This window comes from Xanthomonas hortorum (genome assembly GCF_024339125.1).
GTDB lineage: Bacteria > Pseudomonadota > Gammaproteobacteria > Xanthomonadales > Xanthomonadaceae > Xanthomonas > Xanthomonas hortorum.
Genome location: NZ_CP101417.1, coordinates 1,436,506 through 1,494,176, shown reverse-complemented (window position 1 = coordinate 1,494,176; position 57,671 = coordinate 1,436,506). Strand labels below are relative to the sequence as shown.

General features: G+C 66.3%; 38 protein-coding genes and 7 pseudogenes (1 of these 45 running past the window's edge). 16 read left to right on the top strand and 29 right to left on the bottom strand.

Features of this window, described 5'->3' with window-relative positions; all coding sequences use genetic code 11:
- From NMB96_RS06280 to NMB96_RS23670, 11 genes and pseudogenes are all read right to left on the bottom strand, one after another.
- Positions 1-634: the 5' portion of a hypothetical protein gene (locus tag NMB96_RS06280; protein WP_023905861.1), read on the bottom strand. It extends 263 nt beyond the left edge of the window; only the first 634 of its 897 coding nucleotides appear in the window; it begins with the start codon at positions 632-634; its stop codon lies beyond the left edge, outside the window.
- Positions 635-721: 87 nt separating this feature from the next.
- Positions 722-997: pseudogene (locus tag NMB96_RS06275) on the bottom strand (transposase); the annotation flags it as partial.
- Positions 998-1,018: 21 nt separating this feature from the next.
- Positions 1,019-4,534, bottom strand: coding sequence for a type III secretion system effector avirulence protein AvrBs3 (gene avrBs3 / locus NMB96_RS06270; protein WP_255086509.1), 3,516 nt, complete (start codon positions 4,532-4,534; stop codon positions 1,019-1,021).
- Positions 4,535-4,791: 257 nt separating this feature from the next.
- A pseudogene (locus NMB96_RS06265) lies at positions 4,792-5,115 on the bottom strand (recombinase family protein); the annotation flags it as partial.
- A gap of 41 nt (positions 5,116-5,156) precedes the next feature.
- The gene (locus NMB96_RS06260) at positions 5,157-5,597 is read right to left on the bottom strand and encodes an antitoxin VbhA family protein (RefSeq protein ID WP_255086508.1); all 441 of its coding nucleotides are present in this window, start codon (positions 5,595-5,597) and stop codon (positions 5,157-5,159) included.
- 25 nt (positions 5,598-5,622) lie between these two features.
- Positions 5,623-5,796, bottom strand: a pseudogene (locus NMB96_RS06255) (recombinase family protein); the annotation flags it as partial.
- Between the two features lie 40 nt (positions 5,797-5,836).
- Positions 5,837-6,112, bottom strand: a pseudogene (locus tag NMB96_RS06250) (transposase); the annotation flags it as partial.
- A 927-nt stretch (positions 6,113-7,039) separates the two neighbouring features.
- Positions 7,040-7,657: pseudogene (locus NMB96_RS23505) on the bottom strand (type III secretion system effector avirulence protein AvrBs3); the annotation flags it as partial.
- Complete coding sequence (gene avrBs3, locus NMB96_RS23500) at positions 7,654-9,858, bottom strand: type III secretion system effector avirulence protein AvrBs3 (RefSeq protein WP_425520908.1); 2,205 nt, start codon at positions 9,856-9,858, stop codon at positions 7,654-7,656. The gene avrBs3 (NMB96_RS23500) and the pseudogene NMB96_RS23505, both read right to left, overlap by 4 nt.
- A 254-nt stretch (positions 9,859-10,112) precedes the next feature.
- Positions 10,113-10,430 (bottom strand): annotated as a pseudogene (locus NMB96_RS06240) (hypothetical protein); the annotation flags it as partial.
- Between the two features lie 39 nt (positions 10,431-10,469).
- Complete coding sequence (locus NMB96_RS23670) at positions 10,470-10,766, bottom strand: hypothetical protein (protein ID WP_485130462.1); 297 nt, start codon at positions 10,764-10,766, stop codon at positions 10,470-10,472.
- On the opposite strand from NMB96_RS23670, the gene NMB96_RS06230 reads away from it, so the two are divergent.
- Together NMB96_RS06230 and NMB96_RS06225 are read left to right on the top strand one after the other, a co-directional pair.
- Positions 10,715-10,993 (top strand): hypothetical protein, encoded by a 279-nt coding sequence (locus tag NMB96_RS06230; protein WP_078589359.1) that lies wholly within the window; start codon positions 10,715-10,717, stop codon positions 10,991-10,993. The two genes, NMB96_RS23670 and NMB96_RS06230, sit on opposite strands and share 52 nt — an antisense overlap.
- Before the next feature lie 237 nt (positions 10,994-11,230).
- Complete coding sequence (locus NMB96_RS06225; RefSeq protein WP_023905807.1) at positions 11,231-11,488, top strand: ParD; 258 nt, start codon at positions 11,231-11,233, stop codon at positions 11,486-11,488.
- 107 nt (positions 11,489-11,595) lie between these two features.
- Here NMB96_RS06225 and NMB96_RS06215 read toward each other — a convergent pair whose 3' ends face one another.
- The 6 genes from NMB96_RS06215 to NMB96_RS06190 all read right to left on the bottom strand — a co-directional run bounded on the left by NMB96_RS06215 (position 11,596) and on the right by NMB96_RS06190 (position 29,201).
- Complete coding sequence (locus NMB96_RS06215) at positions 11,596-11,970, bottom strand: hypothetical protein (protein WP_225970211.1); 375 nt, start codon at positions 11,968-11,970, stop codon at positions 11,596-11,598.
- Between the two features lie 351 nt (positions 11,971-12,321).
- Positions 12,322-13,377, bottom strand: coding sequence for a virulence RhuM family protein (locus NMB96_RS06210; protein WP_255086507.1), 1,056 nt, complete (start codon positions 13,375-13,377; stop codon positions 12,322-12,324).
- Positions 13,378-13,515: 138 nt separating this feature from the next.
- Positions 13,516-15,669, bottom strand: coding sequence for an exodeoxyribonuclease V subunit alpha (gene recD / locus NMB96_RS06205; protein ID WP_255086506.1), 2,154 nt, complete (start codon positions 15,667-15,669; stop codon positions 13,516-13,518).
- Positions 15,666-19,760, bottom strand: coding sequence for an exodeoxyribonuclease V subunit beta (recB, locus tag NMB96_RS06200; RefSeq protein WP_255086505.1), 4,095 nt, complete (start codon positions 19,758-19,760; stop codon positions 15,666-15,668). Before recB ends, recD begins: the two co-directional genes overlap by 4 nt.
- Positions 19,757-23,161 carry an exodeoxyribonuclease V subunit gamma gene (recC, locus tag NMB96_RS06195; protein ID WP_255086504.1) on the bottom strand — a complete coding sequence of 1,135 codons (3,405 nt, stop codon included), beginning with the start codon at positions 23,159-23,161 and terminating at the stop codon, positions 19,757-19,759. The genes recB and recC overlap by 4 nt, the downstream gene beginning before the upstream one ends.
- Before the next feature lie 154 nt (positions 23,162-23,315).
- The gene (locus NMB96_RS06190) at positions 23,316-29,201 is read right to left on the bottom strand and encodes a putative Ig domain-containing protein (RefSeq protein WP_425520907.1); all 5,886 of its coding nucleotides are present in this window, start codon (positions 29,199-29,201) and stop codon (positions 23,316-23,318) included.
- A gap of 258 nt (positions 29,202-29,459) precedes the next feature.
- On the opposite strand from NMB96_RS06190, the gene NMB96_RS06185 reads away from it, so the two are divergent.
- The 4 genes from NMB96_RS06185 to NMB96_RS06170 all read left to right on the top strand — a co-directional run bounded on the left by NMB96_RS06185 (position 29,460) and on the right by NMB96_RS06170 (position 31,777).
- Complete coding sequence (locus NMB96_RS06185) at positions 29,460-30,005, top strand: phage tail protein (protein ID WP_043889582.1); 546 nt, start codon at positions 29,460-29,462, stop codon at positions 30,003-30,005.
- 73 nt (positions 30,006-30,078) lie between these two features.
- A complete protein-coding gene (locus NMB96_RS06180; RefSeq protein WP_023905816.1) occupies positions 30,079-30,606 on the top strand; it encodes a phage tail protein in 528 nt (175 codons plus the stop codon).
- Between the two features lie 60 nt (positions 30,607-30,666).
- The gene (locus tag NMB96_RS06175; RefSeq protein ID WP_023905817.1) at positions 30,667-31,206 is read left to right on the top strand and encodes a phage tail protein; all 540 of its coding nucleotides are present in this window, start codon (positions 30,667-30,669) and stop codon (positions 31,204-31,206) included.
- A gap of 4 nt (positions 31,207-31,210) precedes the next feature.
- Entirely contained in the window at positions 31,211-31,777 is a 567-nt protein-coding gene (locus NMB96_RS06170; protein WP_084217965.1) for a GNAT family N-acetyltransferase, read from the top strand.
- On the opposite strand, the gene NMB96_RS06165 is transcribed toward NMB96_RS06170, so the two are convergent.
- Entirely contained in the window at positions 31,770-32,057 is a 288-nt protein-coding gene (locus NMB96_RS06165) for a DUF6916 family protein (protein ID WP_043889949.1), read from the bottom strand. The genes NMB96_RS06170 and NMB96_RS06165 overlap by 8 nt on opposite strands.
- A gap of 235 nt (positions 32,058-32,292) precedes the next feature.
- On the opposite strand from NMB96_RS06165, the gene NMB96_RS06160 reads away from it, so the two are divergent.
- From NMB96_RS06160 to NMB96_RS06125, 8 genes are all read left to right on the top strand, one after another.
- Positions 32,293-33,087, top strand: a complete 795-nt coding sequence (locus tag NMB96_RS06160) for an ABC transporter ATP-binding protein (protein WP_006451570.1) — start codon at positions 32,293-32,295, stop codon at positions 33,085-33,087.
- Positions 33,087-33,836 carry an MlaE family lipid ABC transporter permease subunit gene (locus tag NMB96_RS06155; RefSeq protein ID WP_006451569.1) on the top strand — a complete coding sequence of 250 codons (750 nt, stop codon included), beginning with the start codon at positions 33,087-33,089 and terminating at the stop codon, positions 33,834-33,836. Before NMB96_RS06160 ends, NMB96_RS06155 begins: the two co-directional genes overlap by 1 nt.
- An 11-nt stretch (positions 33,837-33,847) precedes the next feature.
- Positions 33,848-34,399 carry an outer membrane lipid asymmetry maintenance protein MlaD gene (mlaD, locus tag NMB96_RS06150; protein WP_023905821.1) on the top strand — a complete coding sequence of 184 codons (552 nt, stop codon included), beginning with the start codon at positions 33,848-33,850 and terminating at the stop codon, positions 34,397-34,399.
- Positions 34,396-35,058 carry an MlaC/ttg2D family ABC transporter substrate-binding protein gene (locus tag NMB96_RS06145; protein ID WP_255086503.1) on the top strand — a complete coding sequence of 221 codons (663 nt, stop codon included), beginning with the start codon at positions 34,396-34,398 and terminating at the stop codon, positions 35,056-35,058. Before mlaD ends, NMB96_RS06145 begins: the two co-directional genes overlap by 4 nt.
- Positions 35,048-35,341 carry an STAS domain-containing protein gene (locus NMB96_RS06140; protein ID WP_183086571.1) on the top strand — a complete coding sequence of 98 codons (294 nt, stop codon included), beginning with the start codon at positions 35,048-35,050 and terminating at the stop codon, positions 35,339-35,341. The genes NMB96_RS06145 and NMB96_RS06140 overlap by 11 nt, the downstream gene beginning before the upstream one ends.
- A 10-nt stretch (positions 35,342-35,351) precedes the next feature.
- Positions 35,352-36,404 (top strand): MlaA family lipoprotein, encoded by a 1,053-nt coding sequence (locus NMB96_RS06135; protein WP_255086502.1) that lies wholly within the window; start codon positions 35,352-35,354, stop codon positions 36,402-36,404.
- A 302-nt stretch (positions 36,405-36,706) separates the two neighbouring features.
- Positions 36,707-37,660: an AraC family transcriptional regulator gene (locus NMB96_RS06130; protein WP_255086501.1), complete on the top strand. Its 954-nt coding sequence runs from the start codon at positions 36,707-36,709 to the stop codon at positions 37,658-37,660.
- A gap of 255 nt (positions 37,661-37,915) precedes the next feature.
- Complete coding sequence (locus NMB96_RS06125) at positions 37,916-39,529, top strand: GMC family oxidoreductase (protein WP_255086500.1); 1,614 nt, start codon at positions 37,916-37,918, stop codon at positions 39,527-39,529.
- A 138-nt stretch (positions 39,530-39,667) separates the two neighbouring features.
- Here NMB96_RS06125 and NMB96_RS06120 read toward each other — a convergent pair whose 3' ends face one another.
- The 4 genes from NMB96_RS06120 to NMB96_RS06105 form a co-directional block, all read right to left on the bottom strand.
- Positions 39,668-40,087: a lysozyme inhibitor LprI family protein gene (locus tag NMB96_RS06120; RefSeq protein WP_255086499.1), complete on the bottom strand. Its 420-nt coding sequence runs from the start codon at positions 40,085-40,087 to the stop codon at positions 39,668-39,670.
- Positions 40,088-40,193: 106 nt separating this feature from the next.
- Positions 40,194-40,742 carry a glutathione peroxidase gene (locus NMB96_RS06115; protein WP_255086498.1) on the bottom strand — a complete coding sequence of 183 codons (549 nt, stop codon included), beginning with the start codon at positions 40,740-40,742 and terminating at the stop codon, positions 40,194-40,196.
- A 217-nt stretch (positions 40,743-40,959) separates the two neighbouring features.
- Positions 40,960-41,340, bottom strand: a complete 381-nt coding sequence (locus tag NMB96_RS06110; protein ID WP_168959025.1) for a hypothetical protein — start codon at positions 41,338-41,340, stop codon at positions 40,960-40,962.
- Positions 41,341-41,579: 239 nt separating this feature from the next.
- A complete protein-coding gene (locus tag NMB96_RS06105; protein WP_255086497.1) occupies positions 41,580-43,166 on the bottom strand; it encodes a DNA recombination protein RmuC in 1,587 nt (528 codons plus the stop codon).
- Between the two features lie 355 nt (positions 43,167-43,521).
- On the opposite strand from NMB96_RS06105, the gene NMB96_RS06100 reads away from it, so the two are divergent.
- Both NMB96_RS06100 and NMB96_RS06095 read left to right on the top strand, forming a co-directional pair.
- Positions 43,522-44,145, top strand: a complete 624-nt coding sequence (locus tag NMB96_RS06100) for a glutathione S-transferase family protein (protein WP_255086496.1) — start codon at positions 43,522-43,524, stop codon at positions 44,143-44,145.
- 334 nt (positions 44,146-44,479) lie between these two features.
- The gene (locus NMB96_RS06095; RefSeq protein ID WP_074056183.1) at positions 44,480-45,895 is read left to right on the top strand and encodes an amino acid permease; all 1,416 of its coding nucleotides are present in this window, start codon (positions 44,480-44,482) and stop codon (positions 45,893-45,895) included.
- A gap of 358 nt (positions 45,896-46,253) precedes the next feature.
- Here the strand turns inward: NMB96_RS06095 and NMB96_RS06090 are convergent, their stop codons facing one another.
- From NMB96_RS06090 to NMB96_RS06060, 7 genes and pseudogenes are all read right to left on the bottom strand, one after another.
- Entirely contained in the window at positions 46,254-48,731 is a 2,478-nt protein-coding gene (locus tag NMB96_RS06090) for a GH92 family glycosyl hydrolase (protein WP_255086495.1), read from the bottom strand.
- A 679-nt stretch (positions 48,732-49,410) separates the two neighbouring features.
- On the bottom strand, positions 49,411-49,803 hold the full coding sequence (locus tag NMB96_RS06085; protein WP_074056186.1) for a DUF2628 domain-containing protein: 393 nt from the start codon (positions 49,801-49,803) through the stop codon (positions 49,411-49,413).
- A 127-nt stretch (positions 49,804-49,930) separates the two neighbouring features.
- Complete coding sequence (locus NMB96_RS06080; RefSeq protein WP_176340373.1) at positions 49,931-51,679, bottom strand: sensor domain-containing diguanylate cyclase; 1,749 nt, start codon at positions 51,677-51,679, stop codon at positions 49,931-49,933.
- 139 nt (positions 51,680-51,818) lie between these two features.
- Positions 51,819-53,009, bottom strand: a complete 1,191-nt coding sequence (locus NMB96_RS06075) for a sugar diacid recognition domain-containing protein (RefSeq protein WP_255086494.1) — start codon at positions 53,007-53,009, stop codon at positions 51,819-51,821.
- Positions 53,010-53,381: 372 nt separating this feature from the next.
- Positions 53,382-54,551, bottom strand: coding sequence for a glycerate kinase (locus tag NMB96_RS06070; RefSeq protein WP_255086493.1), 1,170 nt, complete (start codon positions 54,549-54,551; stop codon positions 53,382-53,384).
- A gap of 25 nt (positions 54,552-54,576) precedes the next feature.
- Positions 54,577-55,887, bottom strand: a complete 1,311-nt coding sequence (locus NMB96_RS06065) for an MFS transporter (protein WP_255086492.1) — start codon at positions 55,885-55,887, stop codon at positions 54,577-54,579.
- A 490-nt stretch (positions 55,888-56,377) separates the two neighbouring features.
- Positions 56,378-57,625: pseudogene (locus NMB96_RS06060) on the bottom strand (dipeptidase); the annotation flags it as partial.
- Positions 57,626-57,671: the final 46 nt, after the last annotated feature.

Here is a 57,671-nt window from a genome sequence, read left to right as displayed (position 1 = left end):
CCACCTTCTGGCGCCCGTACAGCGTGGATTTGGGAATTGGCCCAGGCGTGCTCGAGCCGGGAGCCTGTGAGGGAAGACCGGGGACGATCGGTCCCTTGCCCGTGCTGGCGGGAGTCGGCATGACTGTCGCGTGCGTCGACGAACTGGCTAACAATGAAGCGGAAGGGGCGGGACAGTGTCCAACGCCCTGGGAATAGCTCGATGTAGGGGGGAGCGCGATTGCAGGGCAATCAACAGACTCTCCCGCAGGCACCGACAGCTCCGACCGGTTGGCAACCTCCTGTAATGCAGGGGCGCTTGAGGCGGAGGATGGCATCGGGTCAAACGCAAGCTCTCCGGACAACGACACTGCCGGCGGTGGCGCAGGTGGCGCGGACTGTATGGAGGTAGAGGCGCGGTTGAGGCGGTGTTGCCGTATCTCCTGGATCCGATACGGGGTGGGATCGGCGGGAAGAACACGCCGTCTCCACGGAGGTGCCATCTCAGCCAATTGCGCCAACGCGTCCTGGCCGTGTTGGGTGCGGCGCCAATTGACGGTGTCGGCGATTTCCTGATCGGGCGAGTGAGGATCGGCGAGGCTGTTGTCGATCAGGTCATTGGCGATGATGGCTGAATAGGGCGAAAGAGGTCGCATTCTTGAGTCCTCGTTGTTTTTCGGAGAAGGCGTGATGGAACCAGTTTTTGGTAATCCGTCCGCTTTTAGCGGACTCCAGAAGTGGAGTTATGCAGCCATCGCCAGTTTCATCGCTGGCGTGATGCCGCCTAGCGCCATGTTCGGGCGCTCATGGTTGTAAGTCCATAGCCAGCGCGTGGCTTTGTCCTGCACCTGCTCGATGGTGTCGAACAGGGTGCGGGCCAGAAAGGCGTAGCGGACCGTGCGGTTGTAACGTTCAACGTAGGCGTTCTGTTGTGGCTTGCCCGGCTGGATGTGTTCGATGCGGATGCCGTTGCGTTGCGCCCACCCCAGCAGTGCTCCGCTGATGTATTCGGGTCCGTTCAGGTAGTCCCCGACTGAGCCTCAATGAGGCAATAGCTCCATCAACCATGCGAGCTCCTCTTCGTTGAATGCCGGGAAATCATCCGCTGTCCCTGCGAAGGGGTCCGCATCTTGTTCCCAAACCACGGTGCTGGACGCTACCAGGTCGGCATCCATGGGCGTGCCAGGATCCGGCAGGCCGCCGATCCTGGTACGCGGGCGTTTTACACCCCAGCTGAGGAGGGACAACGCATCGCGCTGTTCGGGAACGAGCACCTCGACAGCTTGCTGTGCGGAGGAGCCGGTGACAGAACGATCCGATCGGGACCGTTTGCGGCGGCTGCTTGCCAGCGCCTGGCCTGCCTGGTCCATTGGGCTGGGCGCATCCAGCTCACGCTCCAGCGAATCGGCGAATGCATGCAAAGACTCCTGGTCCGGCGTTTGAGCCGAAGCAGAGGACGGTTTCGCCCTTTTCATCCCTAATGCTTGGAGAATACGACCCCAACGCTGCGAGGCTGGAGGGAGCGTTCCACTGCGGGCTTCGAGTTCGGTGACGCCCACCCTGCGAAATAGCTGTAACAACCCGTGCCTGCTCATCCCGAACTGCGTCATGGCTTCATCAAATGCTTGCGCTGGATGGGAGTGGCACTGGAAAAAACCCAGCACGCGAACAACTTGCGTTTGGTCGGCAACGAGATGCGATGTGCGTTCGGGAATACGGCTTTTGGCTCTTCTGATCAATGTCAGCGCATTCGGCAATCCGTCTTTCACTGCATTCAGCGCAGAGCGTCCGCCGATGCAGGCCAAGGCGACGAGGCGGTCGTTGGTCAACGCGGCCAACGCCGGATCAGGGCGAGATAACTGTGCAAAAATGCTCTTCAGCGCCTGCTTGCCGCCGCCATTGCTGGCGATGGCCACCACCTGCTCCCGGGTCAGGCCATGGGGGGCCTGGCACAGCACCGGCAACAGCGCCTGCACCGTCTCCAGCGCCTGCTTGCCGCCATCGTGGCTGGCGATGGCCACCACCTGCTCCCGGGTCAGGCCATGGGGGGCCTGTCGCAGCACCGGCAACAGCGCCTGCACCGTCTCCAGCGCCTGCTTGCCGCCAATATTGCTGGCGATGGCCACCACCTGCTCCCGGGTCAGGCCATGGGGGGCCTGGCGCAGCACTGGCAACAGCGCCTGCACCGTCTCCAGCGCCTGCTTGCCGCCAATATTGCTGGCGATGGCCACCACCTGCTCCCGGGTCAGGCCATGGGGGGCCTGGCGCAGCACCGGCAACAGCGCCTGCACCGTCTCCAGCGCCTGCTTGCCGCCAATATTGCTGGCGATGGCCACCACCTGCTCCCGGGTCAGGCCATGGGGGGCCTGTCGCAGCACCGGCAACAGCGCCTGCACCGTCTCCAGCGCCTGCTTGCCGCCAATATTGCTGGCGATGGCCACCACCTGCTCCCGGGTCAGGCCATGGGGGGCCTGTCGCAGCACCGGCAACAGCGCCTGCACCGTCTCCAGCGCCTGCTTGCCGCCGTTATTGCTGGCGATGGCCACCACCTGCTTCGGGGTCAGGTCATGGGGGGCCTGTCGCAGCACCGGCAACAGCGCCTGCACCGTCTCCAGCGCCTGCTTGCCGCCGCCATTGCTGGCGATGGCCACCACCTGCTCCCGGGTCAGGCCATGGGGGGCCTGTCGCAGCACCGGCAACAGCCGCTGCACCGTCTCCAGCGCCTGCTTGCCGCCGCCATTGCTGGCGATGGCCACCACCTGCGCCGGGGTCAGGCCATGGGCCTGGCGCAGCACCGGCAACAGCCGCTGCACCGTCTCCAGCGCCTGCTTGCCGCCAATATTGCTGGCGATGGCCACCACCTGCGCCGGGGTCAGGCCATGGGCCTGGCGCAGCACCGGCAACAGCGCCTGCACCGTCTCCAGCGCCTGCTTGCCGCCGTTATTGCTGGCGATGGCCACCACCTGCTTCGGGGTCAGGTCATGGGGGGCCTGGCACAGCACCGGCAACAGCCGCTGCACCGTCTCCAGCGCCTGCTTGCCGCCGTTATTGCTGGCGATGGCCACCACCTGCTCCGGGGTCAGGTCATGGGGGGCCTGGCACAGCACCGGCAACAGCGCCTGCACCGTCTCCAGCGCCTGCTTGCCGCCGCCATTGCTGGCGATGGCCACCACCTGCTCCGGGGTCAGGTCATGGGGGGCCTGGCACAGCACCGGCAACAGCGCCTGCACCGTCTCCAGCGCCTGCTTGCCGCCATCGTGGCTGGCGATGGCCACCACCTGCTCCCGGGGCAGGCCATGGGCCTGGCGCAGCACCGGCAACAGCCGCTGCACCGTCTCCAGCGCCTGCTTGCCGCCGTTATTGCTGGCGATGGCCACCACCTGCGCCTGGGTCAGGCCATGGGGGGCCTGGCACAGCACCGGCAACAGCCGCTGCACCGTCTCCAGCGCCTGCTTGCCGCCGCCATTGCTGGCGATGGCCACCACCTGCGCCCGGGTCAGGCCATGGGGGGCCTGGCACAGCACCGGCAACAGCCGCTGCACCGTCTCCAGCGCCCGCTTGCCGCCAATATTGCTGGCGATGGCCACCACCTGCTTCGGGGTCAGGTCATGGGGGGCCTGGCACAGCACCGGCAACAGCCGCTGCACCGTCTCCAGCGCCTGCTTGCCGCCATTGCTGGCGATGGCCACCACCTGCTTCGGGGTCAGGTTCAGGGGGGCACCAGTCAGTGCATTGCGCCATGCATGCACTGCCTCCACCGCGGTCACGCCGCCACGTTTTGCAATCTTGAAAAGTTGGCCTGTGTCCAACTGTAACGGTAGACCTCTCAACTCTCCCGCCAACGTGAGCAATGCCTCCAGAGCGCGTGCGCCGGACCCCTGTTTGCCGACGCCAACGACGTCTTCGTGTGTCGCCTCTGGCAACGCCGCGATCATGGCCTGATACTTGACAGCGACGGTCCCTAACGCTGCCGGGTGTTTGCTGAGCTCAACGATGTGCGCGTGTGTAAACCCATGGCCGACCAGTGCCTCGTGGTGCTGCGCTACTGTCGAACGAGCCTCCGATTTGATCTTTTCTTGCTGCTGCTGACTGTAGCCGAGCGTGCGTAGATCCACCTGCGCGGCCGGCGAAGCGTCGGAGGGTTGCGCAGCACGCCGTCGCGGCGCCGGCTTGGCGCGCGGCGGCCGCGCGGCAGTGACAGCGACGTGCACGGTGGGTTGCGGGTCATCGGCTGCACGCAGAACCGATTGCACCTCATCCAACTCTCCTGGGGCAGCCTCTGTATGAGGAGCGCCGAAGGCAGACACCGAATCAAGAAGCGACGGATCGAACTGACGTAGCAGATCGCTGAAGCTGCCCGCTGAGAATGCAGGCATGGGCGCAGGGGGGGACGGCAGCCGGGTCTGAGACATCGTCCGCCGAGCCGGCAAGCCATCCAGGGGGCCGCCAGCAGGCGGAGACACCCCCCGATCTGCAGTCGGCTGAACCCTATCCGGTTGGGGTCCGGGCAGAAGTTCGCGGGCAGGAATTGGCGTGCGCGAACGAATGGGATCCATCAGGCATACCTCTTTACAGAAAACATGGTCGCCTCAAGACTAAAGGTCTCTGGTCCCTACACTTCTTCCGAATCCGCATGGCAGCACACAACTTCGGGTGATCCTGGCAACCTTCGACGACCGGGGTTGAGGCGCAGACGTGGCGGCGATCCCGGACCCGTATGGAGGGCCGGCAGGCGGTTGTGAAAAACTTCTTTGATGACCGCGAGTTAGCTCACTTTTGGCTGTTTTTTACACGAATCCCTGCCGACCCTCAACACCGTCAACACCATGCGGCCAGCCGCCGTCGTCGTATCGGCCCACGGCTCGGCCAGCGAGCGCAGGCCCGCGCCGGCCTCTCGGATGCGCTCGGCAATATCCAGCAGGTCGCGCGTGCTGCGCGCCAGGCGATCGAGCCGCGTCACCATCACCACGTCACTTGATCGTATGTGGTCGAGCATGCGCGCCAACTCGGGGCGATCGCGCTGCGTGCCGGTGATCTTCTCCGCGAAAATCTTGGTGCAGCCGGCTGCGTGCAGCTCGGCCCGCTGATTGGTCAGGTCTTGGTCGTCGGTGCTGACGCGGGCATAGCCCAGCAGCATGCGGCTGGTCGCCAGGTCCACGGCATCGGGGCTGGCCTTGGTCACGACTGCCGCGCCTTGATCTGCGTTGCCAGTTCACCCGCAACTTCCCCCAGCTCGCCGAACGTGATTTCCCCGGCTGCGAAGCGTTCGGCCGCAGCCGCGTATTCCGGCGGTAGCTTGAAGCCTTCCAGCTCGATGCTCGCCTGCGCGTAGGTGATGGCGTCGCGGCGCTCGCGTAGCTCGGCGGGGTGTAGTGGGCGCTGGAGCGTGCAGCGCTTGTACTCGGCCCATGCGTCGGCCGCGCGGCCCGTCTCGTCAGCGCGTCGCATCCACTCCCGGCGCTCGGCTTCTGGCGCGGTATTCCACCAGTCCATGCCGGCAATCTCATCGGCACGGATTGGCGAACTGCCGCCTTGCTCGGGGATTACGTCGTGCGTGCCGTCCAGGCGCACGCGCACGAGCTGGCCGTTCTCGTCGTAGCCCACCGCGCCCGGTGTCATTCTCAGAAGACGACTGCACGGAATGTCAGGAGTCGGCTGCACTGGTGGATTGCAGCGCGGCGTATAGAGCCGTCTTGCTCACCTTGAGCCGTGTAGCGGCCTCTCGGGCATTAAGCCCGTTGGCGATGTGCTCCCGCGCTCGCTGCAACTTGTCGGCGGTGACAACCGGCTTTCGCCCGCCCTTCCGCCCGTGTGCGGCGGGGTAATCCCCCCATTTGTAGCGGACTCCAGAAGTGGAGTTATGCAGCCATCGCCAGTTTCATCGCTGGCGTGATGCCGCCTAGCGCCATGTTCGGGCGCTCATGGTTGTAAGTCCATAGCCAGCGCGTGGCTTTGTCCTGCACCTGCTCGATGGTGTCGAACAGGGTGCGGGCCAGAAAGGCGTAGCGGACCGTGCGGTTGTAACGTTCAACGTAGGCGTTCTGTTGTGGCTTGCCCGGCTGGATGTGTTCGATGCGGATGCCGTTGCGTTGCGCCCACCCCAGCAGTGCTCCGCTGATGTATTCGGGTCCGTTCAGGTAGTCCCCGACTGAGCCTCAATGAGGCAATAGCTCCATCAACCATGCGAGCTCCTCTTCGTTGAATGCCGGGAAATCATCCGCTGTCCCTGCGAAGGGGTCCGCATCTTGTTCCCAAACCACGGTGCTGGACGCTACCAGGTCGGCATCCATGGGCGTGCCAGGATCCGGCAGGCCGCCGATCCTGGTACGCGGGCGTTTTACACCCCAGCTGAGGAGGGACAACGCATCGCGCTGTTCGGGAACGAGCACCTCGACAGCTTGCTGTGCGGAGGAGCCGGTGACAGAACGATCCGATCGGGACCGTTTGCGGCGGCTGCTTGCCAGCGCCTGGCCTGCCTGGTCCATTGGGCTGGGCGCATCCAGCTCACGCTCCAGCGAATCGGCGAATGCATGCAAAGACTCCTGGTCCGGCGTTTGAGCCGAAGCAGAGGACGGTTTCGCCCTTTTCATCCCTAATGCTTGGAGAATACGACCCCAACGCTGCGAGGCTGGAGGGAGCGTTCCACTGCGGGCTTCGAGTTCGGTGACGCCCACCCTGCGAAATAGCTGTAACAACCCGTGCCTGCTCATCCCGAACTGCGTCATGGCTTCATCAAATGCTTGCGCTGGATGGGAGTGGCACTGGAAAAAACCCAGCACGCGAACAACTTGCGTTTGGTCGGCAACGAGATGCGATGTGCGTTCGGGAATACGGCTTTTGGCTCTTCTGATCAATGTCAGCGCATTCGGCAATCCGTCTTTCACTGCATTCAGCGCAGAGCGTCCGCCGATGCAGGCCAAGGCGACGAGGCGGTCGTTGGTCAACGCGGCCAACGCCGGATCAGGGCGAGATAACTGTGCAAAAATGCTCTTCAGCGCCTGCTTGCCGCCGCCATTGCTGGCGATGGCCACCACCTGCTCCCGGGTCAGGCCATGGGGGGCCTGGCACAGCACCGGCAACAGCCGCTGCACCGTCTCCAGCGCCTGCTTGCCGCCATCGTGGCTGGCGATGGCCACCACCTGCTCCCGGGTCAGGCCATGGGGGGCCTGGCGCAGCACCGGCAACAGCGCCTGCACCGTCTCCAGCGCCTGCTTGCCGCCACCATTGCTGGCGATGGCCACCACCTGCTCCCGGGTCAGGTCATGGGGGGCCTGGCACAGCACCGGCAACAGCGCCTGCACCGTCTCCAGCGCCTGCTTGCCGCCATCGTGGCTGGCGATGGCCACCACCTGCTCCGGGGTCAGGTCATGGGGGGCCTGGCGCAGCACCGGCAACAGCGCCTGCACCGTCTCCAGCGCCTGCTTGCCGCCAATATTGCTGGCGATGGCCACCACCTGCTCCCGGGTCAGGTCATGGGGGGCCTGGCACAGCACCGGCAACAGCGCCTGCACCGTCTCCAGCGCCTGCTTGCCGCCGCCATTGCTGGCGATGGCCACCACCTGCTCCGGGGTCAGGTCATGGGGGGCCTGGCGCAGCACCGGCAACAGCCGCTGCACCGTCTCCAGCGCCTGCTTGCCGCCGCCATTGCTGGCGATGGCCACCACCTGCTCCCGGGTCAGGTCATGGGGGCCTGGCGCAGCACCGGCAACAGCCGCTGCACCGTCTCCAGCGCCTGCTTGCCGCCATCGTGGCTGGCGATGGCCACCACCTGCTCCCGGGGCAGGCCATGGGCCTGGCGCAGCACCGGCAACAGCCGCTGCACCGTCTCCAGCGCCTGCTTGCCGCCAATATTGCTGGCGATGGCCACCACCTGCTCCGGGGTCAGGTCATGGGGGGCCTGGCGCAGCACCGGCAACAGCCGCTGCACCGTCTCCAGCGCCTGCTTGCCGCCGCCATTGCTGGCGATGGCCACCACCTGCTCCCGGGTCAGGTCATGGGGGGCCTGGCGCAGCACCGGCAACAGCCGCTGCACCGTCTCCAGCGCCTGCTTGCCGCCATCGTGGCTGGCGATGGCCACCACCTGCTCCGGGGTCAGGTCATGGGGGGCCTGGCGCAGCACCGGCAACAGCCGCTGCACCGTCTCCAGCGCCTGCTTGCCGCCAATATTGCTGGCGATGGCCACCACCTGCTCCCGGGTCAGGCCATGGGGGGCCTGGCGCAGCACCGGCAACAGCCGCTGCACCGTCTCCAGCGCCTGCTTGCCGCCATCGTGGCTGGCGATGGCCACCACCTGCTCCGGGGTCAGGTCATGGGGGGCCTGGCACAGCACCGGCAACAGCGCCTGCACCGTCTCCAGCGCCTGCTTGCCGCCATTGCTGGCGATGGCCACCACCTGCGCCGGGGTCAGGTCATGGGGGGCCTGGCGCAGCACCGGCAACAGCCGCTGCACCGTCTCCAGCGCCTGCTTGCCGCCGCCATTGCTGGCGATGGCCACCACCTGCTCCGGGGTCAGGTCATGGGGGGCCTGGCACAGCACCGGCAACAGCGCCTGCACCGTCTCCAGCGCCTGCTTGCCGCCATCGTGGCTGGCGATGGCCACCACCTGCTCCCGGGGCAGGCCATGGGCCTGGCACAGCACCGGCAACAGCCGCTGCACCGTCTCCAGCGCCTGCTTGCCGCCGCCATTGCTGGCGATGGCCACCACCTGCGCCCGGGTCAGGCCATGGGGGGCCTGGCGCAGCACCGGCAACAGCCGCTGCACCGTCTCCAGCGCCTGCTTGCCGCCATCGTGGCTGGCGATGGCCACCACCTGCTTCGGGGGCAGGTCATGGGGGGCCTGGCGCAGCACCGGCAACAGCCGCTGCACCGTCTCCAGCGCCTGCTTGCCGCCGCCATTGCTGGCGATGGCCACCACCTGCTTCGGGGTCAGGTCATGGGGGGCCTGGCACAGCACCGGCAACAGCCGCTGCACCGTCTCCAGCGCCTGCTTGCCGCCATTGCTGGCGATGGCCACCACCTGCTTCGGGGTCAGGTTCAGGGGGGCACCAGTCAGTGCATTGCGCCATGCATGCACTGCCTCCACCGCGGTCACGCCGCCACGTTTTGCAATCTTGAAAAGTTGGCCTGTGTCCAACTGTAATGGTGGACTTCTCAACTCTCCCGCCACCGTGAGCAATGCCTCCAGAGCGCGTGCGCCGGACCACTGTTTGCCGACGCCAACGACGTCTTTGTGTGTCGCCTCTGGCAACGCCGCGATCATGGCCTGATACTTGACAGCGACGGTCCCTAAGGCTGCCGGGTGTTTGCTGAGCTCAACGATGTGCGCGTGTGTAAACCCATGGCCGACCAGTGCCTTGTGGTGCTGCTCTACTGTCGAACGAGCCTCCGATTTGATCTTTTCTTGCTGCTGCTGACTGTAGCCGAGCGTGCGTAGATCCACCTGCGCGGCCGGCGAAGCGTCGGAGGGTTGCGCAGCACGCCGTCGCGGCGCCGGCTTGGCGCGCGGCGGCCGCGCGGCAGTGACAGCGACGTGCACGGTGGGTTGCGGGTCATCGGCTGCACGCAGAACCGATTGCACCTCATCCAACTCTCCTGGGGCAGCCTCTGTATGAGGAGCGCCGAAGGCAGACACCGAATCAAGAAGCGACGGATCGAACTGACGTAGCAGATCGCTGAAGCTGCCCGCTGAGAATGCAGGCATGGGTGCAGGGGGGGGCGGCAGCCGGGTCTGAGACATCGTCCGCCGAGCCGGCAAGCCATCCAGGGGGCCGCCAGCAGGCGGAGACACCCCCCGATCTGCAGTCGGCTGAACCCTATCCGGTTGGGGTCCGGGCAGAAGTTCGCGGGCAGGAATTGGCGTGCGCGAACGAATGGGATCCATCAGGCATACCTCTTTACAGAAAACATGGTCGCCTCAAGACTAAAGGTCTCTGGTCCCTACACTTCTTCCGAATCCGCATGGCAGCACACAACTTCGGGTGATCCTGGCAACCCTCGACGACCGGGGTTGAGGCGCAGACGTGGCGGCGATCCCGGACCCGTATGGAGGGCCGGCAGGCGGTTGTGAAAAACTTCTTTGATGACCGCGAGTTAGCTCACTTTTGGCTGTTTTTTACACGAATCCCTGCCGACCCTCGGTTTGCCTTCGCGCTGGATCTTGGCCAACTCTTTCAACGCGGCCGGGCGACCGCGGCGGTAGACCTTGGGCGCGCGCACATAGTTGGCCGGTAGGACCTCAAACACCGTCACGCCCAGCGCCAGCAGCTGGGTGGCGGCGGTGTCGAGGGAAGCAAACACGCGCGGCTCTCCGCGCTGGCCGGTGAGTTGCTTTTCGGTTTGGCCCACCCGCACCATCACGGTGTAGCCGCCGACCTGGCCGACCAGCTGCACGGTGCGCAGCACGCCGGCACTGGCGAGTGCGGCCAAGGTGGTGATGGACATGGGTGATGTCATGATCGATCTATCAAACAGTGATGTTTGATGTTCGATCATTCAAGGCTGCGCTGCAAGCACTCTCGCGGCGAGGCCGCCAGCGCACATAACGGCCAATTCCACGCAGTCACCCATTGGTCCTTGGTGTAGGTGCTTGCGGCCGACGCTGCGGCCGAGCTGGCGGGCCATTTCCAGTCCGGCACGGGTGCGCTTGACGATCAACTCGCGCTCCATTACAGCGAGGCTGGCCAAAGTAGCTGCGACAGCAGTGCTAGAGTTTGTCCGTCCTTCGATGGAGTTCCGCCATGAATACGTTTCTGCACGCCCAGCTGCTGCCGCTTTTGCGTGGCTTGTCACGCGCTGGCCTGGTCGGCTTCGGCGTTGTGTTTACGCTGTACTTTCTGTTCGCCATGCTGCTGTTCGTGCTGAACGATCCGCACGCGAGCGCGTACACCGAGCAGATGGCCGACATGGCTGCACCGTGGCTGGTTGGCCTGGTTGCGGTGTACGCGTTGAGCAAGCTCGCCGGCGAAATGGTCCGCACCTGGTTGGAAGATCGCGGCGAGATTTCACCTCGCCGTTGATCGCCTAAAAGCCGGGAATCCGTTTTATCTGGCAAAGTCATGTTTTTACAAGAGAAATTGGATTCTGTGAGTGATTTTTACACGTATGTCGGCTGAACCCCTTACGCGGCTTAGTCCCCATCAAAACAACGCACGACGTAACTCGCAGTAGCGCTTCGAAGCTCTGCAACCAGCCAACCAGCCAACCAGCTGAAGCAGATGCGTTAACGTGGGTTTGCATGGATTTCGGAGTTCGTCATGAGCCGCTTGACCATCGATCTGAACGATCAGCAGCAGCAGAGCCTGAAGGCGCTGGCCCCTCTGCAGGGCAAGACCATCAAGCAATACGCGCTTGAACGCCTCTTCCCTGACGACGACGAGAACCCCGATCAGGCATGGCAACAGTTGAAAAACCTGCTTGGGGGACGCGTCGAGGAAGGCCTTGCCGGCAAGGTTTCCACAAAGAGCGTCAGCGCTATCCTGGATGAAGAGTTGGCCGAGAGCCGTCGCGGCTGATGCACGGCTACGTTCTCACCGATGCAGCCGAAGCCGATCTGCGCGGGATCATCCGCTACACCTCGGCACGCTGCGGCCAGGCGCAGGTTCGCCGGTACATCGCAGACCTATCGAGGCGTGATCTCGATGATGTTGGATGTAGCAGTCTTCAGCGACGTCATATCGGCTGAGGTGGTTTTAGTCTTTGATTCTTGCTGCTCCCGATAACGTATAAATGGGTGTACCCCGACCGAGTAATTGCGCCCAGGCATGATCTGGTAACTCAATGACAGATTGATCGTCCTGACGATTGACTGCCCCGGCTTCAAGACAAGAGATGGCGTGGAACCTCGGACGTTATGCACATAGATGCCGCGATAGCCGACGGGGCTGCCGTCCTCTTGCAGGACCTTGAACAGATTGGTCTGCAATCTCCCGCTTTTATCTACGTCTGGAACATACGACGCAGCTAGCTCGATGGGCTGGTCACCTGCGTTGGCCATCGTGACTGAGACGGATGCTCCAGCTGTCGCTGTATGCGCTGCCTGTCTGTTTTGGAGTCTGATCTCCAGCCTCCCAGCCGCAGTCGCGCTGGAGCAGGCTGACAGCGCGAGAATCCCAAGAACCCATATCGCCTTCATCATTCACCTCTTACGCGCAAACGCTTCTTTGTCGCCAGTTCTCATGCCATCTCTCCGGCTTGGGGTAAGAGCCCTGGATGGGCGGAACCACCGTGGCGGGCGACTCCTGGGCAGACGCTAGTCGCGATTCATCCTCGGAGCGATCTTTCAATCCAACGTGCACTATCGCGCGCGGTTGGGGACCTGACGCTTTGGCGCTTCCCAAATCACCGTCTAGCGCAACTCCTCGTCGGCACCGTCCACCCGCTCTCCTGCATCAAGCTGCTGCAACACGCGATCGAAATCGCTCACGAACAGCTGGTCCTGCACGATACGGTACTTTTCGAACTCGCTTTCCGCATGCGCTTTGGCGATCTCGGCGGTGACGCGCCCTGCGTCCTGCAACACCTGCCGGTCGGTGGCTTCGATGAAACGATTCAGACGCGTTTCCCAATCCTGCATGGTCATCGGGATCTGCCGCAGCGCCATGTCCTCGGCCAGGTCCAGATAGGCCGATACAAGGCGTTGCAACTGCGCCATCTCGCCGGTGGTCAGGTAGTTCTTGGCAACCGCCACATCGAACTTCTGGATCTTCCCGCGCGGTGCATCGGCCCAGGTGGTCAGGCCCATGTGCTGCTTGCCGGCATCGGCGCGGTGGTAGAAAACTTCTGCTGCGGTTTGCCCGTGGATGGCCCAGTGCAATTTGTTCTGCACCGTGGCGAAGAACCGCTGAGTGGCCTGCGCGTTGGCATCGTAGTCCAGGGCGGTGGAGTAGATGTCGGTGATCTTCTGGTAGAACTTGCGCTCGGAGAGACGGATCTCGCGGATGCGCTGCAGCTGCTCTTCGAAGTAGCGCTTGCCGAGCACCGTGCCGTCATTCTTCAGGCGCTCATCGTCCATCGCGAAGCCCTTGATCGTGAAGGACTCGATGATGGTGGTGGCCCACTTGCGGAACTGCACCGCGCGCTCGGAATTGACCTTGTAGCCCACGGCAATGATGGCCGCGAGGTTGTAGTGCTTGGTGTCGTAGCTCTTGCCGTCGGCGGCAGTTATTCGAAAATTTCGAATAACTGCATCTGGCTGTAACTCGTTGTCAGCGAACACCTTTTTCAGGTGGTAGTTGATGGTGTGGGTTTCGACATCGTAGAGCTGGGCCAGCATCTTCTGCGTCAGCCAGACGTTTTCGTCGGCATACGCCGCCTGCACGCCGCCCTCGCCTGCGGCGGCCACGAATGTCAGGTATTCGGCCGCCGACGAGCGGACGAGAGAAATTTCATGCTTTTTCGCCATCGATGCCTCCCATGCTGGCGATACCGCACAACCAGGCGTTCTTCGGCCAAGAGGTTATCCGGGCACGCCCGATGACGGTGATAGGCGAACGTGCCGTTCTGCCGTAAGTGATGTTGCCATTGCGCCGGCTTGCGTCCATCAGAACAACGACCCCTGCACGGGCAACGCAGTGGGTGGTTCTGTTGCTGGCTTGGCGGGTGCCGCCTGCTGCTGCGCACCCAACCGCCACGCCAAACCTGAGATGCGTGCGGCGTGCCGGGCGAGCGCGCTGCGGATGACCGCTTCGCTGCCGGCCAGGTGCAGGGCGCGGCGGGCGCGGGTGATGCCGGTGTAAAGCAGCTCGCGGCTGAGCACGCGGGCGTCGCGGGTGGGCAGTTGCAGCCAGACGGTGTCGAATTCGCTGCCCTGGGCCTTGTGCACGGTCATGGCGAAGGCGCTTTCGTGCGCGGGCAGTGCGGCGGGGTGGAAGCCGCGCACCTGGCCGTCGCCGTCGCCTTCGAACCAGGCGACCAGCGGGGCTTGGGCACGGCTGTCTGTGCTTGGGACGTGGCGGTTGGCGGTGCCGCCGGACTGGCCTGGCCCTGAAGACGGGGTTTCGTCGCTGCGCCCCGAAAAGGGACTCGCATCGCTTCGCAGGCAGATGCCGACGTCGCCGTTGAACAGGCCGTGGCGGTAGCTGTTTTCGGTGATCAGCAGCAGGCGGCCCTGGAACCATGGCGAGGCGGCGCCGAGGCGGCGCGCGCCGGAGCCGGTGTCGGCCAGCAGTTGTTCGATACGGGCGTTGAGGCCGCGCGCGCCTTGCGGGCCGGCACGTACGGAGGTGAGCAGGCGAAGGCGCGCGGCGTCGCGCAGGGCGGCGGCGGGGTCGTGCGCGGCGGCCAGCGCGCGCCAGTGCGCGAGCAGTGCGTCGCGGCCTAGGGTGAGCGGGTCTTCGCCGTCTTCGTGGAAGTGCACGCCGGCCAGCTCGCCGCTGCGCAGCAGGGCGAGGGCGGTGTCGGCGTCGCCGGTGCGGATGGCGTCGGCCAACGGGGTGAGTGCAAAGTTGTCTGCTTGGCGGTAGCCGCGTAGCAGGTGCACGCGGTGGCCGGACAAACCGCCGGTGTTGGTGTGGCCGCCGGTCTGGGTGCTGGCAGGCGTGCTGCTAGTGGGCGCGCTGCCGAGCAGCGGTTGCAGCGCCTCGGCGTCGTGCGGCTGCAGGGAGTCGCCGGGGCCGGCGGCCTGCAGGATGGCGGCGAGCACGTCGCCGGCTTCCACAGAGGGCAGCTGGTCGGCGTCGCCGAGCAGGATCAGCTGGGTGCCGTCGGCGACGGCTTCGACCAGCTTGCACATCAGCGGCAGGTCGACCATGGAGGCTTCGTCGACCACGATCAGGTCGAACGGCAGCGGGTTATCGGCGTTATGGCGAAAGTGCGGGGAATCCGGGATGACGCCGAGCAGGCGATGCAGGGTGCTGGCGCCGGTGGGCAGGGCGTCGGCCAGGGCCGGGGCGATGCCGTCGGCGATGGCGCGCGTGACCGCAAGGCGCAGGCTTTCGGCCATGCGCTCGGCGGCACGACCGGTGGGCGCGGCCAGGGCGATGCGCGGGGCCGGGGTGTTGGCTGCCTGGGCTTGCGCGATGCGCAGCAGTAGCAGGCGGGCGATGGTGGTGGTTTTGCCGGTGCCGGGGCCGCCGGTGACCAGCAGCAGGGTGCGGCGCAGGGCGAGGGCTGCGGCTTGGGCTTGGCGGTCGATGGATGGCTCGGGCAGGCCCGTACCCTCACCCGCCCTTCGGGCACCCTCTCCCGGGGGGAGAGGGGTTGGGTCCACGGGGTGAAGGGTTGGGGTCGCGTTCGGGAATAACTGGGCGAACAGCGGTGCCAGCGTGGCGGCGTCGAAGGGCGGCGGCGACTGGGCGGCGATGCGTTGCAGGCCTAACGCCAGGCGGCGTTCGTACTCGCGGTAGCGGCGCAGGTAGAGCAGGCCGTGTTCGAGGACTAGCGGGCAATCGGCGGCGGCGGGGTCTTCAGGATGCGGTTGGTCGACCCAGCGCGAGGCGGCCAGGGTGCGTTGCCAGTCGGTGGGGTCCGGGAGCGCGGGCGATGGGCCGTCGCGCGCGTCCAGCAGCATGGCGGCGCGGGTGGGGTCCAGCCCTGCGTGGCCGCTGGTGACGGCCAGAGAGGCGAGTGCGGCGCCGGCCAGCACCTGGGGGTCGGTGTCCGGGGCCAGGCGTTGCAGGCTTTGGGCGAAGGCGAGATCCAGCGTGCGTAGGGCACCGGCCTGGGTGAGGGCGGTTAGGAGGTTTGGGTGGTTCATGGGGTGGGCGTTCCCATGGTGGACGTACCCTCACCCCAACCCCTCTCCCGAGGGGAGAGGGGCTTTAAGGCGTCACTGGAAATAGGCTCTGTGGGGTTGCCGGCGAACAGGGCGTCCAGGGCTTCCACCAGGGCTGGGGCGAAGCGCCAGGCGTAAATGCCAGGCACAGGCGTATTGGGTGCAGGCGTATCGGACATGGCGTCGCTGGCGGGGTCGGAACCGGAGACGGAGCTGGCGCCGTTGACGGAGTCGGAGTCGGAGTCGAAACCCGAACCGGAGATGGAGCTGGCGCCGTTGACGGAGTTGAAACCGGAACCGGAGATGGAGCCGCGTTCGGCTGCGGGGTTGCGGTCCGCATCCAGGCCGCGGCAGAACAGGTAGCGCACGCCGCCGAAGTCGCGGGTGTAGTCGTAGGCGTCGCCCAGGCGGAAACGCAGCCAGCGGTGCAGCGCGACGGTGTAGATCAGCGCCTGCAATTCGTACTCGCTGTGCGCCATGGCGCGGGCCAGGGCGTCGGCGTCGTAGCTGGGCAGGCGGTTGGACTTGTAGTCGAGCACGTACCAGCGGCCGTCCACGGTGTAGGTGAGGTCGATCAGGCCGGTCATCAGGCCTTCCAGGCGCTGGCGCGCACCGAAGGCCTGGCGGTCGCTCACCACGCCGAAGCGATGCAGCAATGCGAGCAATGCCTCCACGCGAGTGGGCCGCATGGCGAAGTGGAATTCCATCTCGTTGCGGCGCTGCGGCTCGGGCACGGCGGCCAGGGTGGTGCCTTCGGGCAGGGCGACGGTAAGGGTGTGGCCGATCAGGGCGGTGAGCATGGCCAGGCCGTCGTCCAGTTCGTCCTGGGCGTAGCCGCCGCGTTGCAGCGCCTCGAGGATGGCGGGGGCCTGGCCCTCGGGTGCGGGCAGGCCGGGGCGCCAGGCCTGCCAGGCGGCGAAGTCGCAGCGCTCGAATACGTCGTGCATCACCACGCCGAAGCGGTTGCCGGCAAAGCGCGGGTCGAAGGCGTCGACCTCGGCGGCCACCGCGATCGCCTCGCTGCCGGACGGCTCGTCGCTGCCGCCGCTGCCGACCACCGTGGCGCTGGCCATCGGGTCGGTGGCGGCGCCGGCATCGGCATTGGCCAGCTGGGTGAAGCTGTAGACCCACCACTCGGGTGCGATATGCCGCTGCGGGGTGCGCGCCGGCGGCACCTGTGCCTCGATCGGTGGCGGCAGGCGCGGCAGGGTGGCCGGCGGCGTGGACGTGTCGACCACCACTGCGCCCTCGCCGGCCGCGCCCTGCAGCGTATCGAGCGCGCGCAGCATGCCGGACAAAGCCGTGCGCTCGTGCTGATGGAACGGGCCGCTGGCGATCCACAGCGCGTGCTCGGCGCGGGTCAGGCCGACGTAGAGCAGGCGGGCGTCTTCGGCGCGTTGTTCCTGCTTCCAGGCGGCTTCGGCGGCGCTCCAGGTGGGGTCTTCCTTGTCTGTCTTCCAGTGCAGCTGGCGGCCGAGCTCCGGCGCATGCACCACGCAATGGCGGCCGGCGCCCTTGTCGCTGCGGCCGATGCCGATGTACGGCAGGAACACCAGCGGATATTCCAGGCCCTTGCTCTTGTGCAGGGTGACGATCTGCACGCGGCGCGCGTCCGATTCCAGCCGCAGCTGCTGGGCTTCGTCGTTGTCGTCGGCATTGGCGATGCGCCGCGACAGCCAGTCGACCAGGCCGTGCGGGCCGAGTGCGCGGGCGTCGGCCTCCTGCAGCAGTTCGGCCAGTTGCAGATAGTTGGTGAGGCGGCGCTCGCCATCGACCAGGGCGAGCAGGCGTTGCCCGTGCGCGGCGCCCAGGTCGCCGATCAAGGCGAGCGGGCCGCCGCGTTGCCAGCGCTCGCGCCAGTCCAGCGCCTGCTGCTGCCAGCGGCGGTGACGCTCGCCATCGTGCGCGAGCGCGGCGATGGCGGCGGCGTCCGCGCCGATCAGCACGGTGGCCAGCGCGGCGCGCAGGCGGCTGTCGTCGCCTGGGTCGAGCAAGGCCTGCAGCAGGGCCAGCAGTTCCAGCGCTTCGTCGGTGGCGAACAGGCTTTGCTTGCCGGCGGCCACGGCGGGGATGCCCACCGCGCCCAGCGCCTGTTGCATGCGCGTGGCCTCGCTGTGGCTGCGCACCAGCACGGCGATATCGCCGGCCTGCACCGGGCGGCCATTGACGGTGGCGGTGCCGTCGCGGCCACCGGCCAGCCAGCCGCGAATCGCCGCCACGCAGGCGGCGGTGGCCAGCTCGCGCGCGCGGCCGGCGCTCCAGGGTTTGGGTTTGCCTTTGATTGGCGGCGGCGGTTCCGGCGCGCGCCACAGCGTCAGGGCCGGGGCGGCGTTGCCATCACGTTGCAAGTCGGCATCCACCCGCTTGGTGCCGGGCTGCACCGGGTGGAAGGCGATGCCGTCGGTGAGGAAGGCCTCGGTATAGCCGGCCTGCGCGTACAGCGCATCGATGGCCGCCAGCACGCCGGGGCGCGAGCGGAAGTTGTGGCTCAGCGGGGGGGCAAGTTCGGCGGTAACTGCGGCGGCCAGATAGGTGCGCACGTCGCCGCCACGGAAGCCGTAGATGGCCTGCTTGGGGTCGCCGATCAAAAACAGCGCCGGCTCCAGACCCGCCGCACGTGCCAGCGGGCCTTCGCCGAACACGTTGGAGAAGATCGCCCATTGGCGGTCGTCGGTGTCCTGGAATTCGTCCACCAGCGCGATGGCGTATTGCGTGCGCAGCCGGGTGACCAGCGCCTCGGCCTGCGCGCCTTCCAGCGCATGCGCGACGCCATCGACCAGGTCGTCGTAGGTCTGCACGCGGCGCTGGCGCTTGAGCAATGCCAGCCGTGCGATGGCGTCCTCGCGCAATGCGTGCAGCAGGCGGATGCGGCGACGGGTGCGCCATTCTTCGACACGGGCCAGCGCGGTGAGATAGCCATCGATTTCGTGGCTCAGCGGCGAGGCCGGCGTGCGCTCGACGAACTTCTTGTTGGTACCGGCGGCCAGTTCCGCGGCGGTGAGTTTGATCAGCTTGGCGTGCGGCGCGGTGTGCATCGATGGCGCGGCGGCGAAGCTGTCGAACCAATGCCACAACGCTGTTAGCCACTCGGGCTTGTAACTGACCTTGCTCAGGATGCCGCCGTCGATGGCGGACATGATGGTTTCGAAAAACGCGGTGCCGTGGGACTGGAATGCGGCGGCCAAGGCGGTGCTGGCGTCCTGCACGGCCTGCACCAATGCCGCCGCATCGTCGGTGGTCGTTGCGACGGCCGGCAGCAACGTTGGGTGGCGCACCAGCGCGCGCAGATCGCTGGCTAATGCATCGGGGCCGCCCGACCACAGCGCGATCAGGTCTTCGGCCATCGCCGCATCGGCGGCGCGCTGGCGCCACAGATCGGCGGCGACTTCGCCGAGCAGTTCGCGGTCGTTGGCGAGCAGTTCCGGCGCGGCGAAGGCCTGGCCGCTTTCCAGCGCATGTTCGCGCAGCACGCGCGCGCAGAAGCCGTGGATGGTGAAGACGGCGGCCAGGTCGATTTCTTCGACCGCCTGCTGCAGGCGGCGGCGTAAGGCGGCGGGTGTTTCGGTGCCGGTGGCCAGGTGGGTGGTGAGGATGGCGCGGGTGAGCAGGACGTCGGGCGCGTCCTGTAGGAGCGGCCCTGGCCGCGACGGGTCTTCGGCGAGGTCAGTCGCGGCCGGGGCCGCTCCTACAAAAACCGAGGGAGCGGCGGGTGCCTGCGTTGCGGGTGGTTCGGTCGCGGCCGGGGCCGCTCCTACAGAAGCCGATAGGGCGTCGGGTGCCTGCGCTGCCCGCGGTTCGGGCGCGGGCGCTCCTACGACGGTTGGCGAACCATCAGGCACCAACGACGCGGCCAGGACCAGGCGCTCGCGGATGCGGCGGCGCAGTTCCTGGGTGGCGGCTTCGGTGAAGGTCACTGCGAGGATCTGGCCGATACGCAGCCCGCGCTCGACCACTAGCCGGGTGAACAGCGTGGCCAGGGTGAAGGTCTTGCCGGTGCCGGCACTGGCCTCGATCAGGCGTACGCCGTGCGACGGCAATTCCAGGTACGGGTCGGTGACGGGGCTGGCGCTCATTCGGCCTCTTCCTGCGCGCCGTGCCAGTGGCGCCAGCTCTCGATCAGACGCTCCGGATCCAGCGCGGTGTCGATGTCGCCGCGTTCGAGCAAGTCGTACACGCGATGGCTGGTGATGGCGAACTCGGCGAAGCGTTGCGCATCGGCGAACGGGTCGCGCCCGCGGTTGACCAGGCGCAGCTCCGGGCTGTGCGATTCGCTCCAGCCGAAGCTGGACTGCCACTGCCCGGCGGCATCCTTGATTGCCTTGTCCAGATCGTCGCTGCGCGCGGCCTGGTGATATTTCCAGCTGCTGTACGGTGCGAACGCCAGCGGCGTCTGCAAGCCCTGCCGATACACCTGCAGCAGTGCGGCCAACGCGGTGTGCGCCTGCGTTTGCGACAGCGGTTCGGCGTCGATGGGATGCGGGCCCAGGCCGTCGTCGTGTTCGAAGAAGCGCACATACGGCGCGTGCTCGCCGGCGGCGCGCAGCAGCAGCCATTCCAGGCCGTGACGGATCGCGCTGCGGCCGCTGAGCGCGCCGACCTGCACCCGCCCTACGCCGCTCGCATACCAACCCGGCACCCGGCCGTGCACCTCGACATCGCCGATCTGCACCTGCAAGCGACGCGACTCGGCCGGCGCCTCGCCACGCCACTGCCGGAATGCTTCGGCATACGGGCGCAGTTGCGCCACCCGCTCATCGAGTTGGCGTCGGCCCAACGGGCCGGACGGCAGCAACGCACGTGCACGCAGACGCTCGTAAAGCCGGTCGGTGTCGCCGGCCAGCGCGGCGTCGAAGACATGCTGCTGCAGGCCGTATTGGTCCAAGCCGCGCGTGGGGGCGAGCAACGGTTCGAGGTCGCTGTCTTCGCCGGCCGGATCGGGCAGACGCATGCCCAAACGATGGCGCAGAAACTGTCCGGCCGGGTCGGCGAACAGGCGGCGCAAGTCGTCGATCGAGACGCTGGTCGGCACTGCGATGTCATCGGCCGGCAACGCACCGGCCACCCACGGCGCGAGCGGCTGGCGCTGACCAACCAGGCTATCTACCGCGGGCCGCCATTGGCGGCGATAACTGAAGCGACGCGGGTCGGCGCCGTCTTCGCCCAGCGCGCCGAAGGCGGCGGCGGCGAATGGCTGCAACGGGTGGCGCACCACCAGCGTGTCGATCGCCTTAGGGTCAAGGTGATATTGCGCAGCGCTGGCCAGCAACTCGCTGACCAGCACCGACGGTTCGCGCGCGCTGCCATCGCGCGCATCGGCGCCGAGGTAACTCAGATAAAACACTTCCTGCGCGGAGGCGAACAACTGCAGAAACAGGAACCGGTCGTCCTCGCGGGTTGAACGATCGCCGTGGCGACGACGCTCGGTACCCAACTCGGCAGTGAGGCGATTGAGGCCGGCAGCGGGGTCACGACGCGGGAAGTCGCCATCGTTCATACCAAGCAGGCAGATCACGCGGAACGGCAGCAAGCGCATCGGCACCATGCGACCAAAGCTGATGCCGCCGGTGAGCAGCGGCGCGCGCGTGTCCGACTCGCCCAGCACTGCGGCGAAGTGCGCACGCACCACCTCGGCGGGCACGGTGCCGGCGTATTCGGCGCGCACTGCGTCGCGGGCGAATTGGTCGATCAACGTGCGCAACCGATCCAGCGCACGCTGCGCGCGCGGTGCCGAGGGTGCTTTTGGAATCAGCGCCTCCAGCAAGCCGAGCAGACGCTCGCGCCATTCGACCGGCGTCATTGCTTCGGCCAACACGGATTGGTGGCGTTCGAGCACGCGCAACAATCGCAACAGCGTGTCGAGCGCAGCCAACGCGCTGCCTTCCAGCTGCGGCCATGGCGCCACGCCGTCGATATCGTCGTCGGCGCCGCTGGCATGGCCGAGCAGCAGCCGGTCCAGCGCGAAACGCCAGGTGTAGGCGTCGTCGCTCGGTGCCTGGTGCTGACGCCGATGCGCTGCGTCCAGCCCCCAGCGCGCGCCGGCCGCATGCAGCCAGCCGCGCAGGCGCTCCAGCCCGGCTTCGTCCAGCCCGGCGGCCTCGGCGATCGGCGCGCTGGCCAGCAGGTCGAGAATCTCATGCAGGCCGAAGCGTGCGATCGGCAGGCCGAGCAAGGTGAGGAACACTTCGGCCAGCGGCTCGCTCGCCAACGGGCTGGCATCGGCCAGCGCGTACGGCAGCGCGTCGTCATTGCCGTGGCTGCCGAACACCGCGTCCAGATACGGCACGTACGGGTCGATATCTGGCGACAGCACCGCGATCTCGCGTGGCTGCAGCGGCGGGTCGAAGCGCGGGTCGTCGAGCAGGGCGCGCAGTTGGTCATGCAGCACCTGCAACTCACGCAGCCGCGTATGGCAGGCGTGCACCTGCAGGCTGGGGTCGTGCAGATTCACCGCCGGCAACAGCGCAGGCACCACGGGTGCGCGGCGATGGAACAGGTCGCTCTGCATGCGCCGCAGCAGGCTGTCGCCCAGGCCGCCATCGGCCAGTGCGCGGCGGCCGGACTCCAGCGGATCGGCGTAGGCGGCGATCTCGGCCAGCGGATGCACCACCTCGTAGTCGCCGACCAACGCCATGAAGTCGCGCCCGGCTGCCCCCCAGGCCTGCAGCAGCGGGTTTTCCTGCACCTGCTCGGCGAACAGCTGCACCGCGCCTTCTTCGCGCCGGCGTTGCCACAAGGTTTGCAGATCGCCCCAGTAACCTTGCGTAGGCGTGGGCAGATAGAAATGCAGCGTGCCTACGCGCGCTTGCGTGGCCAGCACGCGCAGCACGTCGGGCGAGATGTTGAGGATGGCGAAGGCAAACAGGCGCCTGGGCAAGCCCTGCGGCAGCGGACCGTCCGGGCGTGCGTAGCGATCCAGATACTGGCCGATGCGGCGCGCGCGGTATTGGCGGCCGGACGCGATGCTGCGCCACAAGCGCGCCTGCGGATCATCGGGGTCGGCGCCGCCTTCCCAGCGCAGCAACCAGTCGCGTCGCCAGGCCTGGTACTTCTCGAACACGTTGCCCAGCTCGCCGGCCAGCGCCCAGGGCTTGAGCGCATCGCCATCGGACAAATAACCGGCCAACGGCGCCAGCGCCGCATCGCTGCCCAGATCGGCTTGCAATGCGGCGTACAAGCGCCACTGCGTGGTCGCCATATCCAGATCGTCGTCGGCCGGGCCGAGATTGCACTCCAGCGCGCGCGCGACGAATTCGCCGGGGGTGAGGAATTCCAGATTCGCTGCAACACCGTGCTCGGCCGCCAACGTGGACTGCAACCAGCGCCGCATCGCCACCTGCGGAATCAGCACCACCTCCGGCTGCAGCAGCGGTTGTTCGGGCACCGGCCGGCGCAGCTCCTGTGCGAGCAAGGCGGCCAGCGTATCCAGCGCGTTTGACGGATAGAGGCGAAAATCTGGCGCGGAAGTGGCGTGCATGCGTACGTGCATTGTGCCGGATGCAGGCGCACTGCGTTGTTTGCGCATGCGCTCGGCGACCGCACGATGGCGATCGGCGCGGCAGACAAACGCGATGGGCCGAGCGTTTCCGCCCGGCCCATCGCATTGCCTCATTGCACGACGCTCGCCGCGATCAGTATTTCTTTTCCAGATTAATCATCCAGGTCTGATCGTCGTTGTTGTCGCCGTCGGTAATGCCGCGGTATTCCAGCCGCGTCGACAGGCCCTGCTCGGTCAACAACGCCGCACCGATGCCCACCATCAAACGGTTGCGATCGAACGCGCTTTGACCGGCGCGATAGAACGGCCCGCCGTTCAGATCGGCGTAGCTCAGCGTGGCATCGCCACGGCCCTGGAAGTCGCGCTGATATTCCACGCGCAACTGCGGGGTCAGCCGGCCCCAGGCGACGTCGCGGCGCCATTCCAGCCGCAGGCCCAGGTTGCCGGTGGTGGTGGCCACGTCCATGTCGTCATAGCGCAGTGCGAACGGCGCCACGCCGTCTTCGACATAGCCATCCAGCGTGGCACGTGCCACATCCACGCGCGCATACGGTGTGATCTGCAACTCGCCACGCTGCAGGTCCGCACCGGTGGACACCGACGCGATCCACTGCTTGCCGTCGCGGTTGCCCTCGGCCATCGAGCTATCGTCGGTGACGAAGCGACGCAGGTCGTAGGACAGCAGCTGGTAGCCCACCAAGGTGTCGAAGAAGAACGCCTTGCCCGGATGGAAGCTGGCATACAACGCCATGGTGTAGGCGGTGGCCTTGGAGTGGCTGCCGTTCCTGCCCACATCGCTGTCGTCGCGGCCCCAACCCAGGCCCGCACCGATCGCCAGCGACTGCGCCACCCGGTAATCGGCGCCCACGCTCAGGCCGTCGGTCTGGAAGTCCACCCCGGTGCTGTTGGACTGCTTGTCCAGGCTACCCGAGCGGATCGCACCGCCTACCCACAGACCCAGGTCGCCCTGACCCTGCGCAGTGCTGTTGCCGCTGCTCGCCACTGCCGGCGCATCGCGGAAGTCGTTGTCGGCCTCCTGCGTGTCCGGGCTGCACGGCTGCGCACTGATGCCGCGATCGGCCTGGCGGCAATGCGAGGTCGGCTGGAAGCTCACCGCGTTGCTGAAGGTGCTGCCGCCGCGATGGGTGGCTTCCAGACGGCGCTGGAAGTTGTCGATCTGCGCCCGCGCAAAACGCCGCGTGGACTCGGACTGCGCATCGATCAAGCCGCGCACTTCCGCATCCACGCTCGGGTCGCGGCGCGGCGCGATGGTGAACACCACGCTGGCCGGCACCGAAGTAGCGAACGCATTGGACAAGGTGAACTGCACCGTGGCCTGGCCGACGAACGCCGGGTTCGGGGTGAAGGTCAGCATGAACGTGGGCGTCTCGGCCATCGCAGCCGCCGCCGGCGATGGGCCGGAGGCACGCGCCGCCGCCGCAGTGGCGGTACCGCCAGTCCGGGTGATGGTGGCGGTACCGGCCGAGGCCGGCAGCACCGCGACCACGGCCGCAGCCACGAACGGCCCGCCGGTGGCATTGCGGGTCAGATCGACCTGCTGCGCCTCGCCCGGCACTGCCGCGGCAGTCACCGACACCGCCACCGGCCGCGCGTTGACCGTAATGGTCAACGTGACCGGGGCCGAGGTGCCGCCGCTACCGGTGACCGTGTAGCTCACCACATCGGTGCCGACGAAACCGGCGGCCGGCGTATAGACCAGCTCCAGCCCGTTGACCACGGCGGTGCCGTTGGTCGGCGCAGTGGCAATGGCGATCGATGCGATGTTGCCGGTGTCGTTGGCGGTCACCGCCACCGTCACCGCGGTGTCGGACATGGTGGCCGCCACATCGGCCACGGCCACTGGCGCCGCATCGCTCACCGTGAAGCTGTAGGCCTGCGTGGCGCTGGCATTGCCGGCATCGGCCACCGCGATGGTGAAGGACGAGGTGCCCTGCGTGGTTGGCGTGCCCGACAGCGTGCCGTCGCTGGCCAGCGTCAGGCCAGCCGGCAAGGTGCCGCTGGCGATGCTGTAGCGATACGGCGCAACGCCACCGCTGGCAGTCAGCACCTGGTTGTACGCGCTGCCGCGCACCGCCGGTGGCAGGGTGGGCTGCGCCGGCACCAGCGTCGCCGCTGCAATGGTGACCGAATAGCTGCGGCTGGCCTGGGCGGCCGGGCTGGGCGTGCTGTCGGTGGCGGTCAGGGTGAAGTTGAAGGTGCCCGACAAAGTCGGCGTGCCACTGAGCCCGCCGGTTGCCGCATCCAGGACAACCCCCGTCGGCAATGCACCAGCGCTCAGTGCATAGCTGTAGGGCGCAGTGCCGCCGGTGGCCGGAGCAATCGTCGCCGCATACGCCTGCCCGGCCGTGCCTGCCGGCAAGGTGCTTGCCGGCAACGCCAGGTTCGGTCCGGCCACCGTCAGCGCATAGGCCTGCGCAGCGGTGAAATTGTTCGCGTCAGTCGCCGTCACGGTGAAGTTGAAGCTGCCTTCCACCGTCGGGTTACCGGACAGCGTGCCGTTGCCGGCCAGGGTGAGGCCGGCCGGCACGTTGCCCGCGCTGACTGCATACGTGTATGGCGCGGTGCCGCCGCTGGCGCTCAAGGCCTGGCTGTAGGCCGTGCCACGCATGGCGGCCGGCAACGCGGTGGGCGCGATCACTACCACAGGTGCCGCGATGGTCAGCGTGTAGCTGCGGCTGGCCTGCGCCGCCGGGCTGGGCGTGCTGTCGGACACTGTCAGGGTGAAGTTGAACGTGCCCGCCACGGTCGGCGTGCCGCTCAGTGCACCGGTCGCCACGTCGACGACCACACCCGTCGGCAACGCGCCTGCGGTCAGTGCATAGCTGTAGGGCGCAGTGCCGCCGGTGGCCGGAGCAATCGTCGCCGCATACGCCTGCCCGGCCGTGCCTGCCGGCAAGGTGCTTGCCGGCAACGCCAGGTTCGGGCTCGCCACCGTCAGCGCATAGGCCTGCGCAGCGGTGAAGGTGTTCGCATCTGTCGCCGTCACGGTGAAGTTGAAGCTGCCTTCCGCCGTCGGGTTGCCGGACAGCGTGCCGTTACTGGCCAGGGTCAGGCCGGCCGGCACACTGCCCGCGCTCACCGCATAGGTGTACGGCGCGGTGCCGCCGCTGGCGGTCAGCACCTGGCTGTAGGCCGTGCCGCGAGTCGCAGCTGGTAGCGCGGTGGGTGCGACCACGATGACAGGTGCTGCGATGGTCAGCGTGTAGCTGCGGCTGGCCTGCGCCGCCGGGCTGGGCGTGCTGTCGGACACTGTCAGGGTGAAGTTGAACGTGCCCGCCACGGTCGGCGTGCCGCTGAGTCCACCGGTCGCCACGTCGACGACCACACCCGTCGGCAACGCACCTGCAGTCAGTGCATAGCTGTAGGGTGCGGTGCCGCCGGTGGCGGGCGTGATTGCCGCGGAGTACGCCTGCCCGGCTGTGCCTGCGGGCAAGGTGCTTGCCGGCAGGACCAGATTCGGGCCGGCCACGGTTAGGCTGTAGGCCTGATTGCCGGTGAAGCTCCCCGCATCGGTCGCCGTCACGGTGAAGTTGAAGCTGCCTTCCACCGTCGGGTTACCGGACAGCGTGCCGTTGCTGGCCAGGGTGAGGCCCGCCGGCAACGTGCCGCTTGCTAGCGTGTAGGTGTACGGCGCGGTGCCGCCACTGGCGCTCAGCGTCTGGCTGTAGGCAGTGCCACGCGTGGCGGCCGGCAGCGTGGACGGCGCAACGACGATCGGCGGCGCGGCGATGTTCAAGGTGTAACCGCGTGTGCCCTGCGAGGGCGTTCCGCTGGTGCTGTCGGTGGCGGTCACGCTGAAGGCAAAGCTGCCCACGCTGCCGGGGGTGCCGGTCAGGGCGCCGCTGCTGCCATTGAGCGTGATGCCCGCCGGCAGGGCGCCGGCGGTGACGGCGTAGGTATACGGCGCAATGCCGCCCGTCGCCGGATTGAGCGCGCTCGAATAGGCCTGGCCTGCAGTGCCGGCCGGCAAGCTGGTCGCCGGCAAGGTCACCGTCGCGCCGGCCACGGTCAGGGTATAGGCACGATTGCCGCTGGTGGGGCTGCCGCCGCTATCGGTAGCGGTGGCGGTGAAGTTGAAGCTGCCGGTGGCGGTGGGCGTGCCGGACAGCACACCGGCAGCGCTCAGGGTCAGCCCGGCCGGCAACACACCGGCAGTGACGGCGAAGCTGTACGGCGCGGTGCCGCCGCTGGCGCTCAGGTTCTGGCTGTAGGCGCTGCCCGCGGTCGCCGCCGGCAGCGATGCCGGCCCGACCGTCACCACCACGTCGTCGTTGAGGATGGTGCCGGCGCCGGTGGCGCGCGCGATGCTGGCGTTGCTGGCACCGGACAGGCCGACGCTGAAGGTCTCGTTGGGTTCGACCGCGGTGTCGCCATTGACGGTGATCGCCACGCCCTGCGCGGTGGTGCCCGGCGCGAACGTCAGCGTGCCCGAACGCGCGACATAGTCGCTACCTGCGGTGGCAGTGCCGTCGGCAGTGGCGTAATTGACCGACACGGTCTGGCCGCTGGCCGCGCTCAGGCTCACAGTGAAGGTCGCCGTGGTGGTGCCGCTGTTGCCTTCGTTGACGCTGACGTCGTCGATCGACAACGCCGGCTGCGCATCGTCGTTGACGATCGTGCCCTGGCCCTGAACGTCGCCGGCGCTGGCGCCGCTGATGTTGCTGACGTTGACGAAGAAGGTCTCGTTGGGTTCGCTGAGGGTGTCGCCGTTGACCAGCACGGTGAAGGTGGCGCTGCTGCTGCCGGCGGGGATGGTCTGCCCGGTCAGGCTGGAGGCGACGTAGTCCACGCCCGCGGTGGCGGTGCCATCGGCGGTGGCGATATCGAAGCTGACGCCGCCGGCGCCGGCCGGCTGGCTCAGCGAGACGGTGAAGGTGGCATTGCTGGTACCGGCATTGCCTTCATTCACGGAGACGTCGTTGATCGACAGCGTTGGCTGGTCGTCGTTGGCAATGGTGCCGATGGCGCTGTTGGGCGAGCCCACGCTGTAGCCGCTGCCCGCAGCGAGACTGATCACCACGGTCTCGTCCGGTTCGATGGTGGCATCGGCGGTGGGATTGATGGTGATGGTGCCGCTGATCTGGCCGGCGGCGATCGTCAGCGGCGAACTCACGGCCGCGTAGTCGCTGCCCGAGGTCGCGCTGCCGCCGACATTGAAGGCGACCGACACCGCGCTCTGCGCGGCCTGGTCGAGCGTGACGGTATAGATCAGGTTGGCCGCGCCGTCCTCGGGCACGCTGGCCGGAGACACCGTGATCGATGCGGTCGGAAAGTCGTCGTTGACGATGGTGGCGGTGGCGCCGGACGGGCTGCCGATGGCATAGCCGCTGCCGCTGACCACGCTGATCACCACCGTCTCGTTGGCCTCCACCGTGGTGTCGGCGACCGGGGTGACGGAGAAGGTGGCCGTGGTGGCGTTGGCGGGCACCACCACGCTGTTCGGCGCACCCGTGTAGTCGGTGCCGCTGGTGGCGGTGCCGCTGCGGCTGAGGTTCACCGTGGTCGCCGAACTGCTGCTCTGGCTCAGCGTCACCGTGTAGGTGAAGGCGGCGCCGCTGTCTTCGTTGCGGCTGGCCGGGCTCACCGCGATGCTGGCCGACAGCGACGGGGTGATGGTGATGTTGACGGTGATGGTGTCGCCCCGGCCATCTTCCAGGGGGAACGTGTCGCTGGTGGCGCCGTCACCGTTGTGGGTGTAGGTGACGATTTGCGTCCCCTGCGCGCCACTCGGATTGGGCACCACGATCGTGCCGTGCGCGGGTTGCACACCGTTCCAGCCAACGCCGATATCGTCTGCTCCCGTGCCATCGCAGGTCGTCACGTCGATCTGTACCGAACCGCCCTGCACCACGGTGGCGTTCAGCGTCGGGCAGTAGGTCGAGGCTTGCGCCATCGCCCAACCTGGCGCCAGGAGCATCATCGCGAACAGGACAAACATCACGGCCAGACGTGCGCGGCCGCCGGTGGCGTCCGCTAGAAACCTACGTTGCTTATTCACTGTCCACACCCCTGGAGCGCGCCATCCCCGGCGCCGGCAACGATCCTCGTGCCTGAAGACAACGTCGCCCTAGTGGGATTGCTCCCTTCGACATTGCGAGGGTATTTGAACAGGAACTGACTAACGAATAAAGAACAAAAACTTAATACTTCATTCCAATTCTGAATAGTTGAGACTTGCTCTATTCAAAAATGACATGTATCTGTGCAAATTAGTCCGACACGCAGTCGGCGTTGCACTTACGGGAAGGAAGTCCGCATGAGTGAGTTCTTCTTGGGTCAGATCATGATGACCGGCTTTGCGTTTGCGCCCAGGTATTTTGCGCAGTGCAATGGCCAACTGCTGCCGATCAATCAGAATCAGGCACTCTTCAGCCTGCTTGGTACACGTTTCGGCGGCAATGGCAGTACCACTTTCGCGTTGCCGGAGATGCGCGGGCGCACGCCGCTCGGCTTTTCGCCTTCGGCCGATGCAAACTGGCAGCCCGCACCGCTGCCGATCGGCCAAAGCTCCGGCGCGGAGAACGTGTCGCTGCTGCCCAGCAACCTCCCGGCGCACAATCATTTGCTGGAGTGTTCCAGCACTGCCGGCAACAACCGGGGTCCCAGCGGCCGCTCTTTCGGCACCAATGCCAGCACGAGCGGTCCGGCCACCGCGCTGTATGCGGCGCCGGGGACACTGGTGGCGATGAATCCGGCCACCGTGGCTCAGGCCGGTGGCAGCCAGCCGCATCCGAATCTGCAGCCGTACACCACGCTCAATTTCTGCATCGCGCTGTCCGGCATCTTTCCTTCGCGCAGCTAAGGCGGCGCCTGCACCTCATAAGCAGCGTGCCACCGGCGGCGCGCAGCGCACCCATCGACCAGATAAGGACACCATGGCCACTCCATTCATCGGTGAGATCCGCATGTTCGGCTTCGGCCGTACTCCGCAAGGCTGGCAGGCCTGCGACGGCAGCCTGTTATCGATCTCCGAATACGAAGTGCTGTTCATGCTGATCGGCACCACCTACGGCGGCGATGGGCAGAGCACCTTCGCGGTACCGGATCTGCGCGGGCGCGTACCGCTGCATCAGGGCCAGGGCCCGGGCCTGAGCAACTACGTGATCGCCCAGAAGGCTGGCGCCGAGACGGTTACCCTGACTGGGCTGCAGTTGCCGGCGCACACGCACACGCTGGTCGCTACAACCGCCACCGCGACGGCCACCGCGCCATCCGGACTGTTGCCTGGCACAGTCGTCGGCGACGTGTTCTACGCGACCGACACCACCGGCGCCACGGCGACGCCGATGGCCACCGAGTCCACCACGATCACCGGCGGTGGCCAGCCGCACGAGAACACCATGCCGACCTTGACGGTGCAGTACTGCATCTCCACTGCCGGTATTTTCCCGCAGCAGAGCTGAGCCCATTCACCGCGCCGCGCTCGGCGCGGTGCCTGCACGTTCTACAGAAGGACCGCGTTCATGACCGAACCCTATATCGGCGAAATCCAGCTGTTCGGCTTCGATTTCAATCCCGTCGGCTGGGCGCTGTGCAACGGCGCCACGCTGCCGCTGCAGCAGAACACCACGCTTTACTCGCTGCTCGGCATCGCCTACGGCGGTAACGGCTCGACCACGTTTCAACTGCCGAACTTCTGCGGACGCGCAGGCTGCGAGCAGGGGCCGGGCCCGGGATTGACCAGCCGGCAGTTGGGCAATAGCTTCGGCTCGGCCACAGTGAGCCTGTTGCCCACGCAGATCCCGCCGCACCAGCACGGCATCAACGCGTTCACGCAACCGGATTCGACCAAGAAAAGCGGCACGCCCGCCAACGGCGCAGCGCTTTCAGCGCTAGGCAGCAGCACGGCACGACCGTTCGTGACAGTGGCGCAACCCGACACCCAGTTCTCGCCCACGGCGCTGCTGCCGACCGGCAACGGCTTGGCGCACGAGAACCAGCAACCGTATCTGGCGGTGAATTTCTGCATTGCGTTGTCCGGCACCTATCCACAGTTCGATTGACGCCATGCAACACGATGTCTACGTTGCGCTGGCGAGCGAGCAGCCCGGCGTCGTGCGTACGCGTGCGCTGATCGCACGCGGCATCTCGTTGCGACCTGAGCATGACGACGACCTGCCCTGGCTGCGGGATCTCTATGCCGACACACGCAGCGACGAACTGGCGCACGTGCCCTGGCCGGAGACGACCAAGCGCGCGTTTGTGGATCAGCAGTTCACCCTGCAGCGCACGCATTATCGGCAGCACTATCCGGACGCCGACTTTCTGATCGTACAGACGCCGGACGAACGCATCGGCCGGCTGTATCTTCAGCGCGCAACGCTGCAGCACGTGCTGGTCGATATCAGTCTGTTACGGGGTTGGCGCGGCAAGGGCGTGGGCACCGCATTGATCGTGCATGCGCAAATCCTGGCGCAGGCCGCGAGCTGTGGCGTGGCGTTGCACGTCTTGCATGCCAACCCTGCGGCGCGCCGGCTTTATGCGCGACTGGGCTTTCTCGCGGGCGACGCCAGCAGTACCCACCTTGCGATGCACTGGCAGCCCACCGAGATGGCGGCCACGCCGCTCAGTTGAAGATCGCCTGATACAGAAAGCCATCGCGCTCGCGTGCCACCGGCACCAGAAACACCCCGACCTCGCCCAGCCGCGTGTGGCGCAACTGATAGATCTGCTGCGGAAACAGGAATGCCGAGCTGTTGCGGAACAGCAGCGAGAATGGCGCGCGATGAACTGCCTGCTTGGTGGGCAACGGCCGTGCCTCGACCAGCACGAATGGAACCTCGCCTTCGTTCAATGCGGCAGAGAACGTTTCGTTGACGCTGCCTGCGAAGTGCTCCAGGGTCAGTAAGTCCATTTTGTGCTCATGGTCGGCAGAGAGTTCGATCATCCACATCGGGCATACCTGCCACAACAGCTATGCGCTCGAACGCTGCAGTGGGTCATGCATGAGACGGCTTGTTGCATTCGCATCGGCCGCAATCCGTCTGCTGCGGTACAGGCGTCATGCGACAATACTGCACGCGCCGGTTCGGTTATGTTCAGCCGTGTGACGGTTACTCTATCGCGTTGGAATTCTGTTAAAGGCTTCGATGACGGCGTCCGCATCTCCTGTCGTGCAGTTGTCCGGTGTCCGCATCGATCGCGGCGGTCGCACGATCCTGCGCGACGTCTCGCTCGACGTGCCACGCGGCAGCATCACTGCCGTGCTCGGTCCATCCGGTAGCGGCAAGTCCACCTTGTTGGCCGCGCTGACCGGCGAGCTGCGTCCGGTCGCCGGCACCGTCACCCTGTTTGGTGAAGAGATCCCGCGCGGCAACCGTGCGCTGCTGGAGATGCGCCGCAATGTCGGCGTGCTGCTGCAGGGCAATGGTTTGCTGACCGACCTGAGCGTGGCCGACAACGTCGCGCTGCCGTTACGCACGCATACCCGCCTGCCGGCACCGGTGCTGCAACGCCTGGTGCAGATGAAGCTGCATGCAGTGGGCCTGCTCGCCGCTGCCGATGCCTGGCCGCGCGAGTTGTCCGGCGGCATGGCGCGGCGGGTGGCGCTGGCGCGTGCGCTGGCACTGGACCCGCCGCTGATGATCTACGACGAACCGCTGACCGGCCTGGACCCGATCGCCTCGGGCGTGATCATGAGCTTGATCCAGCGCCTCAACGACAGCCTGGGCCTGACCAGCATCATCGTCAGCCACCACGTGCACGAAACCTTGCCGATCAGCGACCAGGCAGTCGTTATCGCCAATGGCGGCATTGTGTTCGCAGGCACGCCCGCGCAATTGCAGGACAGCACCGATCCGCTGGTGCAGCAGTTCCTGCATGGCCAGCCGGACGGCCCGATCGCCTTCGATGCGGCGCCGCGGCGCGACCGGAGTGCTGCCTGATGGCCATGGTCGAATCGATCCGCGCCTTCGGCCGCGCCGGGCTGTTCTCGCTGACCGTGCTGCGCGGCTCGGTACCTACGCGCGACTTCATCGCCGAGCTGGTGCGCGAGATCTACAAGGTCGGCGCGCGCTCGCTGCCGATCATCGCCGTCGGCGGTGCCTTCGTCGGCCTGGTGCTGACGCTGCAGGGCTATCGCACGCTGACCACCTACGGTGCCTCCGATGCGCTGTCCACCCTGCTCGGCCTGTCGCTGTACCGCGAGCTGGCGCCGGTGCTGACCGCGCTGCTGTTCATTGGCCGCGCCGGCAGTTCGATTGCCGCCGAGCTCGGCCTGATGCGCGCTACCGACCAGATCAAGGCGCTGGAGCTGATGGCCATCGACCCGATCGCCAAGGCCGTGGCGCCGCGCTTCTGGGCGGCGGTGCTGACGGTGCCGTTGCTGACCGGCGTGTTCTGCTCGCTGGCGATCACCGGCGGCTACTTCGAGGCCGTACACGTGTTGGGCATCGACAACGGCACATTCTGGTCGGGGTTGAGCAACAGCGTGGACTTCTGGGACGACTTTGGCGTGGCAATGCTCAAATCGGCGATCTTCGGCGGCACCGCCGCACTGGTTGCCGCCTACGTGGGCTTCCACGCCGAGCCGACCATCGAAGGCACCTCGATCGCCACCACCCGTGCGGTGGTGAACGCCTCGCTGCTGGTGCTGATGTTCAACTTCGTCCTTTCTGCAATGTTGTTTAGGTGAGTGGAATAACTATGGCCATGCGTGGACCACGACTCGAATTCGCCGTCGGCGCCTTTTTGCTGCTGACCCTGGCCTCGCTGCTGGTGCTGGCGGTGGCCTCGACCAACCAGCGCTGGGGCTTCGGGTCCAGCCAATACACGCTGACCGCGCGCTTCAGCCAGATTGGCCAGCTGCGTGCGCAGGCGCCGGTAAAGATCGGCGGCGTGACCATCGGCAAGGTCTCCGACATCAGCCTGGATCCGACCAAGTTCGATTCGGTGGTGACCTTGTCGCTGGACAACAAATACAAGGATCTGCCCGCCGACACCTCGGCCGGCATTTTCACCAGCGGCCTGCTCGGCGAGAGCTACATCGGGCTGCAGCCGGGCGGCGACCCGGAAACGCTCAAGCCGGGCGAAGAAATCGGCTTCACCCAGCCGGCGGTGGATCTGCTGCAGCTGGTCGGCAAGTACATGTTCAGTGGTGGCGGTAGTGGTGGCAGCAATGCCCCGGCCGCCACCGATGGCCAGGCCCCGCCGCCTGCCCCGCCCGCTTCTCCCTCTACGGAACCTCACCACCAATGAAAACCACCCTGCTCTCCGCCCTCCTGGCCTCGACCCTGCTGGTGTGCGCACCGGCCACCGTGCTGGCCCAGCCGGCTGCCGCCAGTGCGCCCGCGCAGGGCGCGGCCACCAAGACCGTCATCGACAGCAGCACGCGCATCCTGAGCACGCTGGACCAGCGCCGCGCCGAGTTCCGTGGCAACCCGGCCGCGCTGCGTCAGTACATCGATGGCGAATTGAACAAGGCCTTCGACCGCGACTACTCCGCACGTCTGGTGCTGGGCGTGAACGGCCGTGGCGCCTCCGATGCGGACGTCAAGCTGTTTGCCGATGCGCTGGCCGACAACCTGATGCAGCGTTACGGCACCGCGTTGCTGAACTTCGAAGGCAAGCCGACCTTCCGCGCCAAGTCCGAGAGCGCGCTGCCGGGCAACCGCGGCGTCAAGGTCTCCACCGACCTGCTGCGCGCCGGCAACGACCCGACCCCGGTCGATTACATGATGCGTAACGTCGGCGGCCAGTGGAAAATCTTCGACGTGATGATCGAAGGCATCTCCTATGTGCAGACCTTCAAGACCCAGTTCGACGGCCCGTTGCGCGAGAAGGGCATCGCCAAGGTCGCTGCAGAGTTGCGCAGCGGCAACCTGCAGGTCGGTGCGGCACCGGCCAATGGCAAGTAACAGCTCCGTGCAACGCAACGGCGACACGCTGGCACTCACCGGCGTGCTCGACCGGGCGGCGGTCACTGCGGCCTGGCCGCAGGCGATCGCGCAGCTGGACGGCATTCGCACGCTCGACCTGTCCGGTGTACAACGCCTGGACAGTGCCGGCGTGGCGATGCTGGCCGAACTGTCTGCACGCGTGCGCAGCACTGGTACCGTTACGGTGGTGGGTGAGGCGTCCGGTCTGGACGAATTGCGCGCCGCTTATCGCTTGTCCCCTACTTTCGATTTTCAGGCGTGAGCGCCACCCCATGACCCAGTTACGCCCCCTCTCTTTGTTGGCCGCCTGCCTGCTGCTTGGTGCATGCGCCAGCCAGACGCCGAAGTCCGCCCCGCCCGCAACTGCGACCAGCATCGCGCCAAGCGCTGAAACACCGGTGCGCGACGATGCCGGAGTGACCGCGCAACCGGCCGCTGCCGGAATCGCTGCACCGGACGCGTTGCCGGTCACTGCCGCTGCGCCTACCGACCAGGCCAGCGCCGATGCCAGCGGCAGCAGCTCAGGGGCGCCGACCGCCGCTGAAGACGACTTCGACGCGCTGTATGGCCCCACCACGCCGCAAGCCGGCGGCAACGGTGCCCCGGCACAGCCTGGCGCGCAGGCCTACGACCCGTGGGAGCGCTACAACCGCGGCATGCACCGCTTCAACATGGCGGTGGACCGCGGTGTGGCGCGTCCGCTGGCGACCGCCTACACCAAGGTGGTGCCGAGTCCGGCGCGCCTTGGCGTCACCAACTTTTTCGACAACCTCGGCACGCCGCTGACCATGGTCAACCAGCTGCTGCAGGGCCACCCGGTGTATGCGGTGCAGTCGCTGGGCCGCTTCGTGATGAACTCCACGTTGGGCGTGGCCGGTCTGTTCGACCCGGCCTCCGCAGCCGGCATTCCGCGCCGCAGCGAAGACTTCGGTCAGACCCTGGGTGCCTGGGGCTGGCGTAACTCGCGTTACTTCGAGCTGCCGCTGTTTGGGCCACGCACCGTGCGCGACACCGTTGGCCTGGGTGGCGATATTCCACTGTCGTGGGTGCGCCAGGTCGACGATGGCGGTGCGCGCTTTGCCCTGCAGGGCTTGCAGCTGGTGGATACGCGTTCGCAGCTGATGTCGCTGGATTCGCTGCGCGACCAGGCACCGGACGAGTACGCCCTGACCCGCGATGCCTGGATGCAACGCCGCAACTACCAGATCGTGCGCGATCTGCGCAGCCATCGCGAAAAGAACACCGAGCTGCCCGACTATCTGCGCGAAGACAAGGACAGCACTGTGCCGGTGGACGCGATGCCGATTCCGCAATGGATTCGCTGATCGGTTGAGTCTGCGGTTTGAAGTCACTACGAAAGCCCGGGAGCGATCCCGGGCTTTTTGTTTTTGGAGCGGCTCTGAGTGCGACAGCTCTGGCGAAACTACCGAGCATTTCAAAAGCGCCCTCTACCGCATTCGATACCGACCCCAACCTGGGCCATTACCAGGGCCGTAGCACGCAGTCGGTAATTGATCGGGAAACAGCGTAGGGTGACGCGGCTTGAGCGCAGGAACCTTGTGGCCTCGCCTGGTCGGCTCACCTCCGGTATCTCGGCATGTCGAGGCCGTCACCGAGATACGTCTTCATGGCCGTCACCGCTTTGGACCAACAACTCATCCGCTTCGAACCGAGTGCCGATGCGCGAGCGGCCTGGTCCGAGGTCATGCTTGAGCGGCATGGTTTGTATTGTGCGTTCGACGCATCGAAGTCGCTACATTCCACGGCGCAACACTGGAATCTTGGGAATGTGGTGTTGACCATGGCAGACCTGAGCGCCATGGCCCTGGCACCGGCCGGCGAAAAGCAGGCCGCGTGGCAGGGGGAATGGCTGTATCTGAAACTCATGACCGGCGGTGAAGTCGATATTGAAATGGCCGGCGTGCAGCAGCGCTTTGCGGCCGGCAGCATGTTCATGCTCGATCCGAGTGGTGCGTTCAGCGAGTCATTTGCCTTACGCAGCCAAATGACGGTGTTGCGGATTCCAAAGTCGGGTTTACGCGATCGTGGCCTGCGCCACGCGTTGAATGGTTTGCTGGTGCCGGATATGGAGTCGGCGGACATGCGTGCCACGCGTGATCTGATTCATTGCATCGCCGCGCAGCACGTTTCGCCAAGCACGCACATGCGGTATCTGATGGAGCAGCAGTTGCTCAATCTGGTGGACGCGATACTTGCCACCCCCACCGAGACGGTGAAGCAGCGCAGTAGCGCGGCGGTGGTGTTTCGTGCAAAGCGCTACATTCATCAGCATCTGGGCGATCAGCAGCTCGATAGCGCCGCAGTTGCCGCAGCGGCGCACGTATCGGTCAAACATTTGCAGCGCCTGTTCCGGGCCGAAGACAGCGGTGTGATGCGGTATGTCTGGCAGGTGCGCCTGCAGCACGCGCACCGCCTGTTGAGCGAGAGTAATGGGCAGGCGGCGAGCGTCCAGGAAATCGCCTGGCGTTGCGGGTTTGCCACTGCCGCACATTTCAGCCGTGCGTTTCGGGCCTGCTACGCCATGTCTCCTTCGAATGCGCAGGTACAGCGCCTACGTTGAGCAGGCATGCTTTAAACAGACGCGTTTGCCTCGTTTCAGAAACGCGCCTTGCGGACATGTACCACGCGCCTTGCAGATAAAAGAATCCGACGGTACGCGGCATAGAATCGATCCGTTGTTGAACAACTGATCCATGCCCGGAGCGCGCAATCGGATTGCGCCCATTCCTTACTCTTTTCATCGCCGACTTATCGGCAAGTATCGTCGCGCCTGGCGCTTGGCGATGCTGCCCGCACACGTTTCAAGGATTTCTGCATGCAAGCGCACCGCACTGAACTCTATACCGCCGAGTTTGCTCGGCGGGTCGACGATAATCAACGTCACCTAAGAAACAATCTGGCCGCCGAGTACGATTACATTATCTGTGGCTCGGGCACGTCGGGCTCGGTTGTCGCACGCCGCCTGGCGCAAAACCCTGACATCACCGTATTGCTGCTGGAGGCGGGCGGCAGCGACGATGTGGCCAGCGTCAGCGACGCTTCGGTCTGGTTTACCAATTTGGGTAGCGAGCGTGACTGGCAGTTTCAGGCGCAACCCAATCCGCATTTGAATGACCGTGCGATCCCGCTCTCCATGGGCAAGGTGCTCGGCGGCGGTTCGTCGATCAACGTCATGGTCTGGGCACGCGGGCACCGCAGTGATTGGGATTACTTTGCCAGCGAGTCGGGTGATGCGGCCTGGAATTATGAGGCGACGCTGGCGACCTACCGGCGTATCGAAGACTGGCGCGGCGAGCCGGATGCCGAGCGCCGGGGTACCGGCGGTTTGGTGCTGGTGCAACCGGCGCCCGACCCGAATCCGGTGGCGCCGGCCATGTTGTCTGCCGCAGCGCAACTGGGGATACCGACATTCGACGATCAGAACGGTGCCTTGATGGAAGCCGGCAGTGGTGCCGCCATCGCCAATCTTTGCATCGAAAACGGGCACCGCCGCTCGATCTTCAGACGCTACGTCTATCCACTCATGGCACAGCCGAACTTGACGGTGCTGACCCATGCCCACGTCTTGCGTGTGGTGCTGGAAGGCAAGCGGGCCGTCGGTGTTGAAGTGCTTCATGCAGGAAAGGTTGGTCGCATCAAAGCCCGGCAGGAAGTCGTGCTTTCGGCTGGTGCGCTCCACACTCCGAAGATCCTGATGCATTCGGGTATTGGCGAGGCCGGTCATTTGCTCGAACACGGGATCGAGGTGGTGCAGGACCTGCCGGGCGTCGGGCAGAATTATCAGGACCACATGATGGTGTCGGGGTGCATCTGGGAATATGAGCAAGCGTATGCGCCGCGCAACAATGCAGGCGAATCGACCTTTTTCTGCAAGAGTCATCCAGACATGGACTCGCCGGATCTGCAGACATTTCTTGCGGAAATCCCGATCGCCAGTGCCGAGGCGCAGGCGATGTTCAACCCGCCTGCCGCTGCCTGGTCGCTGCTGCCGGGGCTGGTGCGCCCCAAGAGCCGTGGCTCGATCACTTTGAGCGGATCCGACCCGATGGACCCGCTGAAGATCGATACCGGCGCATTGTCGGCACCGGAAGACGTGCAGGCGCTGGTTCGCGGTGTGGAGATCTGTCGCGACATCGGCAACAGCGCATCCATGCGTCCCTTCGTGAAGCGTGAGGTCATGCCGGGTGCCTTGCACGGGAAGGGGCTCGAAAACTTCGTGCGCAATACCGCCTCCACCGTGTGGCATCAGTCGTGCACCGCGAAGATGGGCCGCGATGCAATGTCGGTGGTGGACGCGCAACTGCGGGTCTATGGCATCGACGGGTTGCGGATCGCGGATGCATCGATCATGCCGCGAGTGACGACCGGCAATACCATGGCGCCGTGCGTGATCATCGGCGAACGCCTGGGCAGGCTGTTGACCTGTTGACCGACGCATCGCGCCGTGTGTGCAACGCTTTGATCACTTGAGCAAGAACGGCGATCTGTTAGGTCGCCGTTCTTTTGAGCGTGCAGCTGCGTGACCAGTCGATCAGCGTGGCAGATGCGCCATCGCGTAGCCGCAATGTCATTTGCCAGAACGCAACGCAGGTTCGGGCCTGATCGACGGCGTGCGGTCGACATAGGTGAGATAGTGTTTCCATAGATCGTGCGACCGCTGATCGTTGAGGTCGACGATGCAGCTTGCTGCCTTTGCCGGCCCAACCGTCGCATTGCCCCACTGTTTGCGTACGTTGCCGCATTGAAGATCTTTGTACCTCGTCCAAGCCGCTTGTGCGTTGTCGAACGCGTCGGCTGGAACATTCAAGACAGTCATCGCCCTTTCGCGTGCGGCGGTCAGATAGTCAGTCAGACGATCCTGCGATAGGCCGACTTCGTCATTCCAGCATGCGTTGCTTTCCGCTGTTGTGGCTGGGTTGAAGCATCGGGGTGCTGCCTGCAATGCCGGGCAGCCGAGGAGCGTCAGGATGACAAGGATGTAACGCATCGACATAAGCCATTGGAGTCTGTTCTTGCGCGATGATTGGGCTTGCTTGCTACATATATGTTCCGCCGTACCCTCACCCCAACCCCTCTCCCGGGGGGAGAGGGGCTCAAGCAGTCGCTAATGCTGCATCGACTGCCTGGCGCAGGCGTGCGTCGTCTGCCGGGACGTCGGGGGCGAAGCGGGCGATGACCTGGCCATCGCGGGCGATCAGGAATTTTTCGAAGTTCCATAGCACACCCGGTGCCGGGTTGGGCTGGATGCCGTAGCCGGCCAGTTTTTCGCGCATCGGGCCGTCGCCGGTGGCGTGTGGACGTGCGCTGGTCAGCTGCTGATACAGCGGATGGGTGTCGGTGCCGGTGACGGCGATCTTGGAAAACATCGGAAAGGTCACGTCGTAGGTGAGCTGGCAGAACTGGGCGATCTCCGCCTCGCTGCCGGGCTCCTGGCCCTTGAAGTCGTTGGCCGGAAAGCCCAGCACTTCCAGGCCCGCTGCCTGCTTATCGCGATACAGCGCTTCCAGGCCTTCGTACTGCGGGGTCAGCCCGCACTTGGAGGCGACGTTGACCACCAGCAGCACCTTGCCGCGATAGTCGGCCAGCGTGGCGGGCTCACCGTCGATACGGGCCACGGGAATGTCGTAAAGCGTCTGGCTCATCGGTACGTCCTGGGCAGGGAGAGCCGAGAGCATAAACCGCTGAAGCCGAGCGAGCGATGCGGGTGTCTGACGGTGCTTGCGGTTGGCTGTTGCTTACAACTTTCTGTTGCTGCAGTTGGCTTTGCTGCGGCCGGCTATTGCGACAGCTGGCGACCACTGCGTGCACTGGCGGATCAGCTGATCCGCCAGTGCCAACGCTTACGCACATGCAATGCCATCAATCGATACACAACGCGGCCTGGCCCATGCCGCCGACCACTTCCTGGCGGCAACCGAAGCGGTCGCTGTCGCGCTGGCAGGTACCGGAGGTGGCGGTGCCGGCGGGCACGATGCTGGTGGCCAGGCAATCGCCACTGCAGTCGGAGTTGTCAGTGCAGGTCTTGCCGGCATCGGCGTACGGCACCACGCAGCGCACCGTCTGCATGCGACCGACCGGGCGTAGTTGCCCACCTTTTGCGGTGCATTCGGCAGCATCAGCAGAGACTGCGCGCGGTGGTGGTTGGGCGCTCGCTGCAGCGCCCGGTTTGGCAGCCGGAGTATTGCTGCATGCGGTCAGCAGCAGGGCGCAGACCACTGCATAGATCCATCGACGCGACATGGCACTCTCTTCTTGGACAAGGTGCGTGCAAGGATCGCGGTGGCGATGTCTGCGTGGTGTGCTTGGCGTTGGGCGCAGGAATGCCACGTTGCAGGCCTGCCCTTGTAGGAGCGGCCCTGGCCGCGATGAGGCGTTGTCGGTAAGGCCTCGTCGCGCCCGGGTGCGCTCCTACGTTGTCCTCTCCTGTGGTGCCGCTGGCCTGCCGGAATGGCAGCGCCGTGTCGCGGCATGCGGCCGGATCACTCCTGTTCGTCGCCTGCGTCTTCTTCGCTGCTGCTTCCGGCGTCGTCGCTACCGGCATCGTCCAGCAGCGCCTGCGAGTGCTCGTTGGACAGCGTTTCCACACCGCGCAGGCGGCGTTCGATGGTGCGGGTCTTGCGGCCTGCATCGCCCAGGGTCTTGCCGACGGTGTTGATCTGGCGTTCGGCCTTTTCCAGGATGCCGGCGAACTTGCCGAACTCGCTCTTGACCGCGCCGAGCAGGCCCCACACTTCGCTGGAGCGCTTTTCGATGGCCAGGGTGCGAAAGCCCATCTGCAGACTGTTGAGCAACGCGGTGAACGTGGTGGGGCCGGCGATCACCACGCGGTGCTCGCGCTGCAGCACATCGACCAGGCCGGGGCGGCGGATGGTTTCGGCGTACAGGCCTTCGGTGGGCAGGAACATCACGGCGAAATCGGTGGTGTGCGGCGGGCAGATGTATTTGTCGCTGATCGATTTGGCCTGGATGCGGATCGCGCGTTCCAGCTGATTGCCGAGCAGGCGGATCTGCTCGATGTCGCCGGCTTCCTGCGCGTCGAGCAGGCGTTCGTAATCTTCGCGCGGGAATTTGGAATCGATCGGCAGCCACACCGGGGTGTCTTCGTGCCCACGACCGGGCAGGCGCACGGCAAAGTCCACCGCCTCGCTGGTGTCCGGGCGCACGCGCACGCTGCGCGCATACTGCTCGGCGGTAAGCGTCTGTTCGAGGATGTTGTCCAGCTGCACTTCGCCCCAGCCGCCGCGGTTCTTGACGTTGGTGAGCACGCGCTTGAGATCGCCCACGCCGGTGGCCAGCTGCTGCATTTCGCCCAGGCCGCGCTGCACTTGTTCCAGCCGTTCGGAGACGATCTTGAAGGAGGCATCCAGGCGCGTGTTGAGCGTGGTCTGCAGTTTTTCGTCGACGGTGGCGCGCATCTGTTCGAGCTTGCTGGCGTTGTCGTTCTGCAGATTGGCCAGCTGCTGTTCCAGCGTGGCGCGCATCTCGCCGATGCGCAGCTCGTTGCGTTGGGTGAGCTCGTTCAAGCGCTGGCTCAAGGCCTCGGTGAAGCGCTGCTGCGACTCGCCGGCTTCTTGCCTGCCCTTGCGGGCGTCTTCGGCCAGCGCCTCGCGCAAGGTGGCCATGTGCGTGTCGGTGCGTGCGATCAATTCGGTGAGTTGCTGGCCGAACACCTGGATGCGGGTTTCCTGCTGCTGGCCGAAGCCTTCCAGCTGGGTGCGCAGTTCGGTCAGGCGCAGGGTGAGCAGTTCTCCGGTGCGTTGCTGCGCAAGGCCGCTTTCTTCGCGCGCCTTGCGTGCGTCTTCGCCGAGTGCATCACGCAACAGGTCCAGGCGCTGGTCGGTACGCGTGGAGAGCTCGGTGAGATTGCGCGCGAAGGTTTCCAGGCGGCCGTCCTGCTGCCTTGCCAAGCCTTCGAGTTGCTCGCGCAACTCGCCGCGCCCGTCGCGTTGCTCGGCGCGCAGCGCCAGCTCCAGGCCGCTGGTGGAGGGACGCCGCAGCAGCGCGAGAAGCTGCAACACGAGGACTACGACGAGCAGTCCGAGAAGGATCAGGGATTCGGATGACATGCGCGCAGTGTAACGGGGCTGGTCGCAGGGGCTGCGTCGGGAGTGGACGCCGTGCACAGGATGACGGGCGTGTCGGGTTGCGCCGTGGCGCAGTTCTCATCTTGATTCACTGCCTGTGTTGCTTGGCATGCCAGCGCAGAGTGCGTTGAAGCGCCTATCACCGACGTAGTTCCAACCTGCATGCAGGGCACCACGCAGCTCCCCGTAGAGGCAACGCTACGGCAGGGGCGACCACTCGGGCGTGGTGGCATGTACGTTGGCAGGCATGGATGCAGAATTGCAGCGTCTGCTTCCACACGGTGCGCGCATTGCCCGCCGTCATCGCCCTATGTCGCCATTGGTTATTGAGGATCACATGCTCGAACTCTACGGAAAGCCGACCTCCATCAACGTGCGCAAGGTGCTGTGGCTGTGCGAGGAATTGGCGCTGGACTACACGCTGCACGCGTATGGCAGCGGGTTTGCCTCGGTGGACACGCCGGCGTTTCGTGCACTCAATCCCAACGCGCTGGTGCCGGTGATACGCGATGGCACTGTGGTGCTGTGGGAGTCGAACACCATCTGCCGGTATCTGGCCGCGCGCAGCCATCGCGACGATCTGCTGCCGAGTGCGCCCGCTGCACGTGCACTGGTCGAGCAATGGATGGATTGGCAGGCCACCGAGCTCAACAACGCCTGGCGTTACGCGTTCATGGCGACGGTGCGTGGCAGTGCGGCGCATACCGATGTGCAGGCGATTGCAGCCAGCGTGCGCGAGTGGAATGGGCACATGGCCATCCTCGACGCACAGCTGCAGCGCGGCGGTCCGTTTGTGCTTGGCGCAGACTTCACCGTGGCCGATATTGTGTTGGGCTTATCGACGCAGCGCTGGTTTGCCAGCCCGATCGATCGGCCGGTGTTGCCTGCGGTGGAGGCGTATTACGCGCAGCTCGGGATGCGCGCCGGGTTTCAGCGGCATGGGTGTAATGGGGTGGCTTAGGGGTGCTGGACCTGGCCGGATCGCATCATGTTGTGGGTGGGGAATACGCATCGATCAGGCAGCGATCGAGCTGACGCTGCATTGCCTGTCCGTACCCTCATCCGGCGCTGCGCGCCACCTTCTCCCGATGGGAGAAGGAATCAAACGCCCCTCTCCCATCGGGAGAGGGGGTGGGGTGAGGGTACGGCTTCACGGAATCCTTTCAGAGGCCGTCAAACCCCGTCCATAAAAGTAGCAACCGCTCCGCGCCACTCCAAACAACATCACTACCGATAGCATTGCTGCGGCGCGTTGGGCGACACTCGCGCATTCTTTTGGTTCCTTCGAGGTCCGCATGTCGTCTTGGCTCAGGCGCAAATCCATCGATCAGGTCACCGTGCACGAGGCTGGCCGGCAACTGGTCCGCAGCCTGAGTTGGCCGCATCTGATCGCACTCGGCATCGGCGCGATCGTGGGCACCGGCATCTATACGTTGATCGGCGTGGGAGCGGACAAGGCCGGCCCGGCGGTGCTGTTGTCGTTCGTGGCCGCCGGCATCGTGTGCGCCTGCGCGGCGCTGGCGTATGCGGAAATGGCCACGATGATGCCGGCCGCCGGCAGCGCCTACACCTACAGCTACACCGCGCTCGGCGAGAGCATCGCCTGGGTGGTAGGCTGGAGCCTGGTGCTGGAATACTCGCTGGTGGTGAGCACGGTGGCGGTGGGCTGGTCCGGCTACTTTGTCGGCTTCCTGCAATGGTTGGGGGTGGAGCTGCCGCACGCGTTGGTGGCCGGGCCACACGCCGGCGGCATCGTCAACCTGCCGGCGGTGGTGATCACCTTCCTGGTGGCCGGCATGCTGATGGCCGGCACCAAGGAAAGCGCCACGCTCAACGCAGTGCTGGTGGTGTTGAAGATCATCGCGCTGGGCGTGTTCGTGGCGATCGCGCTGCCGGCCTTCAATAGCGCCAACCTGCAGCCGTTCATGCCGTACGGCTTCTCCAAGGCGATGGGGCCCGATGGCGTGGAGCGCGGGGTGATGGCGGCGGCGGCGATCATCTTCTTTGCGTTCTATGGCTTCGATGCGATTTCCACGGCGGCCGAAGAGACCAAGAATCCGGGGCGCGATCTGTCGATCGGCATCGTCGGTTCGATGATCGGCTGCACGCTGATCTACGTGCTGGTGGCGTTGTCGGCGGTGGGTGCGATGAGCTTTACCGTGTTCGGCAAGAGCCCGGAGCCGTTGGCGCTGATCCTGCGTGAGCTCGGCCATGGCAAGGCGGCGTTGGTGATCGGTGCGGTGGCGATCATCGCGCTGCCGACGGTGTTGCTGGCGTTTTTGTACGGGCAGAGCCGCATCTTCTTTGTGATGTCGCGCGATGGCCTGCTGCCGCGTGGCTTGTCCAAGGTCAGCGCGCGCACCGGTACGCCGGTGGCGACGACGTTGTTCACCGCGGTGCTGGTGGCGGCGTTGGCGGGCGTGGCGCGGCTGGATGAAATTGCCGCGCTGGCCAATGCAGGGACCTTGGCGGCGTTTACCGCGGTGGCGGCGTGTCTGCTGGTGTTGCGTGTGCGTGAGCCGACCCGTGCGCGTGCGTTCCGCACCCCGTTGGCGTGGGTGGTGGGGCCGGTGGCGATTTTGGGGTGTCTGTATCTGTTCTGGAGTCTGCCGAGTACGACGCAGCTGTGGTTCCTGGTCTGGAACGTGCTGGGTGTGGTGGTGTATGTGGCGTATGGGCGGCGGAATAGTCGCTTGGGCAAGGCGGGTTAGTCCCTTCTCCCACCGGGAGAAGGTGCCCGTAGGGCGGATGAGGGGCGCCTCATACATCTTTCAATTGCCAACCATGACAAACGCGTCGCCACGCGCCTTCAAGAGTGAATCATCGATGGGAAGGTGTTGGTGCTAGCAGTGCCGTGCTGCGCGGCTGCTTGCGGACATGCATTGACCACTCCCTTCTCCCATCGGGAGAAGGTGGCCCGCAGGGCCGGATGAGGGTACGGGCGAAGCCTCGTGCCATCCACCTTGGTAAGTGGCTTTGCCCCGTACCCTCACCCCAACCCCTCTCCCGGGGGAGAGGGGCTTCAAGCTGCACGCTGCTGGTCGGTGCTTGCGGCGTCCAGGCTTGCGGTTACTGCGCGGCTGCAGGCGTGGCACAGAACGAGATTGGTAATGCGTCCGCTTGCGTGCCCCAGCCTTGGGTCGGCGCCTGCTTGGTCAGCGCAAACGACAGCGTGCCGCCTTGCTGCAACTGAGCCCAGTCCAGGAACACCTGGCGCTGCGGTGTGCCGTTGAAACGCACGCCCTCCACATATTGCAGCGCGCGGCCATCAGCACCGGGGGCGTCGATGCGCAGGCGCTTGCCGTTACCCAGGTCCAGCGTCGCGCGCTTGAAGCGCGGGGCGTGCAGCAGGAACTCGCCGCTGCCCGGCACCGCCGGATACAGGCCCAGGGCGCTGAACAGATACCAGGCCGACATGGTGCCCAGATCGTCGTTGCCGGTGACGCCGTTGGGGGCGTTGGTGAACAACTGCTGCGCGGCACGCACCACGGTGGCGGTCTTCCACGGCTGGCCGATCAACGTGTACATCCACGGGGCGTGCAGGTCGGGTTCGTTGTTGGGGTTGTAGCGGTACTGGTTGTAGTAGCTGTAGGGGCCGACCACCCAGTGCGTGCGCGCAGCAGTGAGTGGGTCTTTGAGCAAGTCGTCGTAGGCGAAGAAGGCATCCAGCCGCTTGCCGGCCTGTTCGCTGCCGTGCATGGCCTGCAGCATGCCGGGGATGTCCTGCTGCAACAGCCACTGGTATTGCCAGGCGGTGCCTTCGTGGAAGCCGTGCTGCGAGCGCGGGCTGTAGTGATCGTCCGAGGGCGCGTACCAGTTGCCGTCTTCCAGACGGGGGCGCGGAAACCCGCTGAAGCCGGTGTCGGCATCGCGCACGCTGGCGTCCCAGACGCGGTGCCAGTTGCCACCGCGTTGGCGTAGTTGCGCGCTGTCGTCGCCGTGGCCGAGCGCTTGTGCCATCTGCGCCAGCGCGCAGTCGGCCAGTGCGTATTCCAGCGTGGCCGAGCCGCCGTGGTGCGGGTCCACGTCCATGCCCTTGGAGGGGAAGGCGCGGTCGTACTGCACGAAGCCGTTGGCCAGGTAACTGGCATTGCCGGAACGGCCGGAGTGGCGCGAGTTGGTCGGCGGTTGTTCGAAGGCGTTCTGGCGCAGCGCTGCGTAGGCCTCGGCCTCGTTGCCCTGCAGCGCGCCGAAGCGCCACAGGTCGACCAGGAACGGGGTGACCGGGTCGCCGGTCATGATGTTGGTGTCGTAATTGGCGTAGCCCCAGCGCGGTAACCAGCCGCCTTGCTGGTGGATGCCCAGCAGCGAGCGGCCGATATCGCGTGCGCGCGCCGGTTGCAGCAGGGCCAGCAGCTGGTTCTGCGAGCGGTAGGTGTCCCACAGCGAGAAATATTCGTAGTAGGTCCAGCCATCGGCGCGGTGGATCGCATCGTCATAACCACGATAACGGCCATCGGCGTCGCTGCCGGTCAGCGGCTGCAGCAGGGTGTGATACAGCGCGGTGTAGGCCACGGTGCGGTCGTCGGCGCTGGCGCCGTCCAGCTGCAGGCTGGCCAGTTGCTTGCGCCAGGCCTGTTGCGCGCGTTGGCGCATCTGCTCCAGGCCCAGCAGCTTGCCGCCCTGCCTGCCGTCGGCGCGCAGGTTGTTGCGTGCACCTTCGGCGTCCACGTGCGAGATGGCGCTGACCACGGTCACCGCACGTGCGTCCTTGCCCTTGCCCAGCGGGAAGCTGAGCCAGGCGCCGTTGGGCTTGAGTTCGCCGCCCATGCTGTGGCGCGCATCGGGCACGCCGCCGTCTTCGCCCCAGACCCCGTGGGCGGTAAACGGGCGGTCGAATTCCAGCCGGAACCAGGTGGTGTATTCGTGGCCGCCGCAGAAGCTTTGCGTGGTCAGTTTGCCTTCGACCACGCGGTCGCCGATCACTTGCACCTGGCTGCCGATCACCACATGGCGGTCGTTGGCCTGGCCCAGGTTGACCAGCACATGGCCGATGTCGGCGCCGGGGGCGAAGGTGTAGCGCTCGGCGGCGGCGCGGGTGAGCGCGGTGGCTTCGGCGTCGATGCCGCCGTAGTCGGTCAGGCGCACCTTGTAGTAGCCGGCCTGGCCGATCTCGCCATCATGCGTGTAGCGGGCGGCGTAGCGCGTCTGGTCGAAGGCCTTGGCATCGCCGGTATCGAAGTCGCCACCCGGGCCTATACGGCCGGTGACCGGCAGCAGCGAGACCTGGCCGCCCTGCTCCCAGCAACCGGCCCCGGACAGGAACGAATGGCCGAAGCCGCGGATGCTGGGGTCGTCGTAGCGCCAGCCGGCGTAGTGCGCGCCGATCGGGCTGACCTGGACCAGGCCGAACGGGGCCGAGGCGCCCGGGAAAGTGTTGCCGTCGTCCTTGCTGCCGATGAAGGTGTTGACCTGCGCCGGGTCCTGCGCGGCCAGCGGTGTGGACACCACCATGCCGAGCAGACATAGGCCGGCGGCGGCGCGGCGCCAGAATGGCGCCGGAGCACCCTGCGAGACGGAACGATTGGACGGGACTGCGGAGAGCATGCAAGACACCTCGGGGGAGAGGGCGACCGGAGCCGCAGGTGGAGGATCCATGTCGACCGCTGCATCACCCAGCGATCGAGACACAACGACTGCGTTCGAGCAACGACCTTCAGCGTAATCGCGATCTCGCGCCCGACTGGCTTACTTGGATCGATCTAAATTCGATGCGGTCACCGCCATGTGTTGGCAAAGATTAAGCATTCTCAACCATCTGCCGCACACCGCGGCGCAGCAACGTGTGCGGGCTCTTGCAGTTTTGCGGGTGCTTCAGACGTGTTGAAGCGGTCTGTTGCGCGCGCTCGGGGGCTGCCGTTCTGAGGCGTGCCAGCTGTGCTGAAGGGTAAGCCCGGCTTGGGGGGGCGATTTGGCTGCGCTGTGAACGTGTGGTTGAGGCGTTCCCTGGGCGTGTTGCGCGTCGGGGGCCGGACCCTCACCCCAACCCCTCTCCCGGGGGGAGAGGGGCTTGGTTCCTGCAGGAGTTCGGTTCCTGAGGAGGCTTGGTGCCTGGGGGCTTGGTCGCTGGGAGGGCTAATGTCTCTGGGAGCGGCTCGGTTTCTGGGTGAGCGCACGGCGTAGCCGCGTGCGCTCCAGCTTGCCCATAAAAAAGCCCGGTCAGTGACCGGGCTTGGCGACGCTGGCGTGGCGGCGGGAGGGGCCGACGCGCCGGTGACGCAGTTGCTCAGATCCAGCGCATGCCTTCGAACGGGTTCCAGCTGGTGCTGCCTTTGACCTTGTCCAGGTAATAGGCGTAGTTGGCGATCATGCCGGTCAACAACGACAGCGGCAGCCACAGCACATTCTGAAACGCGGCCGGCAGGAACGAGGCCACGATGCTCAGCACGAGGCTGATGCCGATCAGGCTCAACGCCTTGCGCCACAGGCCGATGATGAAGAAATAGATGACGCCGAAGAAGAAGGCATAGAAGTTCATGCCGACCTTGACCTTTTCGCCAAACGGCAGGGTCTTCAGCGCCTCCTTGTAGGCCGGCTCCTTGGGGCCGCCGTGACGGTCGAAGAAATCGAAACGGAACTGCCACTTGGGACTGAGCTGGGTGCGATCGAAGGTGTCCATTCCAAACCATGTAGTTGAAAACGGTTACATGATAGGCGATCGCGTATTCATCGGCACGCATTTTGGCGCTGTCTGCCGTGCTCCGCTGGCGGATCAGTCAGCTTGCCGGGGCGGCGGGTGGGCGGCGCTAGCGCTGGTCGCTCAGGCCGCTGCCACGGCGTGACCGGCGCAGCGCATACAGCGAGCGGTCGGCGCGATCGACCACCGCCGCCAGCGCTTCGCCGTCATGCCGCAAGGCGGTGCCCAGGGTGAACTGGATCGGTGCGTCGGCGCTGGCCCCGACGTAGTCGCGCGCCAGGGCGTCCAGTTGCGGCTGGGTGGGCTGGTGCAGCAGCACCAGGAATTCATCGCCGCCCAGCCGGACCAGACGGTCCTGGGTGCGTAGCGGCTGATTGAGGAACCACGCCATCTGCACCAGCACCTCGTCGCCGCGCTGGTGGCCATGGGTGTCGTTGACCAGTTTGAACTTGTCCAGATCCACCACGATGCAGCCCCAGCGCACGCTGGGGTCGCGCTTGTCCAGTTCGTCCAGGAAGCGGCGGTTGTAGCAGTTGGTGAGCGGGTCGGTGAACGACCATTCCAGCAGCTGTTTTTCCTGCTGGTACTGGTTGGTGATGTCCTGGGCATGCGCCAGCACGATGGTGGCCTCGGAGTCGATATCCAGCACATTGCGGTACTGCCAGTGGCGCAGGCTGCCATCGCTGGCCACCAGCTCGATCACCCCGGCATCCTGGCCGTCGAGCACCATGCGCGACAGATAGCCCTGCAAGGCGGCATGCCGCTCGGGGCGCACGAACTCCTGCAACGCGCGGCCTTCCATGCCCTCCACCTGGCGACCGAGCGAGCGCGCCGCGGCCGGGTTGATGCTGATCAGGCGGCCGTCCATGTCGTGGGTGCAGATCAGGCCCAGGCTGTACTGGAACATGTTACGGAACTTGCGTTCGCTGGCGGCCAGCGCATCCACTGCGCGATGGCGGTCGGTCACGTCCTGCACTGCGCCGATCAGGCGGGTGCGTCCGTCCACATGCTCCACCGAGCCGGTGCTGTGCACCCACAGGCGCCGGCCGGTGGCGCTGATCAGCGGCAGCTCCAGATCCCAGGGCGTGCCGTCGCGCACGCAGGCGTCGACCGCCTCGGTGATTACCGCGCGTGCCTCCAGCGGGTAGAAGCCGATCCCCTCGTTCAAGGTCGGTTTGTAGCCCGGAGGCAGATCGTGCAGGCGGCAGGTCTGATCCGACCAGGTCAGGGTGCCGCTGGCCACATCCACTTCCCAGCCACCCACCCCGGCGACCCGGCCGGTACGTTCCAGAAACGCCTCGCTCTCGCGCACACGCTGTTGCAGTTGTTCGTTGGCGGCCTGGCGTTCCAGCATCACGCGGCGCTGCTCCAGGCCTTCGGCGGCGACCCTGGCCAACTGCTGCAAGGCCTGCAGCTGCGCCGGCTCCAGCGCGCGCGGGCGCTGGTCGATCACGCACACGGTGCCCATGCGCAAGCCGTCGGGCAGCACGATCGGCGCGCCGGCGTAGTAGCGGATGGCGGGCGATTCGGTGACCAGGGCGTTGTCGCAGAAGCGCGGATCGGCCGGCGCATCGCGCACTTCCATCACCGCATCGCCCTGGATGGTGTAGGCGCAGAACGCCAGTTCTCGTGGGGTTTCGGAGACGCCGGGCAGGCCGATGTTGGCCTTCCACCATTGCCGGCGCTCGTCCACCAGCGACACCAGTGCGATCGGAGTGCCGGCGATCGCCTGCGCGGCGGCGGCCAGTGCATCGAAGAACGGTTCGGCGTCGGTGTCGACCACCTGCAACAACGCCAGACGCGCAAGGCGCTCGGCCTCGCTGGCGGTGGATGACACGGCGGTGTCGCACTGATTCAACGGAGAGCTCGCTCGTGCCCCGGGCAATGCGTTGAGTCTAGCGGAGTGGGCATACCTGTCAGGGACTGGCGATGCGGGGTTCCGTGCGCTATCGCACAGGTACGCGCGTGCGCGCCGACGCTGCGGCCGTTGCGCCACCTCAGTCGGTGCCGCTGGCGTCCGTGTTCGCCTGGGTGGCGGCGCGGTCGTCGCGCATCTGCAAGGCCAGATACAGGCGCATGCAATCGTCGGTATTGCTCAGGTCCACCGCGCACAGTTGCTGGATGCGCTGCATGCGGTAATCCAGTGTGTTGCGATGGATGCCCAGCACCTTGGCGGTGGGCGCCATGCGCATGCCGGCGCCGAACCAGGCCGACAGGGTCTTCAACAACTGGCTGCGACGTTCCTGTGCCAGCAGGGCCTGCAGCGGCTTGCGCAGTTCATCGGCCTGCCAGGCCTGACGCAGGTCGTCCACCAGCACCGGCAGGCGATAGTCGTCGTAGAAAAACGCATCGGCCTGCGGTGCGCGCGCCTTGCCGATGCGCATGGTGGTGCGCGCGACCTGGTGCGACAACGCCAGCCCGTTGGGCTGCGCAAAATACTGGCCCAGGGCGAGACGGATCCGCAGCGGGCTGCTGGCGCGCATGCGCTCGAGCAAGGTGTGCGCGCGACGACGTTGTTCGCCCACGTCCCAGTGTCCGCGGCGGTCCAGCGCCGGTTTGAGCACCACCAGTTCGTTGAGCGCGGTGGCCGCGATCAGGTTGCCGCGTTCGGGCGTGGACAGCAGCGTGTGCAGGCGCTGCAGCTCCACCAGCATGGCATCCAGATCCAGGGTGTCGCTTTCCACTTCGATCACGGCGGCCACGCGCGGCAGGTCGAGCGCGATGCCGAGCCGCTCGGCCCAGCCAGCCAGTGCCGGGGTCGGGCCGTCGGCGCGGATCAGGCCAAGCGTGACTTCTTCGCGCAGGCGCGCGTCGCGGGCCAGCAGACGCAACAGGCCGGCCTGTTCCAGCATGGCTTCGGCGGCCATGCGCACCAGTTCGGCCTGTTGCCCGATCCGCTGCGGGTCGCCGCTGAGCCCGACGCAGCCAACGATGCGGCCATCCACGATCAGCGGCAGATTCACGCCCGGCCGCACTGCATCCAGTTGCTGCGCCAGCGCCGCATCGATCTCCACCCGACCCTGTCGGGACAGCACCAGCAGCGCGCCCTCGTGCAACTGGCCGATGCGCGCCGGCTCGCCGCTGGCGATGATGACGCCGGTGTGGTCCATCACATTGACGTTGCCGTCGATGATGTTCATCGCGCGGTCGACGATGGACTGCGCCAGGGTGCGGTCGAGCGTAAGCATGGGCTGGGGTCTGTTGACGCGGTCGAGGGAGGTCACGGTGCCATGGTCGGCGCGTGCATGTTCGACACGGGTGTGACTGTGCATGGTGCGGCGGCGGCGACGACGGGTGCTTCTACCGCCGTTGCCGACAGCCTGCCGCACGGGGTTCGATTCGGATGCGTCAAGCGAAGATGCGGCGCGCTGCGACGCCTGCGGCCGGCGCGCTGCGCACCCGTCGTGAGTGAGCAGCCGATGTCCCGGAATCGGTGGCAGTCACGCCGGCAACGCGTCGCGCCGTCACCCTGCAGGCGACAGGCATGTCGCGCGCGCCGATGGGCTGCAGTGGGACAGGTGGCACGAGGAGGGCCGGCGTGAGGCATCCGTGCGCTGCCGTCAGCGGCCTTCTTCGACTGCAGGCACCTGCGCCAACGCGCTGCCCACCTGCAACGCCGCCGCCACATTGCGCGCGGCAATGCGTACGTTGCTGGCGGCTTCGGCCAGCGCCTGTTCTACCGTGCAGGCGCGATGCACCACTGCGAACATCGCATCGATGCCGTGGCCATGCAGCAGCGCGGCGCCGTTGCCCAGGCAGCCGGCAATGGCGATCACCGGCTTGCCATGCCGCTGCGCCACCCGCGCCACGCCCACCGGGGTCTTGCCGTGCAGGCTCTGGCTGTCCAGACGGCCTTCGCCGGTGATGACCAGATCGGCATCGGCGACCAGCGCATCCAGCCCCAGCGCCTGCGCGACGATCTCCACGCCGGGCCGCAACTGTGCGCCCAGATACGCCACCAACGCCGCGCCCAGGCCGCCGGCCGCACCGCCGCCGGGCAGGTCGTGCAACTGCACGCCCAGGTCGCGTTGCAGGAGGTTGGCGTAATGCTGCAGGTTGCTATCGAGCTGACGCACCATGCTGGGCGTGGCGCCCTTCTGCGGGCCGAACACCGCCGAGGCGCCGGTCGGGCCGATCAGCGGGTTGTCCACATCGCAGGCCACTTCGAACTGGCAGTCCTGCAGGCGCACGTCCAGGCCTTCGGTCTCGATGCGCGCCAGGGCGGCTAGCGCGCCGCCGCCCGGGCCGATCGGCGCGCCTTGCGCATCCAGCAGCCGCACGCCCAGCGCCTGCGCCAGGCCGGCGCCGCCGTCGTTGGTGGCGCTGCCGCCGATGCCGATGATGAAGCGCCGCGCGCCGGCATCCAGCGCGGCCAGGATCAATTCGCCCACGCCCGCCGTGCTGGTGCGCAGCGGCGCGCGCTCGGCCGGCGGCAGCAGCGCCAGACCGCTGGCGGCGGCCATTTCGATCACGGCGGTGCGGCCGTCGCCGGTCAGGCCGAAGAACGCCGGCACCGGGCTGCCGAGCGGGCCGCTGACCGTGCAGGCGATCACCCGCCCGCCGGTGGCCGCCACCAGCGCGTCGACCGTGCCTTCGCCGCCATCGGCGACCGGCACCTTGCGGTACTGCCAGTCGGGAAACACCTCGCGGAAGCCGGCCTCGATCTGGGTGGCCACCTCCAGCGCGGACAGGCTTTCCTTGTACGAATCGGGGGCGATGACGATCTTCATTGGGACACTCGCTTGAATGGGCGCATCACTGGTTCACCGCGCGCGCCGGCACCCGCAACACCAGCGCGGCGCCCAGCAGCATGGCCCCGGCCAGCACGTACAGCGCCAGCTCGGTGCTGTGGGTGGTGTCCTTGATCCAGCCCACCAGATACGGGCTGACGAAGCCGGCAACCTGGCCGGTGGAATTGATCAGCGCCAGCCCGCCGGCCGCAGCGGCGGCAGTGAGAAAGCCATTGGTCAGCGGCCAGAACAGCGGCAAGCCGCTGACCGCGCCCATCGTGGCCAGGGTCATGCCGAACAGGGCCAGCGCCAGGTTGTCGGTGACGCTGGCGGCGATGCACAGCCCGGCTGCGCCCATCAGCAACGGGATCACCAGATGCCAGCGGCGCTCGCCGCGGCGGTCGGCCGAGCGGCCCATCAACACCATGAACACCGCTGCGGCCAGATACGGGATGGCGCTCATCAGGCCGATCCGGGTCGGGTCGGTGACGCCGCTGCCCTGGATGATCGAGGGCAACCAGAAGTTGATCGCATACACCCCGCTCTGGATGCAGAAGTACACCGTACCCAGCATCCACACCGCCGGGTTGCGCAGCACTGCGCCCAGCGAGGTGGAGGCGCCGGCCGGTTTGCGTGCTTCGTCGTCTGCCAGCGCGCGGGTCAGTGCCTGTTTCTCCTGCGCATCCAGCCAGGTCGCCTGCTGCACGCCATCGCTGAGCAGGAACCACACCCCGATGCCCAGCAGCACCGTGGGCATGCCTTGCAGCAGAAACATCCATTGCCAACCGGCCAAACCGCCCTGCCCGGCCGAAAAGTGGCTGAGGATCCAGCCCGACAACGGCCCGCCCAGCACCCCGGAGATCGGGATGGCCGACATGAAGACGGTCATGACCCGGCCATGCTGGGCGCGCGGAAACCAGCGCGTCAGATACAGCACGATGCCGGGGAAGAAACCGGCTTCGGCCGCGCCGGTGAGCAGACGCAGGGTGTAGAAGCCGGCCGGGGTGCGCACGAACATCAGGCAGGTGGAGAGCAGGCCCCAGCTGACCATCATGATCGCCACCCAGCGGCGCGCGCCGATGCGCTGCAGGATCAGATTGCTCGGCACCCCGCAGGCCAGGTAGCCGATGAAGAAGATGCCTGCGCCCAACCCATAGACCGTTTCGCTCATGCCCAGATCGCCCAGCATCTGCAATTTGGCGAAGCCGACGTTGACCCGGTCCAGGTAATTGAACAGGTAGCAGACGAACAGGAACGGGATCAGCCGCCACAGGATCTTGCGGTAGGTCGGGCCCATACCGTCGGGTGGCGGCAGGGGCCGGGTGGCTTGGGTCATCGCACGCTCCAGCAGTCGGTGGGCCAACCGATGCGCAGTGCGTTGGCACCGGCACCACACAGGGGTCGGCGCATTCTAGTTGGAGCTTTTTCCCGGAAGCATCGTCAGGATGCTGCCTGTTTATGGGCAGCTGGGCGCTGATTTTTGTGCAAATGCCCAAATCCGCATCAAGCATCTCGGCATGTGCCGGGCTCGGAGCGCCACGGCGACCATGCTGCTGGTGCAGAGCTGGCCGCCCGATGCGGCGACGGCCACCCGGCCACCCAACCGCCTAGCTGACAACTAGCGCTGACGCACGCCGCGCGCCACGATCAACCAATCCGGCGAAGAAGCCCGCAGCGGCACCGCGCCTCTCCCCAGCCCGATGCCCACGACCAAACCCGCGCCCCACCGCCAGGCCCGACGAAGCACCCAGCCCTCTGCACGATGGACCGCCTTGCCTCTGCGAAATCCCGAATCCCGCCTGCCGAATCCCGGCACCAGGTGCCCTACCGATTCCCCACTCCCGATTCCCCGCCGCATACGCCTGCGCCTGGCCCATCACCCGCAACAGGTTGCCGCCCCAGATGCCGGCGATCTGCTGTTCGGTGTAGCCCTTGCGCAGCAGCCAGGCGGTGATGCGCGGGAGCTTGGAGACGTCTTCCAGGCCGACCACGCCACCGCCGCCGTCCCAGTCCATGCCGATGCCCACGTGCTCGGGCCCGACCAGCGTGAGCACATGCTCCAGATGGGCGAAGAAATCCTCTTCGGTCGCCCGCTTGATCGGGTAGCGCGCATCCAGCTCCTTGAGTGCGGCGCTCAGGGCGGTGCCGTCGGCGATCTTGACGTGTTCCCAACCGCCGTACTGGTCGGTCAACGCCTTTTCGGCGGCCTTGCGCTCGGGGCTGGCGCCGCTGTCGACCAGATAGCCGCCATAGGAATTCACCTGGATCACGCCGCCATGCGCGGCCAACACCTTCAAGCGTGCGTCGTCGATATTGCGCGGATGGTTGAAGACCGCACGCGCGCCGCTGTGCGAGAGCACGATCGGCACCGGCGATAGCGCAATCAACTGATCGAACACCGCATCGGAGGCGTGCGATTGATCGATCACGATGCCCAGCGCCTGCGCCTGCTGCACCAGTTGCTTGCCGGCCGGGCTCAAGCCCTTCCACTCCGGCCCCTTGGGGTCAGTGGCCGAGTCGGCGAACTCGTTGTTGAGAAAATGCACGGTGCTCATCAGGCGCAGGCCTTGCGCGTAATAGAAGCTCAGCAACGTGGGGTCGGCCACCAGCGGGCTGGCGTTTTCCATGCTGATGTACACCACGCGCTTGCCATCGGCCTTGATGCGCACTGCGTCAGCTGGCGTGGTGGCGAAGGCAAAGCGCTGCGGTTGCGCGGCCAGCAGCGTGTGGATCTTCAACAGCCGCTGCAGGCCGGCATCGCGGTCGCGCAAATGCGCCGCCGCACTGCGATCGCCTTGCCCGGTGTAGACCGCCCAGAATCCGCCATCCAGCGCGCCTGCGAGCATGCGCGGGTAGTCCACCTGCGACAGCCGGTTGCCGGCGTGCGCCTGCAACACGTCGAAGTCCGGGCGCTCCAGATTGGCCGGCGTATCCAGATGCGAATCCAGCGTGACCAGCCGCTGTTGCAACGCGGTGGCACGCGCCAGCTCGGCCTTGGAAAACTCCAACGCGTGGCTGGGTGCAGCCACGGCCAGACTCAGGAAGATGGCGGTGCACAGGCGGTGCAGGGTCATGGCGGCTCGCAGAAGGTGGGGGGAATCGATCATAGCCGCGCAGGGA

What these genes read in the sequence shown, in the direction of transcription:
- avrBs3 (WP_255086509.1), bottom strand. Translation starts at nt 4,534, where the DNA reads ATGGATCCCATTCGTTCGCGCACGCCAATTCCTGCCCGCGAACTTCTG.
- NMB96_RS06260 (WP_255086508.1), bottom strand. Translation starts at nt 5,597, where the DNA reads ATGACACCGGGCGCGGTGGGCTACGACGAGAACGGCCAGCTCGTGCGC.
- avrBs3 (WP_425520908.1), bottom strand. Translation starts at nt 9,858, where the DNA reads ATGGATCCCATTCGTTCGCGCACGCCAATTCCTGCCCGCGAACTTCTG.
- NMB96_RS06230 (WP_078589359.1), top strand. Translation starts at nt 10,715, where the DNA reads ATGAATACGTTTCTGCACGCCCAGCTGCTGCCGCTTTTGCGTGGCTTG.
- NMB96_RS06225 (WP_023905807.1), top strand. Translation starts at nt 11,231, where the DNA reads ATGAGCCGCTTGACCATCGATCTGAACGATCAGCAGCAGCAGAGCCTG.
- NMB96_RS06215 (WP_225970211.1), bottom strand. Translation starts at nt 11,970, where the DNA reads ATGGCCAACGCAGGTGACCAGCCCATCGAGCTAGCTGCGTCGTATGTT.
- NMB96_RS06210 (WP_255086507.1), bottom strand. Translation starts at nt 13,377, where the DNA reads ATGGCGAAAAAGCATGAAATTTCTCTCGTCCGCTCGTCGGCGGCCGAA.
- recD (WP_255086506.1), bottom strand. Translation starts at nt 15,669, where the DNA reads ATGAACCACCCAAACCTCCTAACCGCCCTCACCCAGGCCGGTGCCCTA.
- recB (WP_255086505.1), bottom strand. Translation starts at nt 19,760, where the DNA reads ATGAGCGCCAGCCCCGTCACCGACCCGTACCTGGAATTGCCGTCGCAC.
- recC (WP_255086504.1), bottom strand. Translation starts at nt 23,161, where the DNA reads ATGCACGCCACTTCCGCGCCAGATTTTCGCCTCTATCCGTCAAACGCG.
- NMB96_RS06185 (WP_043889582.1), top strand. Translation starts at nt 29,460, where the DNA reads ATGAGTGAGTTCTTCTTGGGTCAGATCATGATGACCGGCTTTGCGTTT.
- NMB96_RS06180 (WP_023905816.1), top strand. Translation starts at nt 30,079, where the DNA reads ATGGCCACTCCATTCATCGGTGAGATCCGCATGTTCGGCTTCGGCCGT.
- NMB96_RS06175 (WP_023905817.1), top strand. Translation starts at nt 30,667, where the DNA reads ATGACCGAACCCTATATCGGCGAAATCCAGCTGTTCGGCTTCGATTTC.
- NMB96_RS06170 (WP_084217965.1), top strand. Translation starts at nt 31,211, where the DNA reads ATGCAACACGATGTCTACGTTGCGCTGGCGAGCGAGCAGCCCGGCGTC.
- NMB96_RS06165 (WP_043889949.1), bottom strand. Translation starts at nt 32,057, where the DNA reads ATGGACTTACTGACCCTGGAGCACTTCGCAGGCAGCGTCAACGAAACG.
- NMB96_RS06160 (WP_006451570.1), top strand. Translation starts at nt 32,293, where the DNA reads ATGACGGCGTCCGCATCTCCTGTCGTGCAGTTGTCCGGTGTCCGCATC.
- NMB96_RS06155 (WP_006451569.1), top strand. Translation starts at nt 33,087, where the DNA reads ATGGCCATGGTCGAATCGATCCGCGCCTTCGGCCGCGCCGGGCTGTTC.
- mlaD (WP_023905821.1), top strand. Translation starts at nt 33,848, where the DNA reads ATGGCCATGCGTGGACCACGACTCGAATTCGCCGTCGGCGCCTTTTTG.
- NMB96_RS06145 (WP_255086503.1), top strand. Translation starts at nt 34,396, where the DNA reads ATGAAAACCACCCTGCTCTCCGCCCTCCTGGCCTCGACCCTGCTGGTG.
- NMB96_RS06140 (WP_183086571.1), top strand. Translation starts at nt 35,048, where the DNA reads ATGGCAAGTAACAGCTCCGTGCAACGCAACGGCGACACGCTGGCACTC.
- NMB96_RS06135 (WP_255086502.1), top strand. Translation starts at nt 35,352, where the DNA reads ATGACCCAGTTACGCCCCCTCTCTTTGTTGGCCGCCTGCCTGCTGCTT.
- NMB96_RS06130 (WP_255086501.1), top strand. Translation starts at nt 36,707, where the DNA reads ATGGCCGTCACCGCTTTGGACCAACAACTCATCCGCTTCGAACCGAGT.
- NMB96_RS06125 (WP_255086500.1), top strand. Translation starts at nt 37,916, where the DNA reads ATGCAAGCGCACCGCACTGAACTCTATACCGCCGAGTTTGCTCGGCGG.
- NMB96_RS06120 (WP_255086499.1), bottom strand. Translation starts at nt 40,087, where the DNA reads ATGCGTTACATCCTTGTCATCCTGACGCTCCTCGGCTGCCCGGCATTG.
- NMB96_RS06115 (WP_255086498.1), bottom strand. Translation starts at nt 40,742, where the DNA reads ATGAGCCAGACGCTTTACGACATTCCCGTGGCCCGTATCGACGGTGAG.
- NMB96_RS06110 (WP_168959025.1), bottom strand. Translation starts at nt 41,340, where the DNA reads ATGTCGCGTCGATGGATCTATGCAGTGGTCTGCGCCCTGCTGCTGACC.
- NMB96_RS06105 (WP_255086497.1), bottom strand. Translation starts at nt 43,166, where the DNA reads ATGTCATCCGAATCCCTGATCCTTCTCGGACTGCTCGTCGTAGTCCTC.
- NMB96_RS06100 (WP_255086496.1), top strand. Translation starts at nt 43,522, where the DNA reads ATGCTCGAACTCTACGGAAAGCCGACCTCCATCAACGTGCGCAAGGTG.
- NMB96_RS06095 (WP_074056183.1), top strand. Translation starts at nt 44,480, where the DNA reads ATGTCGTCTTGGCTCAGGCGCAAATCCATCGATCAGGTCACCGTGCAC.
- NMB96_RS06090 (WP_255086495.1), bottom strand. Translation starts at nt 48,731, where the DNA reads ATGCTCTCCGCAGTCCCGTCCAATCGTTCCGTCTCGCAGGGTGCTCCG.
- NMB96_RS06085 (WP_074056186.1), bottom strand. Translation starts at nt 49,803, where the DNA reads ATGGACACCTTCGATCGCACCCAGCTCAGTCCCAAGTGGCAGTTCCGT.
- NMB96_RS06075 (WP_255086494.1), bottom strand. Translation starts at nt 53,009, where the DNA reads ATGCTTACGCTCGACCGCACCCTGGCGCAGTCCATCGTCGACCGCGCG.
- NMB96_RS06070 (WP_255086493.1), bottom strand. Translation starts at nt 54,551, where the DNA reads ATGAAGATCGTCATCGCCCCCGATTCGTACAAGGAAAGCCTGTCCGCG.
- NMB96_RS06065 (WP_255086492.1), bottom strand. Translation starts at nt 55,887, where the DNA reads ATGACCCAAGCCACCCGGCCCCTGCCGCCACCCGACGGTATGGGCCCG.